Annotated in this window: 39 protein-coding genes and 6 pseudogenes (1 of these 45 running past the window's edge); 12 read left to right on the top strand and 33 right to left on the bottom strand. The window is 45.8% G+C overall.

Annotated features, from left to right (window positions below):
• Positions 1–1,512, top strand: partial view of an NADPH-dependent 2,4-dienoyl-CoA reductase gene (locus KT99_RS08315; protein ID WP_005498900.1) — the 3' portion only. The gene continues 507 nt to the left of window position 1, outside the view; only the last 1,512 of its 2,019 coding nucleotides appear in the window; its start codon lies off the left edge, out of view; its stop codon occupies positions 1,510–1,512.
• 66 nt (positions 1,513–1,578) lie between these two features.
• Here the strand turns inward: KT99_RS08315 and KT99_RS08310 are convergent.
• The 6 genes and pseudogenes from KT99_RS08310 to KT99_RS08285 all read right to left on the bottom strand — a co-directional run.
• Positions 1,579–1,983 (bottom strand): annotated as a pseudogene (locus KT99_RS08310) (methyl-accepting chemotaxis protein); the annotation flags it as partial.
• A 14-nt stretch (positions 1,984–1,997) separates the two neighbouring features.
• Positions 1,998–2,513, bottom strand: a complete 516-nt coding sequence (locus tag KT99_RS08305) for a DUF1097 domain-containing protein (protein ID WP_005498897.1) — start codon at positions 2,511–2,513, stop codon at positions 1,998–2,000.
• 341 nt (positions 2,514–2,854) lie between these two features.
• Positions 2,855–5,105: pseudogene (locus KT99_RS08300) on the bottom strand (molybdopterin cofactor-binding domain-containing protein).
• Positions 5,102–5,578 carry a (2Fe-2S)-binding protein gene (locus KT99_RS08295; protein WP_005498889.1) on the bottom strand — a complete coding sequence of 159 codons (477 nt, stop codon included), beginning with the start codon at positions 5,576–5,578 and terminating at the stop codon, positions 5,102–5,104. Before KT99_RS08295 ends, KT99_RS08300 begins: the two are co-directional and overlap by 4 nt.
• A 247-nt stretch (positions 5,579–5,825) precedes the next feature.
• Positions 5,826–6,845 (bottom strand): annotated as a pseudogene (locus tag KT99_RS08290) (XdhC family protein).
• Between the two features lie 267 nt (positions 6,846–7,112).
• Complete coding sequence (locus KT99_RS08285) at positions 7,113–7,757, bottom strand: MBL fold metallo-hydrolase (protein ID WP_005498885.1); 645 nt, start codon at positions 7,755–7,757, stop codon at positions 7,113–7,115.
• A 324-nt stretch (positions 7,758–8,081) separates the two neighbouring features.
• Here KT99_RS08285 and KT99_RS08280 point away from each other — a divergent pair, with 324 nt between their 5' ends.
• The 3 genes and pseudogenes from KT99_RS08280 to KT99_RS08265 form a co-directional block, all read left to right on the top strand.
• Entirely contained in the window at positions 8,082–9,371 is a 1,290-nt protein-coding gene (locus tag KT99_RS08280) for an alpha/beta fold hydrolase (protein WP_005498883.1), read from the top strand.
• Between the two features lie 438 nt (positions 9,372–9,809).
• Positions 9,810–10,597: pseudogene (locus KT99_RS20680) on the top strand (IS1595 family transposase).
• 208 nt (positions 10,598–10,805) lie between these two features.
• A pseudogene (locus KT99_RS08265) lies at positions 10,806–11,207 on the top strand (site-specific integrase); the annotation flags it as partial.
• Positions 11,208–11,974: 767 nt separating this feature from the next.
• Here KT99_RS08265 and KT99_RS08260 read toward each other — a convergent pair.
• The 4 genes from KT99_RS08260 to KT99_RS08245 all read right to left on the bottom strand — a co-directional run bounded on the left by KT99_RS08260 (position 11,975) and on the right by KT99_RS08245 (position 15,300).
• The gene (locus KT99_RS08260; RefSeq protein ID WP_005498878.1) at positions 11,975–12,787 is read right to left on the bottom strand and encodes a RecX family transcriptional regulator; all 813 of its coding nucleotides are present in this window, start codon (positions 12,785–12,787) and stop codon (positions 11,975–11,977) included.
• A 145-nt stretch (positions 12,788–12,932) separates the two neighbouring features.
• Entirely contained in the window at positions 12,933–13,205 is a 273-nt protein-coding gene (locus KT99_RS08255) for a nuclear transport factor 2 family protein (RefSeq protein ID WP_232504271.1), read from the bottom strand.
• 199 nt (positions 13,206–13,404) lie between these two features.
• A complete protein-coding gene (locus KT99_RS08250) occupies positions 13,405–14,310 on the bottom strand; it encodes a cation diffusion facilitator family transporter (protein WP_005498875.1) in 906 nt (301 codons plus the stop codon).
• A 48-nt stretch (positions 14,311–14,358) separates the two neighbouring features.
• Positions 14,359–15,300 carry a bile acid:sodium symporter family protein gene (locus KT99_RS08245; RefSeq protein ID WP_005498873.1) on the bottom strand — a complete coding sequence of 314 codons (942 nt, stop codon included), beginning with the start codon at positions 15,298–15,300 and terminating at the stop codon, positions 14,359–14,361.
• A gap of 526 nt (positions 15,301–15,826) precedes the next feature.
• Here KT99_RS08245 and KT99_RS08240 point away from each other — a divergent pair.
• Complete coding sequence (locus tag KT99_RS08240; RefSeq protein ID WP_005498872.1) at positions 15,827–16,021, top strand: DUF4250 domain-containing protein; 195 nt, start codon at positions 15,827–15,829, stop codon at positions 16,019–16,021.
• A gap of 151 nt (positions 16,022–16,172) precedes the next feature.
• Here the strand turns inward: KT99_RS08240 and KT99_RS08235 are convergent, their stop codons facing one another.
• From KT99_RS08235 to KT99_RS08190, 10 genes are all read right to left on the bottom strand, one after another.
• On the bottom strand, positions 16,173–18,122 hold the full coding sequence (locus KT99_RS08235; RefSeq protein ID WP_005498870.1) for a DNA topoisomerase III: 1,950 nt from the start codon (positions 18,120–18,122) through the stop codon (positions 16,173–16,175).
• Positions 18,123–18,270: 148 nt separating this feature from the next.
• Complete coding sequence (locus KT99_RS08230; RefSeq protein WP_040571764.1) at positions 18,271–19,191, bottom strand: M14 family metallopeptidase; 921 nt, start codon at positions 19,189–19,191, stop codon at positions 18,271–18,273.
• Positions 19,192–19,304: 113 nt separating this feature from the next.
• Positions 19,305–20,819, bottom strand: a complete 1,515-nt coding sequence (gene purF, locus KT99_RS08225; protein WP_005498866.1) for an amidophosphoribosyltransferase — start codon at positions 20,817–20,819, stop codon at positions 19,305–19,307.
• A gap of 99 nt (positions 20,820–20,918) precedes the next feature.
• Complete coding sequence (locus KT99_RS08220) at positions 20,919–21,407, bottom strand: CvpA family protein (RefSeq protein ID WP_005498865.1); 489 nt, start codon at positions 21,405–21,407, stop codon at positions 20,919–20,921.
• A 112-nt stretch (positions 21,408–21,519) separates the two neighbouring features.
• Positions 21,520–22,194: a cell division protein DedD gene (gene dedD, locus KT99_RS08215; RefSeq protein WP_005498863.1), complete on the bottom strand. Its 675-nt coding sequence runs from the start codon at positions 22,192–22,194 to the stop codon at positions 21,520–21,522.
• A 2-nt stretch (positions 22,195–22,196) separates the two neighbouring features.
• Positions 22,197–23,480, bottom strand: a complete 1,284-nt coding sequence (gene folC / locus KT99_RS08210) for a bifunctional tetrahydrofolate synthase/dihydrofolate synthase (RefSeq protein WP_005498862.1) — start codon at positions 23,478–23,480, stop codon at positions 22,197–22,199.
• A gap of 337 nt (positions 23,481–23,817) precedes the next feature.
• Positions 23,818–24,603 carry a tRNA pseudouridine(38-40) synthase TruA gene (gene truA / locus KT99_RS08205; protein WP_005498860.1) on the bottom strand — a complete coding sequence of 262 codons (786 nt, stop codon included), beginning with the start codon at positions 24,601–24,603 and terminating at the stop codon, positions 23,818–23,820.
• A gap of 180 nt (positions 24,604–24,783) precedes the next feature.
• Positions 24,784–27,372: a FimV/HubP family polar landmark protein gene (locus KT99_RS08200; protein WP_005498858.1), complete on the bottom strand. Its 2,589-nt coding sequence runs from the start codon at positions 27,370–27,372 to the stop codon at positions 24,784–24,786.
• A 202-nt stretch (positions 27,373–27,574) separates the two neighbouring features.
• Positions 27,575–28,591: an aspartate-semialdehyde dehydrogenase gene (locus KT99_RS08195; RefSeq protein ID WP_005498856.1), complete on the bottom strand. Its 1,017-nt coding sequence runs from the start codon at positions 28,589–28,591 to the stop codon at positions 27,575–27,577.
• A gap of 2 nt (positions 28,592–28,593) precedes the next feature.
• The gene (locus tag KT99_RS08190) at positions 28,594–29,757 is read right to left on the bottom strand and encodes a 4-phosphoerythronate dehydrogenase (protein WP_040571753.1); all 1,164 of its coding nucleotides are present in this window, start codon (positions 29,755–29,757) and stop codon (positions 28,594–28,596) included.
• 985 nt (positions 29,758–30,742) lie between these two features.
• On the opposite strand from KT99_RS08190, the gene KT99_RS08185 reads away from it, so the two are divergent.
• The 3 genes from KT99_RS08185 to KT99_RS20095 all read left to right on the top strand — a co-directional run bounded on the left by KT99_RS08185 (position 30,743) and on the right by KT99_RS20095 (position 32,376).
• Positions 30,743–30,946 (top strand): hypothetical protein, encoded by a 204-nt coding sequence (locus KT99_RS08185; protein ID WP_005498853.1) that lies wholly within the window; start codon positions 30,743–30,745, stop codon positions 30,944–30,946.
• Between the two features lie 259 nt (positions 30,947–31,205).
• A complete protein-coding gene (locus tag KT99_RS08180; protein ID WP_005498853.1) occupies positions 31,206–31,409 on the top strand; it encodes a hypothetical protein in 204 nt (67 codons plus the stop codon).
• Positions 31,410–31,623: 214 nt separating this feature from the next.
• Positions 31,624–32,376: a hypothetical protein gene (locus tag KT99_RS20095; protein ID WP_050774336.1), complete on the top strand. Its 753-nt coding sequence runs from the start codon at positions 31,624–31,626 to the stop codon at positions 32,374–32,376.
• Positions 32,377–32,462: 86 nt separating this feature from the next.
• Here the strand turns inward: KT99_RS20095 and KT99_RS08170 are convergent.
• The 4 genes and pseudogenes from KT99_RS08170 to fabB all read right to left on the bottom strand — a co-directional run.
• Positions 32,463–33,299 (bottom strand): annotated as a pseudogene (locus KT99_RS08170) (reverse transcriptase domain-containing protein); the annotation flags it as partial.
• Positions 33,300–33,532: 233 nt separating this feature from the next.
• Complete coding sequence (locus KT99_RS08165; RefSeq protein WP_040571752.1) at positions 33,533–34,513, bottom strand: transposase; 981 nt, start codon at positions 34,511–34,513, stop codon at positions 33,533–33,535.
• Positions 34,514–35,247: 734 nt separating this feature from the next.
• Complete coding sequence (locus tag KT99_RS08160) at positions 35,248–37,539, bottom strand: peptidase U32 family protein (RefSeq protein WP_005498846.1); 2,292 nt, start codon at positions 37,537–37,539, stop codon at positions 35,248–35,250.
• 433 nt (positions 37,540–37,972) lie between these two features.
• On the bottom strand, positions 37,973–39,184 hold the full coding sequence (fabB, locus tag KT99_RS08155) for a beta-ketoacyl-ACP synthase I (RefSeq protein WP_005498845.1): 1,212 nt from the start codon (positions 39,182–39,184) through the stop codon (positions 37,973–37,975).
• A gap of 111 nt (positions 39,185–39,295) precedes the next feature.
• Here fabB and mnmC point away from each other — a divergent pair, with 111 nt between their 5' ends.
• Entirely contained in the window at positions 39,296–41,422 is a 2,127-nt protein-coding gene (mnmC, locus tag KT99_RS08150; RefSeq protein ID WP_040571751.1) for an FAD-dependent 5-carboxymethylaminomethyl-2-thiouridine(34) oxidoreductase MnmC, read from the top strand.
• 76 nt (positions 41,423–41,498) lie between these two features.
• Here mnmC and KT99_RS08145 read toward each other — a convergent pair whose 3' ends face one another.
• The 7 genes from KT99_RS08145 to prmB all read right to left on the bottom strand — a co-directional run bounded on the left by KT99_RS08145 (position 41,499) and on the right by prmB (position 47,938).
• Positions 41,499–42,197, bottom strand: a complete 699-nt coding sequence (locus KT99_RS08145) for a DUF3313 family protein (RefSeq protein ID WP_100067637.1) — start codon at positions 42,195–42,197, stop codon at positions 41,499–41,501.
• Positions 42,198–42,253: 56 nt separating this feature from the next.
• Positions 42,254–42,805: an RNA methyltransferase gene (locus tag KT99_RS08140; RefSeq protein WP_005498839.1), complete on the bottom strand. Its 552-nt coding sequence runs from the start codon at positions 42,803–42,805 to the stop codon at positions 42,254–42,256.
• A complete protein-coding gene (locus KT99_RS08135; protein ID WP_005498837.1) occupies positions 42,802–43,071 on the bottom strand; it encodes a YfcL family protein in 270 nt (89 codons plus the stop codon). The genes KT99_RS08140 and KT99_RS08135 overlap by 4 nt, the downstream gene beginning before the upstream one ends.
• A 195-nt stretch (positions 43,072–43,266) precedes the next feature.
• Positions 43,267–44,400: an ATP-NAD kinase family protein gene (locus KT99_RS08130; protein ID WP_005498834.1), complete on the bottom strand. Its 1,134-nt coding sequence runs from the start codon at positions 44,398–44,400 to the stop codon at positions 43,267–43,269.
• Between the two features lie 10 nt (positions 44,401–44,410).
• Entirely contained in the window at positions 44,411–45,574 is a 1,164-nt protein-coding gene (locus tag KT99_RS08125; protein WP_005498832.1) for an MFS transporter, read from the bottom strand.
• Positions 45,575–45,688: 114 nt separating this feature from the next.
• A complete protein-coding gene (gene aroC, locus KT99_RS08120) occupies positions 45,689–46,783 on the bottom strand; it encodes a chorismate synthase (RefSeq protein WP_005498831.1) in 1,095 nt (364 codons plus the stop codon).
• A 213-nt stretch (positions 46,784–46,996) separates the two neighbouring features.
• Positions 46,997–47,938, bottom strand: a complete 942-nt coding sequence (prmB, locus tag KT99_RS08115) for a 50S ribosomal protein L3 N(5)-glutamine methyltransferase (protein WP_005498828.1) — start codon at positions 47,936–47,938, stop codon at positions 46,997–46,999.
• A 280-nt stretch (positions 47,939–48,218) separates the two neighbouring features.
• Here prmB and smrB point away from each other — a divergent pair, with 280 nt between their 5' ends.
• Positions 48,219–48,749, top strand: a complete 531-nt coding sequence (gene smrB, locus KT99_RS08110; RefSeq protein ID WP_005498827.1) for an endonuclease SmrB — start codon at positions 48,219–48,221, stop codon at positions 48,747–48,749.
• Between the two features lie 127 nt (positions 48,750–48,876).
• Here smrB and sixA read toward each other — a convergent pair whose 3' ends face one another.
• The gene (gene sixA, locus KT99_RS08105; RefSeq protein WP_005498826.1) at positions 48,877–49,347 is read right to left on the bottom strand and encodes a phosphohistidine phosphatase SixA; all 471 of its coding nucleotides are present in this window, start codon (positions 49,345–49,347) and stop codon (positions 48,877–48,879) included.
• A 298-nt stretch (positions 49,348–49,645) separates the two neighbouring features.
• Here sixA and KT99_RS08100 point away from each other — a divergent pair, with 298 nt between their 5' ends.
• Both KT99_RS08100 and KT99_RS08095 read left to right on the top strand, forming a co-directional pair.
• Positions 49,646–52,435: an insulinase family protein gene (locus tag KT99_RS08100; RefSeq protein ID WP_040571750.1), complete on the top strand. Its 2,790-nt coding sequence runs from the start codon at positions 49,646–49,648 to the stop codon at positions 52,433–52,435.
• Between the two features lie 399 nt (positions 52,436–52,834).
• Positions 52,835–57,133 carry an EAL domain-containing protein gene (locus KT99_RS08095; protein ID WP_005498823.1) on the top strand — a complete coding sequence of 1,433 codons (4,299 nt, stop codon included), beginning with the start codon at positions 52,835–52,837 and terminating at the stop codon, positions 57,131–57,133.
• Between the two features lie 22 nt (positions 57,134–57,155).
• Here the strand turns inward: KT99_RS08095 and KT99_RS08090 are convergent.
• On the bottom strand, positions 57,156–57,671 hold a 516-nt coding region (locus KT99_RS08090), incomplete at its 5' end, for an IS66 family transposase (RefSeq protein ID WP_005498822.1).

Here is a 57,671-nt window from a genome sequence, read left to right as displayed (position 1 = left end):
TTCATCAATCAATTCATCTGTAAGCGCACCAATCACAGAACCGATCGTTGGGGTGGCAGCTATGAAAATCGCACCCGACTGGCGTTAGAGATAGTTCGCAGAACCCGTGAAGCCGTCGGTGACGCGTTTATCATCATCTTCAGGCTCTCCATGCTCGACTTAGTCGAAGGTGGCAGCACCTGGCAAGAGGTGGTCGAGCTGGCTAAGGGTATCGAGAAAGTTGGCGCGACGATTATCAACACGGGTGTTGGCTGGCATGAGGCTAGGGTTCCCACCATAGCCACCAGCGTGCCCAGAGGCGCCTTCGTCGAGCTGACCAAACGCATGAAGCAAGAGGTCAGCATTCCGCTTTGTACCACCAACCGCATCAATACTCCGGAAGTGGCCGAAGAGATCTTAGCCCAGGGAAATGCCGATATCGTCTCCATGGCCCGGCCTATGCTTGCCGACCCTGACTTTATGCTCAAGGCTCAAGCGGGAAAATCCGATGAGATCAATACCTGTATCGGCTGTAATCAGGCCTGTTTAGATCATATCTTCCAGATGAAACTGGTGTCTTGTCTGGTGAATCCTCAGGCCTGCCATGAGACCGAGCTTATTATAAAACCCACCGAGCACAGTAAGGAGATCGCCGTGGTTGGCGCGGGGCCTGCGGGTCTCGCCGCAGCAACAACCGCAGCCAGACGTGGTCATAAGGTTACCCTGTTCGAGGCCGACGATAAAATTGGCGGTCAGTTCAATATCGCCATGCAAGTACCGGGTAAAGAGGAGTTCAGCGAAACCATCAGGTACTTTAAAAAACAACTCGAGCTCACCGGCGTCAATGTCAGACTCAATACCAGAGCCAGTGAAGAGGACTTGATTGGATTCAATGAGGTGTTACTGGCAACCGGGATCATCCCTCGCCAACTGGACATTCCAGGAATTAATAGCGACAAGGTACTGAACTACTTAGACGTGCTAAGAGATAAAAAACCGGTAGGCAAGCGCGTGGCCATCATAGGCGCCGGCGGCATCGGATTCGATGTGGGTGAATATCTCTCCCATCAAGGGCCGTCCACCAGCTTAGATAAAGACGCCTATATGAAAGAGTGGGGAGTGGATCTTAGCGGCTCGACACCGGGCGGTCTAATCGAGCCACAATGTGAGCCCTCGCCACGAGAGATCTTTTTACTGCAACGCAAAACATCGAAAGTGGGCGCTGGCCTAGGTAAGAGTACAGGCTGGATCCACAGAACCGTGCTGAAAAACAAGGGCGTGAAGATGCTCAAAGGGGTGCAGTACCACAAGATTGACCATGAGGGACTGCATATCTCTATCGATGGTGAAGAGCAACTGCTCGAGGTGGATAACATCATCATCTGCGCCGGGCAAGACTCACATAGGGCGCTGCAGGCTAAGCTTGAGGCACACAAGGTGAACGTCACCCTGATTGGCGGCGCCGATATCGCCTCAGAGCTGGATGCGAAACGGGCGATTAAGCAAGGCACCGAGGTTGCAGCAGCACTTTAGTGCTTTAATGTTTGAAGAACCGGGTGCTAGCTTCTAGGAACTAGCACCTTTTTTAACAATAAAAGATTAGCTGGTGCGATACTGCTGCAAAATCCCCTCTAACTCGATAGATGAATTGCGCAGCTCAGCAGCCAATGACACCGAACGCTGCGCCGTTTGCTTTATCGTTTCCGACTGATCACGTATGTCATTGAGTTGCGTTGCTATATCGCGTGCAGAGACACTCTGCTCCTCGGCAGAAGCGGCAATTTGTGAACTCATATCGAAAACATCATTAATCGATGCCGCCATAGAGTCCACATCTTCCCCCACTGAGACGATAGCGCCTCGGCCCTGATCGGCCTGCTCGACTATCTCCTCCGTCACCCGAGTCAATTTAGTCGAACCTGATTGCAAGCCTTCAATCATTGACTGAATCTCCACCGTCGCCTGCTGAGTTTGCCCAGCAAGGGTTCTCACCTCATCGGCAACCCTATCTAACGCGGTTAATCGTTAGTGGTCGTTTGAGCGGTGACTTTATTTGCAGTTGACGACCCCGTGAACGCGCGCCATCTCTGAGTCAAGCTAACGAGTTGTCCGGTTAATAACACCATGGAGTAGCCAAGCAGTGCACCCAGTATTAATGCTGGCAGAATATTAGCAATATCACCAGCCAGAGCGAAAGTAACACAGCAACCGATAAAGGCGCCGGGAATGAAGGCGAGTTTATGATAGCTTGCTTGAAGACACATGGCCGATGTGACAATCCCAGTGAGTATATACCCCACAAAAGGCGACTCAAAATAACCACTGCTGCTGATCACAATCCAGGCCCAGAACACACCCGACAGGTTAGTAGCCCAAGTCATGAGTACGCCTTGGAAACCTACTTTAGGTTGAGCGAAATAGGTGCTGCAGGCTAGAAAGCCTATCCAAGTGACTAAGCTGAATGTATCGGCGACACCGCCCCAAACAGCCGCAAGTAGACCCGCCGAAATGGCGACTTGCCAACGATTTTCCATGTATTGACCCCTCATTACATAGGAAGAAAGCCAATTCATATTTTTGATTGACCAATTTGTTGGTTAAATTACACCTTTTTGTAAAATAAAAATAGGATCTAGGACATAAATCTTGTATTAACTGCTGCTTAATTGGGCTCATATCGCACTAATCAGCCATAAAGTGCACATTAGGGCAATTTTACCGCAGGCTGTTACTCATGACTAAAATTAAATTTGTAGTAATAAGACTAAAATTTAGTCGCTACATCATTAATAAAACGCAATGACAAAAAAGAGTGTCAGCCTGCACGGCTGACACTGTTTATATTTGCAACTAGATTAAGAAAAGCTGTTCATGCTTACACTTTAAGCCGCTTGCTCACGGGTAAGTCACGTATTCTCATTCCTGAGGCCGCGAAGATGGCGTTAGTCAGACTAGGCGCGACCGGTGGAACGCCAGGTTCGCCCACACCCGCTGGCGGCGCATCAGATTCGATAATGATAGTCTGGATTGCAGGACATTGAGACATTCTCAGCATGGGGTAGTCATGAAAGTTTGACTGCACCACCTTGCCTTCCTTAAAGTCTATCTCCCCCATCATGGCCAGACTCAAGCCAAACATCACCGCGCCTTCTGTCTGAGACTTAACTCTGTCAGGATTGACCACAGTGCCGGCATCGATGGCTGATATCGCCTTGAGCACTTTCAGCTGCTTATCCTCGGAGACTTCGACTAATAGAGCCGTTGCCACGAAGGCGGTGAAACTTCTGTGAACCGCAAAGCCCCAGCCTTGATTGTGACCCGCTGTGCCTGCTTTTTCCATGGCCTGCTCTACTGCATCGATGACGCCGCGATATCTGGCAATGTCCACCGGGTGACGGGCAAGATCTTCGCCATAGTTACCGTATTTGAATGCTTGATTGGCAAAGGTCTCTTGACGCACATCACCTAATAGCGCTTTCCACATCACAGTGCTGGGCTTCTTGGCTTTCACCGCCAACTCATCGACGAAGCTGCCGATGCCGAAGGCATGCTGAATGTTACACACTGAGCGCATCCAGCCGATGCGGGTATGAGCCTCAGCCTTAACGGCTTCACATCTGAGACTCTTGACCACTAACGGCACATCGACAAAACCTAAGTCCAGCTCCCAGCCCGCGGGATAATCTACACCTTCAGAGAAGGTTGAGCCTATACTCGGAAAACCGGAGCGCTGCAGTATCGCCAAAGGCATATTATCGGTGCCAAGTTTTGCCTGATAAAGCTGAGCACTGATCGCATGCAGATAGCCATTTTGTATCTCATCTTCCCGGCTCCAGCATACCTTGATAGGCTTGCCTGCTTTCTTAGACAGCAAGGCCGCCTCGACGCAGCAATCAGGCTTAGACTTACGCCCAAAACCGCCGCCAATCAAGGTGACATTCACCTTTACTTGCTCCTCTTTAAGCCCTAAGGCTGCGGCCACGTTCTGCTGTACGCTTTGGGGCGTCTGAGTCGATGCCCACACTTCACAGCCCGATGCGGTGACACTGGCCGTGGCCGATGGTGCTTCCATCGGTGCATGAGCAAGATAAGGCACGGTATACAAGGCGCTGATGGTGCTATCTTTAGGCCAGTCTGTGACCTCTTTTCCTTGCTGGCGCATCAGCTTTCCGGGCTGACTGACCCGCTCTTTTAACATATTTAGATACGCTTGAGAGTCATGGCTATCATTGCTCGAATCTGTCCATTCAATTTTTAATACTTTGCGTCCCTCGAGAGCGCTCCAGCTATTGGTGGCAATAACCGCGACGCCACCTAAGGGATGAAACATGGGCGCGCCTTTCGTCGCCGACAGCTGCATAACGTCTACAACCCCAGCCACTTTTCTGGCTGCGCTATCATCAAACTTAGCCACTTCACTGCCAAACACGGGCGGGCGGGCGGGTGATGCTCGCACACAGCATGCCGTCGACCTGCACGTCATAACCATATAGTGCCTTACCCGTGAGCATGTCCTGCATATCAACAATAGCGTGGGACGCACCTATATGTGTGTACTCTTTGGGAGATTTAAGGCTCAAGGTTTCCACATCTGGCAATTTCACTTTCGATGCTGCCATGGCAAGCTCGCCAAAGCTGGCACTCTTGCCCGATTTAGCATGACTCACTCGGTTGTTACTCGTCGAGACTTCCGCTATCGCGACCCGCTATTTATCTGCAGCAGCTTGTTCGAGCATGGTTCTGGCCATGGCTCCCATCTCGCGCATCTTATCGAAACCCTTACGTATGCTGCGGGAACCATCGGTATTTTGACTGCCGTAACGCTTATCGGCTAATCCCTGAACCACAACCACATTATCCCAATCGGCACCTAGCTCATCCGCCAGTACCTGAGCGATGCCGGTACGGATCCCTTGGCCCATCTCAGAGCGGTGACAGGTCAAATACACCTTGTTATCTTCACCGATAGCGATAAATAAATTGAGGCGTGACTCGGCACTTTGAGCCATCACCATAGGGCTCCAACCTAGGCCGCTGGCGCCCAATGCCAGGCCGCCTCCAGTGGCACCGAAAAGCTTAAGTACATCACGACGGCTAAAATTCTGCGTTGCTGTGAATGAACTCATGCCGTCACCTCCTGAGCCTTTATCTGCCCGGAAGCCGATTTAATGGCTAATTTAATGCGGGTATAAGTGCCACAACGACAAATGTTCCCCGCCATGGCTTCATCGATATCACTGTCGCTGGGCTTGTTGTTTTGACTTAATAGCGCCGCCGCCGACATCAACTGCCCGGGTTGACAATAACCACACTGGGGTACCTTATGCTCAGTCCAGGCTTCCTTGAGCTTATCCGCCTCGAGGCCTTCTATGGTAGTCAGCTCTTTGCCTTGCACCTGGCTCAAACTGGTTAAGCAAGCTCGAGCAGGCTTACCGTCAACGTGAATGGTACAAGCGCCGCAAAGGCCTGCACCACAACCATATTTAGTACCTGTCAAGCCCAGCATGTCACGCACGGCCCACAAGACTGGCATCTTAGGATCGGCGTCCAACTGGAACAGCTTGCCATTAATTTTCAGTGTCAGAACGGTATCAGACATTACACACTTCTTGTTTGCCAATCACATCGGCAGATAGGCATACTTTCTTATTGAATGAGTTATTAACTTATTCTTATTAAAATGGTGATCAAATTATTCTGATTATAATCATTATTTAGAATTTTGTGTTGTCAGTGCTGTACGCGATGAGCAAGCTGCTAGCCAATCTTTCAAGTCATCTCGGGTATCAATATCGAAAGAAGCACTCTCCATCTCTATTTTAATGGAGGAGCCATAGTCTGAGCCTTCATAGCATCACCTTATCGAGAGAGACCGGCTCTGCTTCATGAAATACACCATGACACTGAGACAAGATGCTCAAGGCCACAGACTCGGGAAGCTCCCCTCCCAAGGCGATACCTGCGGGTGCGGCAAACTGACAGCTGAAATCAGCTAAGGCCAAGCCAGCTTTTTCTAATACTTTATCTCGCCGATGAGCAGGCCCCAATAACGCCACATACTTAATCTTGTCTGAAGCCTGGCTGGCAAATACTAATGCCTTGGCATCTAACTCAAGGTTGTGCTGCATGATAATGATGCCATCTAAATTATCAGCGAAGTTTGCAGGTAAATCGTCTATCGAATGCTTAAAAATTTTGGCGCCGGGAAAATCATAATTTCTGGCATAACTGGCTCTTTCATCGATAAGATCTACCTGCCAGCCGAGAGTAAGCGCCATCGACACCATAGGCTGGGCATCTAAACCACCACCAAATATGGCAATCCTAAACCTGGGCCTCATGGGCACTACCAGCTCGTTTCTATCGGTTTGTAAAATCCCAGCTCGCGTAAAGTCATTGACAGAAAATGCGGCATCGCAATACTCGACAATTTTAGCGCTGACATTAGCCAGATCGGTATCTCTTCTGGGCAGAGTCAATTGATAAAAGAAGGGCTCGCCTTTATGTAATTGCTCGGCAAACTGGTGGAAATGCAGATAATGGTTATCTCGGCTCAGTGGCACTAACATGAGATCTACGATGCCGCCGCAACCTAAGTGATAGCGAGCATCGGTTTCATCGCTGGCATCATATTGCACCAGCATGGCTTGTCTTTCCTGTATCGCCATCTGCGCATGACGCCTCAAATCGCCTTCTAAGCAGCCACCACTGAGCATACCAATCACCCGACCCTAGGGGTGAAAAAGCATCATGGCACCGGGTTTTCGATAAGAAGACCCTTGCACTCGAGTAATGACGGCCAGCACCCAGTCATCGGTTGGCTCAGACTGCCAGTGGGAGAGAATATCTTCGATATGATGGGACATATCCATGTGTCTCTATTGTTATCGATACAGAAAATCTAAGCTAACAGAGATGTTTAATGGAGTGAATAGCCAATACATTGCAAAATATTTCAGTTAAAAGACACACCGGCCATAAGAATCAGCCAAGGACAAACAAAAAAGGCCCCTTACTATAGGAGCCATTGAATCGAGTGCAACTGAATTTTTAGTGACTAGAGCGAGTCACCCTTTGCTAAAAGCCTCTCAATCAAGCTATCAAGATTGGAAGCAAGCCATTTAAAAAATAGCTTAGCCAAACAGCTGATCTGCCACGAAAGGATTTTGATCTCGCTCAGTGCCGAAAGTCGAGATGGGACCATGACCAGGAATAAACTCCACATTACGGCCCAATGGCCAAAGGGTTTTGGTAATTGAATGGATCAAGTCTTGATGATTTGACTGAGGAAAGTCGGTGCGACCAATTGAGCCATGAAACAACACATCGCCCACCCATGCAGTACAGCTACTGGCCGAGAAAAACACGATGTGGCCCGGAGTGTGCCCCGGACAATGCAGCACCTCTAACGTCAAAGAGCCTAAAGTCACGGTATCACCACTTTCAAGATATTGCGTCGGCGCGAATGGCTCACAATGCACAAATCCAAAATGCTTGCTCTGCTCTGCTAGATTCTCTAACCAGAAACTATCGGCCTTATGCGGACCTATGATAGGTATGCCAACATGCTCAGATAGTTTCTTAGCCGCACCGACGTGATCGATATGACCATGGGTCAAGAGTACTTTTTCCAGCTTAACTCCAAGTTTGTCCACCTCAACCAAGATTCGGTCCATATCTCCGCCAGGATCAACGACGGCTGCGGCCTTGGTTTTGTCGCACCAGATAAGGCTGCAATTTTGCTGAAATGGGGTGACTGGGATAATCTGGTACTTCATAGGTTTCCGCCTAGGCTAACTATCTATTTCGGGGATGTTACATGACTCTTTAATAAGAGGCGTTAATACAAGAGATTGGCATTCTCTACAAGTACCTTTACATATTAAGTTAAGGTTAAGCCAAGTTCACTCTTTTCTCTCTCGGGCATGCATATAAATTGTTCTAGATCAATTTATATGAAGCCAGCCTAATCATCACAATGACTTTTAAACTTTGTATCCGCACTGATTTTGTATACAATTTGCCAATAATGACGTTCTGCTCACCATTACAGTGAGAGATATAATGAGCATCAATTTCTAACTCTATTGTACAAGGCCTCCATGAAATCTGACTTAACGTTTGCAGGATTAACAGCCATAAAGCACAGCTTCTCACTCCCTTTAGATTATGCCAAGCCCAAAGGCGAGCAGATCAAAGTATTCGCTCGTGAGCTAGTTTCCCCTGAGAACCAAGACAAACAGCTTCCATACCTGGTATTTTTTCAAGGTGGTCCAGGTTTCGGGGCCATTCGCCCCGCCGCCAATGGAGGCTGGATTAAGCGCGCACTGAAAGAGTTCAGAGTCTTATTACTCGATCAACGTGGCACTGGCCTCTCTACCCCGGTGAGTTATCTGAGCCTGAATCATATGGACGCAGAAGAGCAAGCCCAATACCTGACACATTTTCGCGCCGATAATATCATCCGTGATGCCGAAGCGATACGGGCTCAACTTTGTCCAGATGAAAAATGGAGCATCTTAGGCCAAAGTTTCGGTGGTTTTTGTGTACTTAAATACTTAAATGATGCACCACAAGGATTAAAGGAAGCTTATATCACCGGCGGCATGCCATCACTGACCCGCCACGCAGATGAAGTATACCAAGCCACCTACAAGCGAGTGTTAGCGAAAAACCAAGACTTCTTTAAGCGCTTCAGCGATGCCCAGACACTTATCACTCAGCTAGCCGAGCACATCAGTAACCATGTGGTCCGTATCGCCACGGGTGAACGACTCACCGTAGAGATGCTACAGCTACTCGGCATTAACATAGGCATGGAGCAAGGTCCCGAATCGGTTTACTACCTGCTTGAACAGGCGTTGATCGAAACTGAGTCAGGCACAGAAGTTAACCCGCTGTTTCTGGCACAATTCTGCCAACAACTCGATTTCAACACTAATCCAATCTTTGCTTTGCTTCACGAGAGTATTTACTGCCAGCAAAGCGCCTCAAATTGGTCGGCTCAGCGCGTTCGCGGCCAATATGATGAATTTAACTATGAAGCAGGCAAGCCCTTCCTGTTTACCGGTGAGATGGTCTACCCCTGGTTTTTCGAGCAGTTCACTAACCTTAAACCGCTCAAACATGCCGCCAACTTACTCGCGGAAAAGTCTGATTGGTCACCGCTATACGACTTAGACACCCTAGCGAACAACCAGGTGCCCGTCGCAGCAGCCATCTACAGCGAAGATATGTTTGTCGAAATGAACTACAGCCTGGAAACCGCCAAGCAAGTAGGCGAGCTCAAGTATTGGTTAACGTCTGAGTATGAGCACAACGGCATCCGCATGGATGGAGAGCATATTCTAGATAAGCTGATAGCCCTCAATCGTGGGGTGTCTCTAAGATAGTCATGAGGGAACTTGCCTGCTAGCAAGTTTTAAATAGCTTTTTGGGTTGGGTTCATAGGGCGGGTTTGGTACTTGGTTAGTTTACTAAGTACCAAAATCCCTTGGTGATCACATTTTAGTTTTATGGGTTAGTCAATCACTTTTGAACAGAAATGCGCTAGATTACTTGCGCTAATGCGGGTGACTCCGATGAGAAAAGTATCTTAGTTTATTCGGAAGCCCTAATTCGCTACGACTTCTTTGTTTCTTTATTGACCAGATTTTAATGTGGGAGCGGCTTCAGCCGCGAAGATCTTTCTAAGGAGATGGATGAAGTGCATTACTACTGGCTTTGCCTTTACACCATAGTCCACAGACATCGATACAAAAGATAGGCGCTGTTGTAGCGAAATGTTGTCTACCCTTATCATTGAGCGTAATTGATTGAGGTTAAAGAAAATGAAAACAAAATTATTTGTGAGTAAGCTTAACCAGATAACAAAAACATTTTTATCGATGACACCGGCTCAAAGAGAAGTCGTTCACCAGTCAATTCAGGCATTAAACGCTAAAATCCCCACCGATGAGCTCATTCAACCACTTTTCGATGCGTTATCCCAGTGCCCACATTGCCACTCTCCTCAGTTCAAAAAATGGGGGAAGGCTGGAGCAATACAAAGATACCGATGTAATACCTGTTACAAGACCTTCAATAACAAGACTAAGACACCGTTAGCTAGGCTACATAAATGCCACCTTTGGGCTGACTATACTCGCTGTATGCAGCTCAAGTTAACACTGAGAGAGGCGGCGATATTGATAAACGAACTAAAGAAGGCCAGATCGCTATCCTATTATCCATAGATCGCAGTAAACACATGATCACCCCTATTTTATCTGCTGATACGACTGCAGAAATAGCGGCTAATTTGTCTAAAAACATTGCAGCAGATTCGGTACTTTGCAGTGATGGCTCTTGGGCATATGTAGCGATAGCAAAGCAAAAGAACTGCGATCATAAGCGATTGATAAATAATAAAGTAAGAGTGATAGATAAGATTTACCATATCCAGACTGTAAATGGTGCAATCGCTCACTTTAAGAGTTGGGTTAATGGGCAAATGAAGGGGGTTGCCACAAAGTATTTGTCACATTATCTGGCTTGGTTTAAGGAAAGTAACGCAAAACTAGATAATCTGCAGATATTGAAAGCCGCGTATGGGGGACAACAATATTATGGAACATAGCCAAACAACTACATTGCGCGACTAAAAGGATGGCTCAATCGATTTTATGGTGTGGGAACTCAATACTTAGGAAAATATCTTGCGTGGTGGCGTATTTTAGCTGATGAATCACTGTTAACCATCAGGGATTGGTTAAATGAGGCACTATCAAGTTGAGCAACAACCTATCAGAACAGCGCCATATATATACAGCTAAGTGAGTATTGTTATGATAAACAACAGTCCATTTCTTAATCGAGTACGAGATGAAATGCGTATGCGGGGATACAGTATTAGAACTGAAAAATCCTATCTGTATTAGATGAAGGCATTTATCAATTTTCATCACAAACATCATCCAGAAACTATGGGAACTGATGAGGTGGCACAGTTTTTAACCTTTCTCGCTATCAATCGCAATGTCGCTATCAACACTCAAAAAGTAGCGCTTAATGCATTGGTGTATTTGTATCAAAAACATCTAAAGCAAGATCTTGGCGATTTAGGGTTTCGCTATGCCAGTAAACAACGCCAATTACCTACCGTCTTGTCCACATCAGAGATATCTCTGGTGCTAAATCAGCTTTCTGGCCGCAATAGGTTAATCATTGAATTCTTATTTGGCAGTGGGTATGATAAAGGGGTCGGAGCGAATAAGGTAAAACTACCTCAAGTTTCATTCGTCACTAACGCGCTTTGGGCAAAATGAGTTACAGCATGCTAGCAATCAAGCTCAAATTGAAGAGACCCCATTCTTGTAGAACAGCCAGTGCAGATGCGGCTGCGAGCTTCGATGACATGGATGTGCTTGAGTGATATCCTATCTAAAGGCCAGTTCGGCATCCATGCTTCTCGTTCATAAACTCATGGCTACGCCATATTCACCGTTTCGCAGACCCTTGTCAAAGTAAGAGTGCACATGCCTCGCCTGCTAGGCGGTAGGTTACAAACTAAGGAGCGACCTTCAAACTACCATTGACTCTGGCTGGCACCATTAACTCCATTAAGTTGGCGCTAGGTGGCACTTGCTCTAGAACCTTTTACGAGTTGAAACAATAGATATAGACCCACAATTACCGATACCGTCGCTATTAAGGGTCCTAGAAACAACCAGCAAGCGATATATATTGATATGCCTAGGACACCTTTTTGCTCGGCAACGGAATAAAGACCAAGAGCTCCAAGGATTAGCGCGCCGAAGCCTAAAAATCCTGCAGCGATAGTGATAATTATTAGTAATATGTCATTCATATCAGAGAGCGTATCGCGTTAGGTGAGACGCGGCAATGTTAAGTTTATTTGCCATCATTTTTAGTGCCTAGAGGTGTAGTGACATCACGAATCTATCACTTTTTAGAATATTTCAAGTGACCAATCTGGTGTCTCAGTGATTTCTTCCTAGATGTCATCATCCGGATTCATGGCCTCTTTTATTTCATCACTGCCGAACCCTTTACGGGATAAATACGCATACGCTTTCGACTTTTCTTTATAGTCCGATAGGTCATAGCGCTTTTTAGCCAGCTCATTTTTGCAGCTTTGATAAAAATCGACATTTTCTGTAAGTGTTAATTGATACAGGGTATCTTCAAAGTCGCTCACATCAATCAGTCGCTGTTTTAGTTCCTGCAGGATGAGGGTTTCGCCTTTGCCTTTGTTGAACAGTTTGATTATTTCAGTTGTTAAGTCGGCTTTGTCTGCTTTTACGGCTAATTTACTGCGCAGTGTTTCACGTTGTGGATGTTGTGATAATGCGTGATCAATTTCTACACGAGAAAAACCTCTTGTGGTCATCTGGGCATAGACTTTTTCTCTGTTGGTGCCATAAAAGTTAACGAATCGGCTTAGCAGCCTAGATGTAGCCATCGCAAAGGCATCGACGTTTTGCTCGTCCGTCACTCGCTCTATCGCAGTATCTATCTCGGTAACGGGTACGCCGCGCCGTTGCAACTTACGTTTTATCGCGCCTGCACCGAGTTCATGACTAAAGGACAGCTCGCAAAAGCGTACTGCAAAGTCATAGTCATTTTTTAAGTAACCGTTTTCTATGAGTTTGGCGAGTACTGTCTCAATCCATTCTTGGTTTTCTGTTTTACGCTCAAGCTTGGTGCGAATTTCATTAATGGTAAAATCTTGCTGGCCAAGGTGCCAATAGGCACTATTAAAAACGTTATCGATGGTTTTGGCTTGACGTAGTGGTGGGCGCTGCATAACAAATTGATCTTAAATTAAAAAAATAACCAAAAGCAGTGTAGCAGATCACCAAGTTATTGAGTACGCGCTAGACGCTTCATAGCGTTTATTAGGCTATTTTCGTGTTAGTGAACTAACCAAGTGAACCTCATTCGAAGCTAACTCAAAAAGCCCCTTTCCATTGCTCAATGTCGACGAACCATCGCTCCTCAAAAATTTTATTTCCATCGAACTTGAATAAGACCGCAAGCTGAGAGCTTGCCACGTTATTGGACTTCCACTCAACAATGGAGACGACTTCACTCTCCCCCTCTATTTGACGCAAACCAGTGATTTCAAAACCTGGTGGGAGAATATCCCCAAGACCATCCAACGCTGAGCGAAATGCCTGACGCCCTACTAAAACATCGGCTTGTCCCGGCATAATGAATGTCATCTTTTCAGTATTATCAACCACTAAGGTATCGACTCATCTTGTGCAGTCCCTCTCCTTAAGCCCTGCCACTGAATAACAGTTACTTAATAACAGTTACTTAATAACAGTCTCTTAATAGCAGTCACTAAATCACGGCCGGTAATACATAGCCAATCATGCCAAGATCCCATATAAAACATTCTTCAGCATGGTTACTGTGTTAGTCCTTGAGATCAGACTCCTGCTGCTGACAGTACTGATTTATTTCAACGGTTGAGTGCGCTATTGCGAAGCGCTGCTGCAGTAATTTTTTTACCGCCATTTTTATCTGGCCTATGTCTGCATCTTCGTTGACATCAACTTCGAGGGTGATCATGGGTCGCTCCTGAGTGATAGACCAGGCATGAACGTGGTGAACCTTAATCACGTCTGAGAGTTCAGCTTCCAAGTCTTCGATAAGCTTACGTCGGTCGAATCCCCGTGGCGCACCTTCCAACAGAATATGTCCACTCTCACGCACTACGTGCCAGGCTGAACGTAAAATGATGATCGCAACAAACACTGAGAGAATAGGATCTATGGGCGTCCAGCCAGTATAGATAATGACTAATGAGGCAATGATTGCGCCGACAGATCCAAGTAAGTCTCCTGCAACATGTAAGATTGCCGCCTTGATATTCAGGTTATCCTTCTCGCCTCGGGTCAAGATCCAAAAAGCGAGAATATTAACAATTAGACCAGCGACAGCAATCAAAAGCATAGTCCCACCGAGGACTTCTACCGGCTCGTTAAGTCGCTTAAAGGCTTCAAAACAGATCCATGCGGCGATCAGAAAAAGAGACAGGCCATTGACCAAGGCTGCCAATACCGAAAAACGATCGAAGCCATAAGTAGTTTGCCAAGACGCGGGACGCTTGGCTAAATGAAAGGCAAACCAGGCCAAGCTCAAGGCGACGAAATCTGTCAGCATATGACCCGCATCGGCTATCAGGGCCAGCGACCCCGACAATACGCCACCCACTACTTCGGCAATCATAAAGCCGCCAGTTAGAATCGCCGCGATACCAACTGCCCTTTGATTCCCCGAGCCATGAGAGTGTCCCGCTGCGCTATGATCGTGTGCCATTAACGAACTCCTTTAAAACAAAATATAAGCGTGAATACTGTTCTGGCTCTATTTATCAGCCACATAATCCTGTTTAAGATTTTTCTGCTGTTCCCTCGACCAATACCCCGCTAATAAGGCGCCAGACAAGTTATGCCAGATAGAAAATATCGCAGCAGGTAGCGCCGATGCGGGACTGAAAAACTTGATACATAACGCCGTGGCCAGGCCGGAGTTTTGCAGACCAACCTCGATAGAGATGGTCTTGCAGACCTTGTGGCTGAACCCTAATAAACGACAACAGGTATAACCCAGTATGAGTCCTAGGCTGTTATGTAACACTACAGCGACTAAGATAATTGGGCCTACCTTATCGAACTGAGCCGCATTCAATGCCACGATAATGGTGATTGCCATAACAATGGCCAGTATCGACACCAGAGGCAGTAGCGGCGTAATTTTACTGATCACAGAGCGAAAGAAGTGGTTAATTAACACACCAACCGCCACTGGCATAAGCACAATTTTGACCAAGCTTATCAGCATTGCCGACAGTGGAATATCTATCATCTGCCCCAAGAGCAGGTTAATAATCAATGGGGTGAGTAACACGCCTGCCAAGGTGGAAAGTGCGGTCATGGTGATCGACAATGCCACATCGCCTTTTGCCAGATAACAGACCACGTTTGAAGCAGTGCCACCAGCCACGCTACCTACCAGCACCATACCTATGATCAGGTCACGATCTAAGCCTAGGGCTAAACTGATAAGCAGTGCACTGGTAGGCATGATACTAAATTGCAGAATGAGACCAACCAACACGGCGCGCTTCTGCTTAAGCGCCCTAGAAAAATCATCTAAGCTAAGGGTTAAGCCCATAGAAAGCATGATAATGATCAGCAGAGGCACGATTAAGAATTTAAGCTCGATAAACCACTGCGGCATAAAATAAGCCGTTGTAGCACCGAGTAGTGCAAAGATAGGGAAAAAGCGGTTTATATTTTCTAGCATGTGACCTCTTTAAAGTTTGATTGTCAGTTAAACATTCAATCCACAAATAATGACAGCTAGTCAGTCTATAAACAATCTTGCGTGAATGGAGAGAAGAGCGGTCAATTTATAGCTCAGCCGCTATTTCGGCATTTACGGGTAATATTCGATCATCGAAGCCATAATTTCGAGTCAATAAGTTGCGTGTGTGCAGGGATTGACGACAACGCAACATTTCACGCCTCCATTGAGATACCGACTCATCGAAAGCAAGATAAACATCGAAGCGAATCTCAATGGTTTTTGGATCTTTATGGTAAAGAGCAAGTAGTGGCTTAGCTCGATTAGAGGCAAACTCACTGAATCATCCAAAAGTGCGCCGATGTCCTGGATTAAGATTTAGCCTGCTGAGTGCCGTAGGAGACACGCTGTATACCCAGGCGTTTTCTCGATGTTTAAAAGCTTTTGCTGAACGGTGAATGGCAAGCCTAGCTTAACTAGACTAAACCTAAAGAAGAAAGGTCACATACTAACGGGATGAAGAGCGATGGATTACCATTTAACAAACTTAAGCAGTGATATCTTGATCGGCATAGTCAATGAGCACTTGCGTCTCACCTGTGAAGATAAGCAGGCTCTTTTTTATGATCTGGATATTCCCGGTGATCAGCTTGAGAAGAAACTGAGTGATGCGGGCTTCACTTACGACTCAGTCAGTAATCGATACCGAGAGATGAAATAACCCAAAATACCGTCGCGATTAAAGATGTCACCGATGAGATAACCCTAGCGGCGATGGCTGACTTATCACAAGCCAAGAAACTGAAAGAGCGTGCCAACGATCTCAGCTCTCAGGTATCCACCTTCATCCTGTAATTGATTAATACCTATGATTAACTCTTGGCTTTCTTCTTCGTGTAGCGACGCTTGTTAAAGCTGCTCTTAGGCGCTTTGACCCCTTTTAAGGCTGTCGGCAGCTGCGAGCCAGCCTGAGTGATCAAGTGGCTAAGCGAGTCGATGAGTGGCGTCATAAAACTTTGATAGTTAGCTTCCTTGCGACTGATGGCATCGAGATTACTCTCCCACAACGCGGTCATATCCGGCGTAGTGGCACTCAAAGGTAGACTGTTGATCAGCCCCCTGCCGACCTCGGTGGAGATAATGGTTTTTCCTTGCCTGCTGAGGAAGGTGCGCTTAAACAGTAATTCTATGATGCCGGCTCGGGTCGCTTCGGTGCCCAGTCCATCCGTATCTTTCAATATCTTGCGGATCTCGGGATCCGTTACATAGCGATTAATCCCTGTCATCGCGCCAAGCAGAGTGGCATCGGTAAAATGTTTTGCTGGCTGGGTCTGTTTCTCGATTAGCTCGCCAGTCCCGGAATGCAAAGACTGACCCTTCTTCAGCGCTGGCAACTTCTGCTGTGACTCATCATCGTCTTCCTGGCCAGTGCTCGCGCTATTTGCGTTACCAGACTTATTTCGCGTAAATAGCTGCTTCCACCCCTGCGCCCTTTCCTGCTTTGCCTTGGTCTTGAAGTGACCGCCCTCGATCAACACATGAACTTCAGTTTCGCTATAGAGGTAAGGCGGATAGAACTGGGCAAGATATTGACGCGCCACTTGCAGGTAAATCTGTTTTTCCCGAGCACTCAGACTGGAGAGATTGGCTCTTTTTTCTGTGGGTATAATGGCATGGTGAGCATCGACCTTGCTGTCGTTCCAGGCCTTAGATTTAATCTTAGGATCTGGCTTATCACTTTTTTCGACTAACTCACCAGCCCCTGATAGCACCGCAGCTATGACTTGAGGGGCTTGGGCAAACTGCTCCGCCGGCAAGTAACGACTGTCGGATCTGGGATAAGTGATCAACTTGTGTCGCTCATAAAGCGTCTGACAGGTGTCGAGCACCTCTTTGGCGCTCATGCCATATCGCTTGGCTGCATCGATCTGCAGCGAAGACAGACTATAAGGTAGAGGCGCATTTTGCTGCTTATCTTTGGCAATAACCTGAGTGACTTGTGCCGGTTTATCACTGATGCGACCGGCAACATTCTGCGCCAGCCCTTTAGACAAGACTCTGCCTTCTTCATCCATATAAGGTTGGCAGGCTTCACTGGGCTGCCACTTAACGGTAAACGCCTCATTTTTCTCTGTCGTCAGCTTGGCCAGAACCTCATAGAAAGACTTAGAAACAAACTTAGCTATCTCTTCATCCCGGCGAACCACTAAACCTAGCAAGGGAGTCTGCACTCGCCCTACTGATAACACGCCCTGATAACCTACCTTACGCCCTTGTAGAGTGTAGGCCCTGGTCATGTTCATACCATAGAGCCAATCGGCACGAGAACGGGCTAAGGCAGAAGTAGACAGGGGAATAAATTCGCGGTTACTGCGCATCTGACCCAGTGCACGTTTCACCGCTTTGGGGTTGAGATCGCTGATCAGCAGACGCAGTGTCTGGTTAAGCTTATCGCCCTTGACGCCAAAATGAGAGATCACCTCGTCGACTAACAGCTGGCCCTCCCGGTCAGGATCGCCGGCATTAACCAGTTGAGTGGCTTTTTTGACTAAGCCCCTAAGCACGGTCAATTGACTGCGGGTCTTAGGTTTAGGCTTCATCTTCCACTTTTCGGGAATGATAGGCAGATGTTCAAACTTCCACGACTTGTATGCGGCATCGTAACTATCGGGCTCGGCCTGCTCCAACAGATGACCGATACACCAGGAAACACAATCACCGTTCGCCGCCATGATATGACCGTCACCCTTTTTATGGGGCTTAGGCAGCACATCGGCGATGGCTCGGCCGAGGGAAGGTTTTTCTGCAATATAAAGAATCATAACGGGAACTCAAACTACTGTACAAATTACCAGTAACTTTAGCCTAAAGCGACACTAGCTGCAATCACAGCGGGTAATAACTCCCAACTATAGCCAACAAAACCTGGTTATTGTGTAAATTCACTTGAGAATGATTATCATTTAACGATTAAGAAAGTGGCAAGATATAATCCAATCCAGCTGTGATTGCCGCTACCTGCGCTAAAATACAATTTTCATCATCGACCTTAGGGCTATCCGGGTACACTTCTGTCGTGGTGGCATAGATGCTGTCACTAAAGCCAATACACAGTCCCAGAGCCTTAGTGGCATAGTTGATTACGCCAAACTGAGACAGGGCGACACCGATAAGCTTACCAACATCATCGGCTGGGGCTATGTGGGTAACCTTCTCCACCGACTCGATAATTGCAGTTTGAAACGCCTCGGCCGGCAGCTCAGTGTTGCCCACCAGATAAAAACCATCGGGGATATTCCAATTGCTATGCTCCACCGCATCTCTGGCCGCTAAGGCAGGCCTGAACGCTGAGTTATCTGTATCTGTGGTTTCATGTAGATCGATATGCACGGTGATATCAATGCCTAAATCTGCAATATACGCCATCAAGGCCGCCGACTCTTCGGCAGGACTGTCTCGATAGAATGAGCGATTAGGGTCTAGGGCATTGGGATTCCAGCGGTTGATGGTTTCATATCCCCAGGGGCTGACGCAAGGGGCTACCAGGATATTAAACCTGTCCTCGTACGCCTTAGCCTTGGTTTCCAAGAAACGTATCGCCCCTTGTACGCCACTTGTTTCATAGCCGTGAACCCCGCCCGTGACTAACACAGTCGGCTTATCTTCACTCCACTGCCTAGACTTGACCACAAACAGGGGGTATTCGCTGGGGTGATAAGACAAGGCGCCATACTGCTCGACTTGAAAGTGCTCGGCAAGTGGCGCAATTTTCGCGGCCACCTCTGCTTGATAGGAGCGCTTAATCGTCTGCTTAGTTAACCAGAGTGCCTTTTCCGCCTCGCCCCATTGCTGACCCGTGATGCCGATTGGATATCTATTTTCCTGTGCCATCTTCATTCCCCCCAAATTTGAACCATAAAAAAACCGACACTCAAACTTGATATGTCGGCTTTCTACACGTTAACTCGCCTTCCCTAAGAAGACACTCGCAGTTAAGCGAGTGTTTATGGATGACAAACGTTATGAAGCTCTAAGTTAGTGCCGATATCTTGGTTGCGATTAGCTTTAGCATCATCATTACGTAACTGAGTGATGTGATCCAGATAATTCTGATCCACATCGTTAGTGATGTAATTGCCATCGAATACCGAGGTCTCGAAACGCTTAATCTCAGGGTTTTCCATGCGAACCGCATCAATCAGATCGTCAAGATCCTGGAAGATCATGCCATCGGCACCAATCATCTTACTGATCTCTTCGACATCACGACCATGAGCAATCAACTCACTCGCCGTTGGCATATCGATCCCATAGACGTTAGGAAAGCGAATTTCCGGTGCTGCAGAAGCAAAATACACCTTGTTAGCGCCGGCTTCACGAGCCATCTGAATGATCTGCTCTGAAGTCGTACCACGTACCACAGAGTCATCGACCAACAAGACATTCTTGCCCTTAAACTCGACACCTATGGCATTGAGTTTACGACGTACCGACTTCTTACGCTCCTGCTGACCAGGCATGATAAAAGTACGGCCAATATAACGGTTTTTAACGAAACCTTGGCGATATGGAAGATCCAAGTGACGCGCTATCTCTAACGCAGTGTCACATGACGTTTCCGGAATGGGGATAATCACATCTATATCATGATCTTCCCATTCACGCTTAATCTTCTCACCTAGCTTAGCGCCCATGTTCACCCGACTACCGTAGACAGAGACTTTATCTATGGTTGAGTCGGGACGTGCGAAGTAAACGAATTCGAATAAACAAGGTGCGTAGACGGGATCTTTAGCGCACTGACGTGTGTATAGCTCACCATCTTGAGTAATATACACGGCTTCGCCCGGCGCGATATCTCGCATCAGTGTGAAGCCAACCGAATCGAGCGCCACACTCTCGGAGGCAACCATATATTCGACGCCGTTCTCGGTCTCTTGCTTACCCAGTACCAGAGGACGAATACCGAATGGGTCACGAAAAGCGACCATGCCTTGACCTATGATCAAGGCAACGACGGCGTAGGCACCACGAATCAAGGTGTGCACATTAGCAACCGCATCGAACACTTCATCGGCGCTTAAACTCTCGTTGGTACACTGCTGAAGCTCATCGGCCAACAGGTTTAACAAGACTTCAGAGTCAGAGGTGGTGTTCACATGACGGCGCTGCTTGCGCAGACGCTTGTGTAACTCTACGGTATTGGTCAAGTTGCCGTTATGGGCTAATGAAATACCAAATGGCGAGTTTACGTAGAAAGGTTGCGCCTCAGATGCACTCGAGCTGCCTGCGGTGGGGTAACGGACATGACCGATACCTATGTTACCTTGCAGGCGTTGCATATGTTTCACTTCAAATACGTCTTTAACCAGACCATTGGCCTTACGTAATCTAAACGCATTCCCATCAACAGTCACGATACCTGCAGCATCTTGTCCGCGATGCTGGAGTACGGTTAGTGCATCATAGATAGGCTGATTAACCGATGACCGGCCAACTATTCCGACGATACCACACATGGGTGAGATTCCTCATTGTAAGATGTTCTGATAATTATAATTTTTAGTCGCAAAAGTCAGTATCGATTTAAGCTAAACCTACTAATGCTTTAATGCATTTTATATTTGGGGTACAAAGCTTGACGTGTTTTCTATGTAGTCAAAAAACCACTGGATAACAACGCCGAATTCGGGCACGAGTGTTGAGTTCTGCCACCAATCCGTATTGGGTGCGCCCGTAAACGCATCCAGGAAAAACAGTAACGCGCTGACAATTAAGGCGCCTCTCAAGGCCCCAAAACACAGGCCCAAGACTCTGTCGGTCCCGGATAAGCCAGTTTTATCGACCAACTGACCGATGAGATAATTAATCAGCGCGCCGATGATAAGTGTCGCTATAAATAGAATAGCAACTGCGACGCCATTACGAAGCATTTCATCTTGCATTTGGGTGAGGTAAACCGCGAGGTCTTGATAAAACTGACTCGCGACAAAGAAGGCTGCAAACCAGACGACTAAGGACATGGCTTCTTTAGCGAAACCACGAAGCAAGCTGATTAGAGTCGAGACTCCGATAACAGTGAGAATGGCGTAATCGATCCAAACCATTTAATGATCATCCGACATAGGGTTAAGACGGCGGGATTTTAACAGAGACCGAGCACATTCTCACCCCCAAATGGGATAATTTATTGTTTCGACCTCTAATCACCATTTTAGCTTAAAAGGCTGTTGGCCGATAAGAGACTATTCGTCCTTTAAGCTTGGTCAACTTCTCGATATTAGGTTGCAGCGACTGCAGCTTAGATTTGGAGAATTCAGGCCCGACAAACACCTTAGTCAGCTTGCCATCGACGGGATGAGTCGGCAAGGTATAGGCATTGAAACCTCCGACCCTAAGCTTGCTGATGAGGCCTCTAACATTGGCGGCATTATTGAAACTGCCCAGTTGCAATGTATAGGCTGAACTCGTCGGTGCAACAGGCTCAAAAACAGGTTTATTAGCCGGCTTCACAGCGGGTTTAACTTTAGGTTTACTCTTGGGCTTGCTCTGTGGCTGCACATTTTCGCTCGCCGTCTGTGGCTGCGATTTGGGCTCGGTCTCGACCACTTGCCACTTTGCTGAATCAGATATAGCGGTCTGCGCTTCAGACTGAAATGCTCGCTCCTGGTCACTAAGATCGACCGCTTGTATCGCCTCATCTGACAAGGTCATCTCGGCCACTTGAGGCCGCAGGGGGATCTCAAAAAATTGTTCTTCTTGTTGCACCTTCTTACCATCGAGAACATCGGGGAGGAAAATGACCCCTAATGCAACGAAGACGATGACGCCCACTAAGCGGTTCTGAAAATAACCCGACGACTTGTTATCTTGCTCTTTATCCTTTGTATCCATGATTAATCACGACCACCCAGTTCGATATTTTTAAACTCTGCCACAGTGTAAAAGGAGCCAAATACAATTACTACATCTCCTTGGCATATTTCTGCAGCAATTGCGCGCCAAGCCGACTCTACTGAATCGAAGTGCTTAGCATCGGCCGATGTGCCATCTGTATGTTGAACGTGTTCGACAAATACTTTTTTGAGGGCCTCTCCTGAGGCGCCACGCTCAGTTTTCAGGCTGGTAAATGCCCACACATCGACCAAAGGTGCCAGAGTCTCGATAACTTGACGACAATCCTTATCTTTTAACATGCCACATAAGGCAAATAAGCGCTTAGCTTGATGCTTTTCAAGCTGTTTAGCCAGATAACGTGCGGCATGAGGATTATGGGCAACGTCGAGCAAGACCAGAGGCTGCTCGCTGACCACTTCGAGCCTACCTGTGAGTCTGGCCCCTTGTATGCCTGCACGTATGATGTCATCACTGAGCCTAGGCCAACCCAGCTCAAGCAAGGCTAGCGCCGTTGCCGCATTGGGCAATGGCAGCGAAGGCATGGGAATATGACTCATGGTTTTCAAGCCGCTAAACTGCCAGAAACCGGCATCACTGCTGTAGCTAAATTCGTGATCGACACGATGCAATACAGCACCTAAGTCATTGGCATATTCGACCACACAAGGGGGTAAATCGGGTTCACCGATTATCGCGGGTTTATTGGCGCGCAAGATGCCCGCTTTTTCCATGCCGACAGACTCTCGGGTATCGCCAAGATACTCTTGGTGATCGAGATCGATTGAGGTGATAACGGCAATGTCGGCATCGATGATATTGATGGCATCTAAGCGGCCACCGAGTCCAACTTCCAATAACACAGTATCTAACTTAGCCGCTTTAAAGATATATAAGCCAGCCAAGGTGGCGAACTCGAAGTAGCTCAGGGAAACATCACCACGAGCCTGATTGATGGCGTCGAATGCTTGAATAAAAAGCCCGTCATCGACATCTTTGCCATCGATACGAACCCGCTCATTGTATTTGAGCATATGGGGCGAGCTATAAACGCCAACGCTTTCCCCTGCCAGGAGTAACACCTGTTCGACCATGGCACAGGTGGTTCCCTTGCCATTGGTGCCGGCAACGGTGATCACCTTAGTGGTGCCGAGATCCCTAAGCCCGAGTCGATCGGCCACTTGTGATACTCGCCCAAGCCCCATCTCTATCTCAGTGGGGTGTATAGCAAGCAAGTAATCTAACCAGGTATCTAAACTGGCATCTTGAGCGGGAGCGTTAAACATGGTTATTGGCTCTTGATAATTAATTAAAAATTCCACCACACAGTGGTGCCGATATATACCCAAGCTACCTCAAGGTGCTCGTTTCAGAGCCCCCGTAGGATAGCTGAACAAGGCAGTGATTGAGAGAATGGTTACTCCCTTGTCGATAGCACTAACGCAGTGCAGTTATTCTACGGGAGCTCCCGCAGGGCAAGGCGAGAAGCAACATTTTTCTGCGTTATGAAATATTGAATTATAATAACTAGTACTACTCTTTCATGCCTTGAACTCTGTCACTTCTCGACATGCTGAATCCTGTATTTTGAAGTGGTTTGGGTATAGATGCCTTGCAGCGCCATCAATCCAACATAAATAGCGGACCGAGTGCTAGTTGTGGCAGTTCATATTTATCCGGATAGGTCACATCGACCATATATAACCCATTCGGCTTCGCCGTAGGGGCCGCCTTGCTTCTGTCCTTGAGTGCTAACAGACTGACAATCCAGTCTTCATTCTGGTGACCTAAACCAATTTCAATCAATGAACCTACGATATTTCGCACCATATGATGCAAGAAGGCATTCGCCTTGATATCCACACATAAGTACATGCCCTGACGGGTCACATTGACCTCATGGACATGTCGAAACGGGGTTTTAGACTGACAGTGCAGCGCCCTGAAACTGGTAAAGTCATGCTCACCGACAAAATGCTGCGCCGCATGATGCATCTTGTCCTCGTCGAGTTGACCTCGATAATGACTCACACCCGAACGTAAGATCCCGGGTCTTAAATGATAGTTATAGATGATGTAACGATAACGTCTGGCCGTCGCAGAGAAGCGAGCATGAAAATCGTCATCAACCAGCTTCACCCATTTGACCGCGATATCGTCGGGCAAATTGACATTCACACCTAAGGTCCAGGCACTCTCTTTACGAATAGCCGTAGTCTCGAAGTGGACCACTTGTCCCGTACCATGAACACCAGAGTCGGTTCTACCGGCGCAGTGAACGCTAATGGGCTGATTGGCTACTTTTGACAGGGCTCGCTCTAATTGAGCCTGAACCGTGTCGACTTCGAGCTGACGTTGCCAGCCATAATACTTGCTGCCATCATATTCGATACCTAACGCTACTCGCATACACCCTCTTTGAACCAATCTCTGTCACCACTCATGCAATCAATCATGGGGGTTAGCTCGTTATGAAGAAAACCCAGAGAAGTTGTTTGACCTATTTGGGCGCGGATTTTAGCACACACTTGAATTACAGATAAGAAAAACGGCGCTTGATGCGCCGTTATTTTCAGCAGGGGGACAAATTTAATCTAAGGAATTGATTAAACCGTTAGCTTCCTCTTTCTGCCTGTCATTACCATCGAGCAGCACCTCTTTAATCAAGGCTTTAGCACTGTCGTTATCATCGATCTCTATATAGGCTCTGGCGAGATCTAACTTAGCATTGACCGAGTTCTCTTCATCATCGACGTCCACCATGGCAGGATTACCCATCAGGCTGTCCAGCTCTCCCATATCGATATCGAGCTCTTTATATTGGTCCATGTCCACCACCTCTTCATCGGCCTCATTGAGGAGACGATCGATATCGATGAAACCATTGTCCTTCTGGAAGCTGCTAAGGTCATGCTCGGGCACTGCGACCACAGGAGATTTAGACACCTCTTTAGCATCGAGAGCGGCAAGAGCCTCGTCGACAGTCAGCTTTTCTTCATCACCTTGGTTCAAGGAGATTTCGCTATCTGCTACTTTAGCTTCCGATGATGGGCTTAGCAGCTCATCATTACTCGCGGGTGCAATGACAGGCTCTTGCACATCGGCACTCGACTCCCAATCCAAGCTGTTGTCGGCTTTCTTACCGCCTTTGAGATCGGCAAACATGCCCCCGGCAGGTTTACTGGCCACTGGATCTTGACCCGCTTTAGGATCGACAGCCTCAAGATCGGCTAACAATGAGTCCAGCGCATCGTCGCCGCTAGGCTCACGTTCAGGGCTTGGCTCTAGCAAGCTATCGTCCGGTATTTCTGCTTTATCGAGCCGGTCGACGATACCAGCATCGGCAATATCGAACTCGGCAAGTAAGGATTCAAGATCATCTTCGCTATCTGGGTTGCTCGTCTCGACTTCACCTTCGAGCTCGGCAGAAATCGCCTCGCTAAGATCGACTTCCTCAACAGTGGTCTCGCCGCGAGTGTCCTGTGCAGGCGCATCGAACCCAGCCAGCAAGGCGTCTAAATCTTCTTCGCCCTCTTTGTCAGCACTTTCTTTTTCAACAAGCTCTTCACCGGGTGTATCTTCCTCGGCGGTCATAGTGACATCTTGCTCTAATTCGGCAGCAATCTCTTCTGCAAGATTAGTAGCATCATCGCTCGGGACATCGGCAGCTGCATCGAAACCCGCTAACAGCGAATCTACATCATCTTCCGCGACAAGATCACTCTGGGTTTCGGTCTGACTCTCAGCCGCAGTCTCTATCTGGGTACTTGCTGCATCGGCCGCGTCATCGAAGCCAGCTAACAGTGAATCTACATCATCTTCCGCGACAAGCTCACTCTGGGTTTCGCTCTGACTCTCAGCCGCAGTCTCTATCTGGGTACTTGCTGCATCGGCAGGCTCATTGAAACCCGCTAATAGAGAATCTAGGTCATCAGCACCCGCTTTAGCTTCCTCTTCATCTTGCTCCCCCATCGCCTCGGCCCAAAGGTCATCCAGAGACTGACCTTCCTCTTCGACAGGCTCCTCCTCACTCGAAGTTTCACCTAGGTCAACAAACATATCCGCGGCAAGATCCACTTCCGGCTGCAACTCTGCCGTATCTATGTTCATCAGTGAATCGATGGAATCATCATCTTGGCTATCGAGATGAACTGCCATGGCTTCAAGATCTTCACCTGCTGGTGCCTGTGTTACTTCTGCCTCGGCTGGGGCGTTCGGCGCCGATGTATCTTCAGCTTCTGTTTCTTTAGCAGTTTGTTCGTCTGTACCTGCGCCTTCATCACGGCGACGTCTTAAGAATAACCACAACAGCAGCAATAACAGTAATGCTGGAATGGAGATAGCCGCGATTAACATCAGAGGGTTGCTCATCAGATTACGCCACAGGTCAGTATCTTCCTCAGGCTCAGCAGCCTGAGGCGTATTAACCTGCTCTTGTAGAGATTTAACCTCTTCAGTAAGGCCTGCACCTTGCAACTTACTGGCTTGCAGTTGCTCTTCTAAAATCGCAACCTGCTCATTGAGTTCGGCAATCTTATTCTTTAATATTTCTGTATCTGACTCACCTAAATCCAACTGATCCTGAGCCCTAGCTAGCTCATCTGTGAGTTGCAGGTTTTTAGCTTCCGCCGCGTCGAGATTAGCCGTTAGCTCGGTTAAATCCTGGTTTGCTTCAGGTTTCTGAGCCGCGCTCGTATCGGCGGGGGTAATAGGTAAGGTGACGGGTCTGGCTGGCGTGCTCGTAGTTGCTTGTGTTGCTTGCACAACTTTAGGCTGAGTCGTTTTCTTCCAGCCTTTATCATCTCTCTCGGCTCGCGCTTTCGCCATGCTATTAGGAATGGCCAACATCAAGTCTTTTGACGGAATGAGCAGTATCATGCCTTTTTCTAGACTATTAAAATTGGCATTAAAAAAGGCATGAGGGTTGGCATCATAGATGGCCGCCATGACTTGATAGATGGTGACACTGTTATCAGGGCGAACCTTTTGAGCGATGCTCCAGAAAGTATCGGAAGACCGAGTCGGGCCATACTGACGGTTAGTTTGCCTCACCTCACCATCGGGGCCCGTGATCTTCAGCGGCTCAGCAGCAAAAGCCGTTTGGACCAGCGGAGTTACAGAAAAAACCAGTAGAGCTGAGGCCATCAGACCGACAAGATACGAAGTGCGAAAGTTCATCAATTCTTCCCTTTCAAGCGCAGTGATGCTGCAATTCAAGCAGCGAAGCTTTAGGTAATTGTATTTATTGAGATTACTATAAACCAGAAATCCCAGGTCTGCTACTGTTCACAATTCAAAAACAACTGCAAAAACAAAAAAAGCCTGCACATTGCAGACTTTTTCATCAAACTAGGCATTTAACCTATTATAAAATTCGAAATTAATAATAATCGCGAATCAACACCTCGGCTATTTGAACACTGTTGAGTGCCGCACCTTTTCTAATATTATCAGATACAACCCAAAGGTTTATGCCGTGCGAATGAGAGATGTCTTTGCGTACACGTCCCACATAGACAGGATCCGTGCCAGCAGCTTCTGTCACAGCCGTAGGATACTCTTCATTGGATTCAAATAATTCAATCCCGGGAGCCTCACGCAACACAGCCTTAACATCTTCAGCTTCGGCGGGTTGGATGGTCTCCAGATGTATCGCTTCCGAGTGACCGAAAAATACCGGCACTCGAACCGCAGTAGGATTGACGACAATCTTGTCATCACCGAAGATCTTCTGAGTTTCCCAGACCATCTTCATCTCTTCCTTGGTGTAACCGTTTTCCATAAACTCATCGATTTGCGGTAACACGTTGAAGGCGATCTGTTTTGAATAAACCTTAGGCTCTACAGGAAGACCTTGAAGTAATTTCGAACATTGACCTGCAAGCTCTGAGATAGCCTCTTTACCTGAGCCCGATACCGACTGGTATGTGGCGACATTGATACGTGAAATACCAAATGCATCATAGATAGGTTTAAGCGCAACCAACATCTGAATCGTCGAGCAGTTTGGGTTAGCGATGATATTACGGTTACGGAAATCGGCAATCGCTTCCGGGTTAACCTCAGGGATAACCAAAGGGACATCGTTATCGTATCTGAAATGAGAGGTGTTATCGATGACAACACAGCCGTTCTCTGCGGCGATAGGCGCCCACTTTTCAGAAACATCGCCACCGGCAGAGAAGAAGCCTATCTGCGCCTGAGACCAATCGAAGTCGTCTACGTCAAGAATTTCTACCTGTTTACCGTTAAAGCTGACCGTACCACCAGCGCTACGACTACTGGCTAGAGGAAATAATTTCGCAACGGGAAAATTGCGCTCTTCGAGGATCTCTACTATGGTTTGACCCACTGTGCCCGATGCACCTAATACGACAACATTGAATTCTTGCGACATAATTACTGTCCGATTCCTGAAAAACCTAAATTAGTCAGCCAATTTACATCAGAATGCCCAGTGTTTACTAGCCTTAAGGCACTAAATTCACGTCTATGCAGGTGATTTTTTCTCATAAGGTCAAAGCCATTGTTATTAAGTGAATTAACTTGGGGGGGTTTTGATGAATCATCAAGGATGGTTTTTCTAAATAATTCATCGTCATCACGAAGGTCATAGATAAAACGGGCAAGTTGCAGCAGGGATTTTTGATTGGGTATCGACTCGATATCCAACTGAACACTCCATAGAGACGGTAATAGCGCAGTCATGGACTTATCGGCATCTTTGCCCAGTACCTGCATCAGCTGCTGATACAGCATAAAAGTGCCGCGAGCCTTACCTTCCAGGCTGTAACCTGCAATATGAGGCGTCGCCAATTCGACCAGAGGGATGAGCTCATGCATAGGATTAGGCTCCCCTTCCCACACATCGAGTACCAGCTTGATATCCGGCCTTTTCAGCTTGACCTTAATCAGCGCGCGATTATCTATCACCTCACCGCGGCAGCAGTTAAGCAACCAGGTGCCTTGTTTTAAGCTATTGAGCCTGGCCTCATCGAACAGATACCAGGTCTTATGTTCGCCAGTCTTAGTGATAGGCACATGAAGACTGATCACATCACAGCGAGCAATCAGTTCATCTAATGAGATAAAGTCACGGGGATCGCTATCTTGAATAACCGGGTCGTGCAGCAGCACAGTCACGCCATAGGCCTGAAGACACTTAGCCACCGCCGAGCCTGTGTTACCCGCCCCTACGATACCCACAGTCTTGTCTTTAAGCTGACCACCGCAACGATTAGCGAGTTCCAGCATGGCGATAAAAGCAAACTCTCCCACTGCCGTTGCATTGCAGCCTGGCGCGTTACTAAAGGGAACGCCCCGTGTAGCAAGGTAATCGGTATCGATATGATCTGTGCCAATAGTGGCACTGCCGACAAACTTCAAGTTGTTGTTCAACGCAAGTAAAGACCCATTGACCTGAGTCACGGAGCGTACCAAGAGCACATCGGCATCTTTGGCCTGCTCAGGTGCCAGCTCCCTGCCATTAACGGTTTCAATCGTCCCCAAATCGCCAAATAGCTCTTGTACATAAGGCATGTTTTCATCGGCAATAATCTTCATCATGGGTTCCAAAAAGTGAGGTGAATGCGTTGGTTGGCACATTCTAACAATATGAGCGCAGCTTGAGAATGAAGCTGGTTACATTTTTGTCTTTGCTTCGCCTTAGCTTCATGTGGCGGGTTTGTTTGGAGGTCGCACCTTCATTTGAGTTTCATTGATATGTAGCTAACTCAGAAATGCCCCATTGCTTATTAGTACAATTACTCAGTCATTTTTTGGCAATCAGAATTTTCCATAAGAAATGTATTGAAAAATGCATCAAATAGAACGTAACTGCCGTGGCGCATTATAAGCATCGTTTCGAGAATGGATTACTAGATCTCAGCAATAAGAGCCTACTAAGTTAAAGTACCAAAATCTTATGGGTGTCCACTTATCCTAGCTGCATAAAACTCACCAGATTGACATTTAAATTCAATATAAATCATGACATTACAGGCTTTCGAGCACTTAAACTGTTAGTGTTGATATTTGGAGGAACGACCTCCTATTTATCGTGGGTGGCTTGATAAATGTTGCTTGATAAATGTTGCTGCCGAAGCTCGCGGTCGCATCTACACCAACTGACTTACAAGAAAGTAACGGTTCCATAGCTGGATTATTGAACAGCTATGAATCTCTGTTTTGCAAAAAATAGATTTTTCTTCTCGTTATGTAAACCTAGATATTCTCGGTTTACCAAGCGAGAAATACCTATGGTATTGAAAAATATTTAATTTATAGTTTATGAGATTTACATAACGACCCAAATTGATTCTCGATTATCTAAATTCTCGGTTTTTTCAGACAAAATGACGATTGTCTCACAGAAACCTTACTGGTAACTTACTAAAATCATTGTGAATAAGCGGCACTATTTCGGTTAGATTAACAGACAGTCTGCGGAGTGTTTATCGGAATTCACGCTAATAAGCTGTTATGTTTATACAACACTAGCTGTGTGTTACGATTTTCTGTCAATCACTCTTAAAAGGAATTAACTATTATGAATAACCCCAATCCTTCCGAACTAACTGATTCAGAGTTAGTCGCACTTAACAATATACTTGTTGGTGAAGTAACTAAACTTAGCAAAGTAGTTAATAATGATACAAGCAATGATAAGCCTATCGGGGAGCAATCTCTCTCAGGACTAATTTCCTTGTATCAGCGCTTACAGAAAGAGATTGAAAGTCGATCTTTGAGTTAAGCAAATCAATTAAAGATTGTGCTCTCTCTAAGGGGTTAAGGCTCTTAGCTGAATCTTCCCATTCAGCTAATGATTCTAATAATGGTGTGGTCATAAAATTTTCTCCTTAATTTAAAAATAAACATAACAAGCGTAACCAATGGGACAATCCTCAATCGCTACGCTCAATCGTTTGCCCTTGTTACGGGCGTTATGTTTATACAACACTAGCTGTGTGTTACGATTTTCTGTCAATCACTCTTAAAAGGAATTAACTATTATGAATAACCCCAATCCTTCCGAACTAACTGATTCAGAGTTAGTCGCACTTAACAATATACTTGTTGGTGAAGTAACTAAACTTAGCAAAGTAGTTAATAATGATACAAGCAATGATAAGCCTATCGGGGAGCAATCTCTCTCAGGACTAATTTCCTTGTATCAGCGCTTACAGAAAGAGATTGAAAGTCGATCTTTGAGTTAAGCAAATCAATTAAAGATTGTGCTCTCTCTAAGGGGTTAAGGCTCTTAGCTGAATCTTCCCATTCAGCTAATGATTCTAATAATGGTGTGGTCATAAAATTTTCTCCTTAATTTAAAAATAAACATAACAAGCGTAACCAATGGGACAATCCTCAATCGCTACGCTCAATCGTTTGCCCTTGTTACGGGCGTTAGGCCAATACGGAGAGTTCGGCATGTTTTCAAAAAGAAGTATAATAATATTGGTGAACACACTTAACTTCAGAACTAAGGATCAAGTTGAAAGATTTTCAATCGAATTTGAAATGGAAGATGCTATATCAGGTCAGTACCTGAAAGAAAAAGAAACTTCGATTACTAAGCATTTAATCGCAAATGGTAATATTAAAACGCAGTCAGGAGCTCCGCTTTTGGTGGATGTAATAGAATATCTATTACGTAATCGAACACATCAAACGAATACTACAGAACTTGAAAATACACTAGCAAAAGACGGCTATGAACTTTCAGATTCATCTGTCCGTAAATCACTACCATCAGCTATACCACTTGTTCAATCGGAAAACAAGCTTCTAGATATTTTAAATCGTAGGGGGCTTGTTGTGGCTGTTGGTCATTATGAACAAGCTATTGCTGCTCATGGTCGTGGCGATTGGGCTGCTGCTAATGCTCAGCTTCGTTCATTTGTTGAAGATTTTTTTAATCAATGTCATATATTATTATCCGCAGGCCCGGGAACATCCACACAGCAACGAAAAGAAGATCTAGCTCGCACCGGATTTTTTTCCTCAAGTTACAATGAGTTTTTAAATAATGGCACTGGTTTTGTTGAGGGTTTCTGGAAACGATTGCACCCAGAAGGTTCACACCCAGGTCTTTCTGAATCTGCAGATTCATCATTCAGGTTGCATTTAGTTTTATTGGTTTTACATCATTACGCTGAAAGACTAGATTTACAATTGGCCTAATCGGGTAGCCGGAGGTATCTAGCCTCCAGCCCCCACACCACCCTGCATGCGGCTCCGCACAGGGCGGTTCATTTAGAGCGCCTAACCTAGACTTTCTGGTTAGGGTAATGAACTGCGATCCATCCATCTCTTAGTGAACATAAACCCGCTTTCTTAAGGTAATCATTACTCAGCGCTTGCTGTATCCCTGGTGTTTTCGAGCTTCGCCATGGCCCTTTACTTGTGATCCCACAAGCAACGGCTGATTGGATCCTGACGCCACGTCTAAGTAAATTTTGTACCTTAGTCCTTGGCTTTCGCCACTGACGCCAGTAGCACATACGTACTCGACGACGGATCCAATGGTCTAAGTCGACACATCCTTGGTAAGCGTTGGCTATGCCAAAGTAGTTGATCCAGCCTTGCATGTATTGCCGCACTTTAAACAGCTGATAACCCATACTCACGCCCCAATTTCGGTTCGTCAGTCGTCTCATCTTTTGTTTGAAAATGTGCAACGTCTTAGCATGCCATTGGATCTTTCCTCGGTTAAATGTAAACCCGAGGAACTTGCTTTGACCGACCTTAACCACTTGGCTTTTCTGTTCATTAACAACCAGTTTTAGCTTAATGGCAAGGTAATGAGTAACGCTCTTGAGTACCCGCTCTCCCGCTCGAATAGACTTAACCAAGATGATAAAGTCGTCCGCGTAGCGGGCGAATTTATGCCCTCGGCTTTCCAGCTCTTTATCCAGACTATCCAACATAATGTTAGATAGTAGTGGCGAGAGTGGACCGCCTTGAGGCACACCTTCAAAACTGGCTTCAAATTGGTCATTGACCATCACACCTGCACGAAGGTATTTACCGATAAGTGCCAACAAGCGCTTATCCTGTACCTTGCTCCTCAGCTGAGTCATTAATAGATCATGATTAACTCGGTCAAGTACAACCAAGACACCCATTCTTATTCTAAGGAAGATCGCCAGTGCCGAACACAGCCAGATAAACTCCACAATTTATCAATCCCCCCACTTACTACCCTAAACAATACTCAAATATTCTGTCATGAGTGAAATTTAGACTATTCTATTGAAAATCAAGCATCAAAAATCCCAAACGTCGGTTTGGTTATGCTTGAATATAATAATTTGAAATGGGTATCTCAGGGTCTTGATTAACCGTTATCTAGCCATCGATGGCAGTTGGCTGCACCTTGCCGACGCTTGCGCTCAAGATGTTCACAATACGCTGTTAACTCTTGGGTGTTGCCCACGGGCCCTTTGAAAATCTTAGTAAACTCTGTGGTCAGTTTTATCCAGTTTTCTTGCGGGATATTAAGTCTATTTAATATCTTAGCAGACTCTTGACTCATAGAGCCTCGCTTGTCTGCTCTGACTATCCTCCCTGTATCATCAACAAGTTGCAGATAATCTTTAGCACTAAACATAAGTCCTTTAGGCATTGCTTTATGTTCGTTACCAACAAAAGGCAGTAGCGTATTGGGCTGCTCACCTTTAATCGCAGCCTTAATACGCAGTTTAATGCTAGTAAAGTCTGAGGTTTCCGGTGTCTTAGCCATCTTAGCGCGGATAGGGTTCAAATCTACATAGGCCATACAGGCAAGTACTGCAGCTTCATCAAGTAAAGCCTGGGACTTAAATCGTCCCTCCCAGAAACGGCCTTTACACTTGTCCTCAGCATTGGCTCTACGAGCGATAGGTTCGTTGAGTGCCCGCATAAACCAAGAGATATTCATCAACCTTGAGCGGTACTCTTTTACTCGAGTGTTGATGATAATTTGTTGATAGGATTCAAGTGCTTCACCTTTAACAAAGTCGTGATTAAGGCTGTCGCCTTTAAACAGCTTTTGCCATTGAGTGACCACTTCTATATCTGACCAATGCTTAGCTAGCTCCACATCAATACGTAACACTAGATGTAAATGATTACTCATCACGACGTAAGCACAGATATCAATGGCAAACACAGATGCCAGCTCCAGTAGTCGACTTTCAACCCAAACCCGTCTATGCTCATAGGATTGACCAGTATAATGATCGACTCCACACAAAAAAGCCTTTCTAACACAACGAGATACGCAGTGGTAGAATAACGTATCCTCCAAACTTACTAATGATTTTCTTGGTGTTGGCATAACAAATCCTCTCAACAACTCTCACTTAAGCTTAGTCAAGGGATCTTCATCTGACAATCCTGAGTGTCTTGGTTAGTTGGCTCTGGGTGTCTTGGTTAGTTGGCTCTTGGTTAGTTGGCTTTGAACGCGGCTGTGACCTTCGGTTTCAGGGTGAGGTATCACGAAGTGATACTCTCCGAACGAGAGGCTAGGATGCCGAACTGGCCTTTAAACATGGAAGTTGTTGGAAACCGTAGAGCGCACATGGATGTGTTCACAGCGTGTCACAGAAGTGTTCGCACATCCCTCGCCGGGCAGGCATTTGATAACAATACTGTATTGGTGACCAGAAAACTAACCAAACACCAAAACCGCTAAATGAACCGATTCAAAGAAGATATTTGTAACTTGTGATCCGACAAGTTAACTCATTTTTGTCCAGAAACGCGTTAGAGAAGACTTAGAAACCTCAATCGAAGAAACGAATGAGCCGATGTAGATGCGGCTGTGGGCTTCCAAAACATGGATGTTTTGGTAGAGCTTACAGGGACTGTACTTGCAGCGTCCCACAGAAGCACCTACATATGAGGTCACTCATTCACATCCTTGTGGTCGTAACATTCGTAAATCCATTTACAGCACCTGCTGCAGGCAATAAACACCAATAACGCTATGGTACTTAGCAAACAAATTAAATAACAATAAAGCCCAATGAACCCACCTAAATAGATACTTCAAACTTGTTATTCCACAAGTTACAAGCCATTGTGGTATTGCAATACCGTCGATTGTGGCACCATCTTGTCTAGGCTTGTCACCGCATTAGATTGGCCACTGAGGAGCTGCTCAAACTGTTGGATGAGCAGCACCTTGTCGGGTGATGGCTTATTTCCGGCGCCAATATTGGTTAAATCAATCATAAAACCATCAAAGAGATGAGCCAGATCCTCAATAATCTCGGTATTTAAGAATTGGTCTTGATTATAAATACTGGGATAGCCTGCTTTTTGCTTATCGATAGCAAACTCATCACCTTTAAGATTGGTGATGCTGGTAGATTTATCGCAAGACAGCATACAGCCATTGTCGATACGCGGTTTTTCACAACCCACACTTTGCTGGAAGAAGCATTGTCTGCTCGCCATAAGCAAAATAGGATGATAGATGCTGTATAGCATTTTGAAGTTTTCAGGTCGTGCAATATGTTTAATTTGATTATGATTGATTTCGTTAGAAATAAAGGCGCCGTGACAATCAAACTGCTCTTGCATGGCCAATAATGCATAAGAGTTAGTGGTGTTTAAAAACGGACCCGCAATCCATTTAATCCCCAGCTCAAAGGCGCGATTGGCGATACCGGTATTATTGGTGACAATAAGCTCAGGTTTGACTTGCTCTAAAATATTCAGCGCTGCATCAAAATCTTTACCAATTAGCACTGATGAGAACCAAGGAATTAGACGCGGGTTTTGTTTGAAAAAATCGACATATTTAGTACAGCCGCGCTTATAGGCATCGGGTAACTTAAAGTAAATGTCGGCATCGGTGACATCGGCAAGGGCGATATCAGCCTCATCACAGATCAAGATAGACAGTTTAGGCCTGTGTGTTTCAGGCTTGGGATGCCTCGCCAGTTTAGGTAATTCAACGGCTGGTAACACTGGGGTTTCATGGTTAAGTTGCAATAGCACTTGCTTCTTTAAGCTAGTCAGCTCCTTAAAAGGAATGCTAAGGCCAGCGGCTAAATCATCAGTGACTAGCTGCTGCAGATCGAACTCTGCATTATTTAAACTCTTAAATCGCTTCTCAATCGCACTGGCATCAATGCTGGCATCATCACTGATAGTCAGCAGGCTAGGAGACTGCACCGTAAAGGTTTTATGCTCTAACTGGGTTTGGCCAATAATAAAGTCTTGAGTGCTCACGGTAATGGATAACGGCTGGCCCAATTGACCCGAGAAAGACAATGTCAGTGGCAGTTTTTCTATGCTGAGATGTTTAATTTTATCGTCGACAGATGCTTGAATTTGGCTTTTTTCTACCTGTAATGCTTGCTCTGCATCATGAATTTGTACTACCGAAATAGACTTTAAGCCATTGTGAGTGAGCTTATCTTTAAGGTGATTTTTCGAGTTATCACGGGGATTATCGATAAACATCGACTGATTTAAATCCCCCTTTAGAAAAGAGTTGGTCAGATCGCGGTTAAATACCTTATAGAGGCGCTCACCATCTTCAAGCAGCTCTCCAGTAGCGAGAAAACCATCGATCTGCTTACGAAAGCTGTCTATTACTGTATGGACGTAACTTGCGCCCTTTATACGACCTTCCACCTTAAACGAGTGAACACCGGCTTCTATCAATGCCGGTAGATCGAAAAACGCCGAGTTATCTTTGATATTGAGCGGAAAGTTATTACCTGTCTCAGTGGTTTGATACTCTTCACGGCAAGCTTGACTACAACGGCCGCGGTTACCTGAGTTACCCACACTGGCTGATGTGGAATAGCATAACCCTGAGAAGGCAATACATAAGGATCCATGCACAAACACTTCAGTGGTGATATCGTTTTCACGACCAGCCTCAGTTAATGCGGCTATTTCACGTAAATTAAGCTCTCTCGATAAATTAACTCGTGATGCGCCTAACTTCTTCAAGAAAGGGATTTGACCCACATTATGGGTAGTTAGCTGAGTCGATGCGTGAATGTCTAATGTAGGGAAATGCTTTGTGAGCAAATGGAACATGCCAATATCTTGCACAATCACACCGTCTAATCTGGTGTTAACCAACTTACTTAGTAGCTTTACCAGTGACTTAAACTCATTTTCTAAAATAACAATGTTCAGCGTAAGAAATATCTGACACTGATACTGGTGTGCTAGACGTATGATACCAACAAGTTCCTCAAAGGAAATATTAGCAGCACGGTTACGAGCATTGAAGGTATCTAAGCCGCAATAAACAGCGTCGGCTCCGGCAATAATCGCCGCTTTAATCGCATCAACATCTCCGCCTGGTGCTAATAATTCAATCTTTGGATCCATGATCACAACTTGTTGTTAGAAATTTAATGGGGGGGATGTTACCCATATATTTTGCTAATGAATATCGTTAACGTAAATTATTCGCAATTGTTAATGATAACTGAAGCGACAACTCAGACATCTAAGGTTTTATACCTTGTAGTCTCTAGACAATAAAGCTCAATGAAATCACAGCAGATACTGCGACTAACTAGTTATCCAACAAGTCCCGACTCCCATGACGAGAATGTCAGACAGAAAGTCAATTTATAGCTATCCATGCCAAATTAACATAACTATCTCTACGAGAATGCCAGACACAAAGTCAATTTATAGCTATCCATGCAAAATTGACATAAGTGTTCCAGACACAAAAAAGGGAGCCTAAGCTCCCTTTTTATGTTTGGTACTTTAGAGAAAGTACCTCACACTTTACGTAACGTTCAGATGAAGGTTACTTATACTTTCTCATGACCAAGGTCGCATTAGTGCCACCGAAACCAAAACTGTTACTCATCACTGTGGTGAGGTCAGCTTCACGGTATTCAGTCACTACTGGCATACCTGCGGCTTTCTCGTCCAGGTTATCGATATTGATACTAGGCGCGATGAAGCCATGTTCCATCATGATCAGGCTGTAGATAGCTTCGTGAGCACCCGCAGCCCCGAGTGCATGACCCGTCAGAGACTTGGTCGATGCGAAGGGTGGCAAGTTATCACCGAAGGTTTCACGCAGAGCTTCAAGCTCACGCATGTCACCGACAGGCGTAGATGTACCGTGGGTGTTGATGTAATCGATAGGCGTATCGACATCGGCGAGCGCCATCTGCATACAACGAACGGCACCTTCTCCTGATGGAGCAACCATGTCATAGCCATCAGATGATGCGCCGTAACCGATAATTTCGGCGTAGATTTTCGCGCCACGTGCTAACGCATGTTCAAGCTCTTCGACAACCACGATTCCGCCGCCACCTGAGATAACGAAACCATCACGGTCTGCATCATAGGTACGAGATGCTTTTTCAGGCGTGTCATTATATTTAGTCGACAGTGCACCCATGGCGTCGAAGCCCATGGTCAAAGTCCAATCAACCTCTTCAGAGCCACCGGCGAAGACCATATCTTGCTTACCCATCTGGATAAGTTCAGCGGCATGGCCAATACAGTGAGCACTGGTTGCACAGGCAGAACTGATTGAATAGTTCATGCCCTTAATCTTGAACGGTGTCGCTAAGCAAGCGCTCGCGGTGCTAGACATGATACGCGGCACGATATACGGACCGACACGCCTAATGCCCTTCTCACGTAATATATCCGCGGCTTGTACCTGGTTAGCCGACGAAGCCCCACCAGTACCGGCTATGATGCCCACACGAGGATCTGAATACTGCTCTTCAGTTAGACCGGCATCTTTAATGGCTTCAGCCATGGCAACATAGGCATAGGCTGCGGCTTTACCCATAAAACGAAGTGCTTTACGGTCGATATGTTCTTTCGGATCTAAGGTGATTTCGCCCCAAACACGGCTGCGAAGTTTCATTTCTTCAAACTGAGCAGAGTGGGTAATACCACTGCGGCCAGCTTTCAGTGACTCAGTGACTTCTTGCTTATTGTTACCAATACTTGAAACTACGCCAAGTCCGGTGATCACGACTCTTTTCATTATTTCTTTCCATTTAGTACATTTAGTACTTTCAGTACTAAATTTGCTACGGTAATAATATCGCTTTTAGCACAATAAAGTGGTCAGCTCTCCATAAACACGGGTAAAATAATGCCTAAAGTAAGACACAGAGTAAATTCCTTGACCCAAGAACGTGAAGAAAAGATGGTAAATAGCCGTATTTGTAGTCATTTCGACTCATTTCATGAGCAAATAGCTAGAATGTATCCTGACAAAAAAAAATTATCATTAGGGCAAATAGGACTCTGTGATGTACAGCAACTGCTATCTGTCATCATATTACAACAAAAGTCCATGGCAGATACTCGATTTTATGTGAAGGTTTTCGAAGCTGATTACTCAGCCATTGAGCGCATAAATCTGCAACTCGTCGCACTTCAAACTCAATACCAAAAGGGCCAAGCGTGTCAAGAACCGGCCCATACCGATTTAGACTCTGGTTCATGTTTAGACAAGCAAGTGGCCATTAAACAGCTTATCGATGCCAAGCTAGTGGCAATACCGGGTTGCCAGAGACTGATTTTAAATCAAGGACGTTGCCTCATCGACCTGTATCTCGGTGATATACATTCAAGTTTAAGCAACACCGTGGCGCCTGCATACCAGGCATCTTATATCCATGCCTGGCTGCACACGTCAGATCAACATTCACTGGATGAGCAAACATTATGGCAGATGGCCAAACTCAGCAGTAACGCCGCCATGCTATCAAGCTTATACATGAGCCAGCAACAGGTTAACTTAGCCCAAGTAGCAGGCTTTACGCTAACGGACATTTCTTCAACAGACGCTTCTTTAAAAGACTGTTTATTAGACGCTAGAGCAGCGGAAAAAACCTCTCCCTCCCCTGCATCGGCTCAGTTAAATGACGAGATATCCCAGCAAGAGCGACAGGCGTTAAGACAAGCTCAGGCCAATGGGTTTCAGCACTATCCTCAGTTACCGGCAAAAGAGGGAGAAATTGCTGTTATAGGTGGTGGGATTGCCAGTACTCATCTTGCGCTATCCCTTGCGGAGCGAAATAAAAGCGTGCGGCTTTTTTGTCAGGATGAGGCCTTCAGCCAACAAGCTTCAGGCAACAAGCAAGGCGCAATTTATCCCCTGCTCACCCCGGATAATGGCACCCTTAGCCAATATTTTCAGCAAGGTTTACTCTTTACCCGAAGGCGATTAACCACCCTGATCGATGAAGGCTTTAACATCGCCAATGAACTTTGCGGTGTATTGCATACTGGCCACGATGAACGCAGCCGTGGCAGAATCAACCGCATCATCTCGGCTCAGGCCTGGCCGAAGGAGATAGCCCACAGGGTATCTGCACAAGAAGCCAGCAACCTCGCCAGCATAGATATAGACCAGGAAGGTGTGTTTTATCCATTAGGTGGCTGGATAAGTCCGCCAGACTTTACCCAAGCCGCTTTCGATAAAGCGAGCCAAATTGCCGATGTCAGCGCCTTATTTAACTGTAACATCACCCGTATCGAGCAAAGCCAAGGTCAGTGGTACCTGTATCAGAACGCTGACGCTCATTCAAAAAATGGATCAGTGAATGAAGTTAAGCATGGTCCCTTCAGCACCTTAGTCCTGGCTAATGGCCGTGGATTAACTCAGTTCGAACAGAGTAAACTCCTGCCGGCAACCGGATTCAGGGGTCAAGTCAGTCATATTCCTGCCCGCAATGAGTTGGCAAAGCTCACTACGGTTCTGTGCTCCCACGGCTACCTGACACCGAGCAATGACCAGCTTCATTGCACAGGTGCAAGTTACGTTAAAGACCCAGAGCATCTGGATTACTGTCCTAACGAGCAGCTAGATAACCTTAAAAAGATGCAGCACAGTTTCGAAAACAAGGCATGGGTCGACGATATAGATATCACAGGACACAGTGCCAGAGTCGGCGTGCGTATGGTCACTCGGGATCATGCGCCTATGCTGGGCTGCGCCCCCGATACCCATGTAATGCTAGAAAATTACCAGCTGCATCAACATACTAAGGCCAGCATCAAGTTCTGGAAGGATAATCCGGCCCCCATTCATCATGGCCTGTTTATTTTGGGTGGATTGGGTTCGAGGGGAATTACCACAGGACCACTGGCTGCCGAAGCCCTAGCTTCTCAACTGTGCGGGGAGATAATACCACTGGATATGGCTACGTTAGCCCTGCTTAACCCCAATCGAATGTGGATGCGTAAACTGATTAAAGGTAAGGCACTTTAGTCTGGATAAACAAAAGCCAGAGGCGTTAAGGCCTCTGGCTTTGTTCATATTAAGCTGATCTATTATGCAATTCTTGTTATTTCTGCGTTTCGGCTCCTGCCTGTATTAGCGCATTTTTAAGAGAGTTAGCCCAACTGCGATACACGGTTCTGACATCACCCCAGTTAAACACCGCAGTATTCTGTCGCCACTGATCGAAGCCCTGGCCTCTATCCGCAGCCTTTGCCAATACTTCACCGGTTCCCCCGTCTTTTATACTCGCCAGCAGCACCATAGAGCCTGAGTTTTGACTATAGGTTTTACCCATTGAACTATAACTTCTGCGCGTGTCTTCACGAGGCGCACTGAGCCTGATATCGGTAACTGCCGCCTCGATGACAAGTGTCCCCTCCCCTGGTTTGTCGACCAGAGTATAAGGCTGCTCATTATTAAAGACCTTCTGGATCATTAAGTGGAATTCATCGGCCATCTTCTGCAGATCTTGCTCTCGCAGCTCATAGCTCGCATTCATCCCATCGCTAATCCGATCGATTCTGGGAGGTTTATAATCGGGGGCATGGTCATTAGTGACTTTGACAGGTTCAAAATAGAGTTGAGTGTATTGTGACCAGTTAACGTTTGGCCTGACGAAGGACATATCGAGTTTTGAATTTTCGACTTTAACCAGGCCATCATCTCTGGTATCGGCACTATCTGTACTGAGTTTGAGGGGCTGAGTACTGCATGCGGCACTACCCAATATCAATAACACCATGGAGCAAATTAAGCGTTTCATAATACAATCCATTGCTAATGGATTGTATATCGTGAATAAGTTTACATTGGTCGTGGTTACTTTTGTTTGACTCTAACCCGATTATTGTTATCACGGCTTTGCCTGATAAGCGCATCATCGGCGATCTGCATATTAGTCTTGGCTAAACGGTCATAGAGTAAGACATTGACCGACGACGCCAGATTCATACAACCTATGGTAGGCACATAAACCACAGCATCGGCTGCATCGATGAGGGCTTGTTCTATGGTGCCATCTTCCGGGCCAAACACATAGATGGCTTTATCGGGGTGAACAAATTCTGGTAAAGGAATCGCGCCTTCGACGAGATCGACGCACACCAGTTTTACACCGTCTGTACGGGCCGATAAAAGATCATCAGTTGCCGTCAGGGGAATATGTTGCCCCGCCCTCTTGGTATCGGTATTGTACTGCTCGCCCCTGTGTTTAGCGGCGAGCGCATAACGTTTGCCCGTGTATAAGATCTCATTGGCCTGATAGCAACCTGCAGCTCTCATCACACCGCCCACATTGGTCGGGCTTTTGGGATTGACTAAACCAATTTTAACCAGGCTGGTTCTGTCTACGCTGTCAGCACAAGTTGTCACGCGCTGAGTTTTTCATTTAGCTGCTGCCAAGCTGAGGCAACCAAAGCATAATCCGTATCATCCAGCTCTTTCTTAGCCAGCTGCAGACACACATCCATCTTTTCACCGAGAGCCGCGATGCCTTGCACAGTCTCTACTTCTAACTGAGAGAGCGCCACCACAAAATGCCCCTGAAGGTAACCACTGGCAAAGAGGGCATCTTCATCCCCTTTCGCGACGATATCGTCTATCCACTCATATAATGATGTTTCATACTGCTCTAACATGCTAACTCCGCTCTTTCTTTATCAATTCATAACTTAATATTACTAGCCGGTGATGACTCAACTAGCTCCATTCAGGTCGGGATTAGCAACCTGAACCATGACGTCATTATACTAGCCGGTGATGACTCAACTAGCTCCATTCAAGTCGGGATTAGCAACCTGAACCATGACGTCATTATACTAGCCGGTGATGACTCAACTAGCTCCATTCAGGTCGGGATTAGCAACCTGATACATGACGTAATCATGGTAGCCAGTAATGACTCGATAATAGCCACACAGGTCTTTGTCTAATTCAGGGTCGCCACTATCCACAATTAAGGGCCGTCCTTCAAGTGCTTTTAACTTAGTTTTTGTCGACAAGATGATGATATTGTCCTTGCCAACACGTTTAATCAGCTCGCTGGACAGCTGTTGGTTACCTCGACCCAGAATATGCCCTTGCCCGCCTATCAGGGTGATCACTAACTTAACTGGCTGATCTTTAGTCATATCCAATAATTGTCTGGCACCTAGGTCGGCACCAATCACTCGACGGTTCTGCACCAAATCGACACCCAACAAGGTGTTTTCAAGCTGCAACTCAGACATCACGGCGGCGACAGTACTACCAGAGCCTATGATATAAAGCTCATCTTCCATGTTCTCTACGACTTCGGCGGCGATATCGGTAAGCACCAATTCATCGATTTCTATTCCGCCCATCTTGACCGCCTGAATATACCTAGGCTCGGCGGGTACCAGCATTTCACCATAGCGCTTGGCTCTGACGGTGCCTTGTCGAAAAGCCACCTCATCGATATCCATCACATCTGCGCTCATCAGGCTAACCAGCTCACCATCGAGTAACATCTTAACCACCATGCCAGATGCATGTGGCGTGATGCCGTATACGCCTGAGTGGATCTTGACCCCTGCGGGTACACCGAGAACCGGCATGTTTTCATCGGCCACACAATAGACGTCCCGCGCAGTACCATCTCCTCCGGCAAACAGCAGCAAATCTAACGCTTCATCTAACAGGTATTTAACCACAGCCTGAGTATCACTTGCTTCACTCTTGCCGCAAACCTGATGCACGACACAGACATCGAAGCCCATCTCTTTAGCCAAGTTTTCACCCATGTCGCCGGAGGCGGTGATCACTTCGATCTTATCTTGATAGGGTAAGATCACCTCGAGTGCCTGTTGCATACGCAAATGCGCCTTAGGCTTAGCCCCACGCGCTAACGCCTCTTCAGCCACACCATCACTGCCCTTGAGTGCAACGCTGCCCCCAAGACCTGCGAAAGGGTTAATGATTAACCCCAGACGAAATCGAATTGCCATTTACTGTCCTTTATGGTGTCTGATAAACATGCTTAGGTATAAAGCAAGCGGCCAACATGGCGATAAATGCACAAATCGCCGCGCCAATCCAGGCTAAATAAGCCCCCGAGCCGTCTCCCCAGATCATGCCGCACAGCCAAGTACCCAGAGCCCCACCGACGCCGAAACTGAGACTGGCATATAAGGCTTGCCCTTTACTTCTGTGACTCGCATCGAAGCGGCTATGAACGAATTGAATCGAGGCCGCATGGACTAAGCCAAAGGTAAAGGCATGCAGCAGTTGGCTCAAGCCTAGCCAGATAACACTATCGACCAAGTATGCCATTAACAACCAGCGGATCCCGGTAAAACCTAAACTGACCACTAATAGCCGTTTTACTCCAAACCGCCCCAATAGCCTTGGCGCTATCATAAACATCAATATTTCGGCCAGTACACCCAGTGCCACATACATACCCGCGACGGCTTCTGTGTATCCAGCTTGCTTAAGATAGAGCACGAAGAATCCATAAAATGGCCCCGCACTCATCTGCAGTAATATCGCCGAGATTAAAAACCAGACAATACCTTTATCTAAGGCGAGCTTAGGCGTATCGCCTTTCCTCTTCACCACGGCACGATCCGAGGGTAAAGGCAGCGCACTGAGCAGTAACCCGATGAATAACACCATACCAACATAGGGCAAAATTTCAGTGCCCCAAAGGGAAATGCCAAAGCCCACTCCGACCACAAAGACCAAATAACCCAGACTGCCAAAACTGCGAATGGCACCATAGCGGGAGGTATTCTCGCCTAAAGTTTCTAAGGTGATCACCTCGAGCTGTGCCAAGATAGCATTCCAGAAGAAGGTATAGACACACAGACTGATGGCAAGATAGGTAAAACTGCCATCATAGAAGAAGGTGAGATAACTTACCGCTGCGGCAGCGGCTCCCCACTTGACGAGCTGGGCACGCATGCCTGTCCTATCGGCCACCATGGCCCAAACATTGGGTGCTATGATGCGGGTGGCCATTAAAATGGCTAGCAGAGAGCCTATTTCCTGGGGATTAAAGCCTCTATTTTCGAAGAAAACCCCGAGATATGGCACCATCACGCCTAAGATGGCAAAGAAGAAGAAATAACAGGCGCTGATCCAGCGCAGTTTTGTACTGACTTGGGATGTCTGATCCATGATGTCGCTTCTTATATAAAGCAGCTATAGATTTTAAGCTGCTAACAACAAAATAAGTAGTTATGAGAAAACAAAAAAGGCACCTCGAATTCATTTAGCACACATCAAGGTTAATTAACGCATACCTATCTGAGGTGTGCTGCTGTGCACATGCATATTTTGCGCCCGGTGCCTAAGTAGGTGATCCATCAATACGATGGCAAGCATGGCCTCGGCAATCGGTACGGCGCGAATGCCTACACAAGGATCATGGCGGCCTTTAGTCACGACTTCAGCCTTCTCACCTTGAGCATTGATGCTCTCCCCCGGGATGCTGATGCTCGACGTCGGCTTCATGGCGATATGAGCAATAATCGGTTGACCCGATGAAATTCCACCTAGAATGCCGCCGGCATGGTTTGAAGCAAAGCCTGCGGGGGACATCAAATCTCTATGCTCCGAGCCTTTCTGCTCCACCACCTCGAAACCATCGCCAATCTCGACACCTTTAACCGCGTTGATCCCCATTAAGGCATGGGCGATCTCGGCATCGAGCCTATCGAATACAGGCTCACCTAAACCAACAGGGACACCGGTAGCAACCACAGATACCTTGGCGCCGATAGAGTCGCCACTCTTCTTCAGGGCTCGCATGTACTCATCGAGTGCATCAAGTTTTGATGCATCGGGGAAGAAGAAGGCGTTTTGCTCAATCTGACTAAAATCTATGGTTTCGGCCTTGATAGGACCAAGTTGAGACAAGTAACCAGTGATCTCGATACCATGAACTTGTTTCAGGTATTTTTTAGCCACGGCGCCTGCAGCCACACGCATGGCTGTTTCCCGTGCTGATGCACGTCCACCGCCGCGGTAATCACGTAAACCATACTTTTGCTGGTAGGTGTAATCGGCATGTCCCGGACGGAACAGATCTTTAATATCGGAGTAATCTTTACTGCGCTGGTCGGTATTTTCAATCATAAGACCGATCGAGGTACCTGTGGTTTTACCCTCGAATACGCCAGATAAGATACGCACCTCATCGGCCTCACGTCTTGCTGTGGTATAGCGAGAAGTCCCGGGACGACGTCGGTCAAGGTCATGTTGCATATCGGCTTCATTGAGCTCGAGTCCCGGTGGAACGCCATCGATAATGCAACCTAATGCGACACCATGGCTCTCACCAAATGTTGTCACGACAAAATTTTGTCCAATACTGTTTCCCGACATCCGCTCTATTAACCTCTGACTAGTTTTAAAATACTCTGAATTTGTACACCAGCCGAGATTAGCTTAAATGAGCAACAAGTGACAAGCTTAAATAAAGACTAATACCATTCCATATAAGTATCTGGTCAGTTCAGATACTTGCTCGGAATGGTATAATTATGCGTTAGCCTTTTTTATCACCAGCGCACATCGAGACTTGTTGAGCCGCGATGTTTACTTGTCTTTGAAGATGGCAAACAATGATTCATTTTCGACTAGCTGATCACGGGTCAAGACAAACACACCATCACCGCCATTTTCGAATGTCACCCAAGTGAACGGCACATTGGGGAACTGCTCCAGCAGGTGCACCATAGAGTTACCGACTTCGACGACCAGTAAACCATCTGTCGTCATGTAGTCGGCTGCATTGGCCAGAATACGTTTGGTCAGATCGAGCCCGTCACGTCCCGATGCCAGACCGATCGCAGGCTCGTGCTGATATTCATCGGGCATGTCACCGATATCTTCGGCGTCCACATAAGGCGGATTAGACACGATCAGATCGTAGTGTGGACCTTTTGGTATCGCAGAGAAGATATCTGATTCGATAGGAAAGACCCTATCCAGCACGCCTAGACTCTCTATATTAATTTGCGCGACATCGAGGGCATCGGCACTGATGTCTAGTGCATCCACTTCTGCTTCGTCAAATTCATAGGCACATGCGATAGCGATACAAGCGCTGCCTGTACATAGGTCAAGTACGCGGTTAACTTGCTTATGATACAACCAAGGGCTGAAACGATTAGCAATCATCTCGGCAATGGGAGAGCGCGGTACCAGCACACGTTCATCGACAAAAAACTCAAGCCCGGCAAACATGGCCTTGTTGGTCAAGTAAGGAACCGGCAGGCGTTCTCTTACACGACGAATAATGAGCTCGACGATTTTATGCTTCTCACTGCAGGTGAGATTAGCGTGGATAACTTGCTGACCTAGCGCTTCTGGCAGATGAAGGGCATGAAAAACTAAGGCTATGGCTTCATCCCAGGCATTATCGGTCCCATGACCATAATAAATATTGGCATCATTAAAACGGCTCACGCCCCAACGCAACATATCACCTATGGTACGTAGCTCAGTTACGGCTTCATCTACAAAAATCTTATCCAAAACTCACTCCAACATATTTATTCCGTTTCATTGTAACTGAACTCTATTCATAAGGCATCGGATTCAATAAAATAGCAGTATGAATAACGCCGATCATCTATATAATTTAGCTTTTATATTGGTTTATACCTAAACGACCTCGAGATGCAGCATTCAGCATCTCGAGAAATCGCTTGGGATTGAAAAACTGAGAGTCTCTGAACTGACCAGATACTTATATGGAATGGTATTATTAGCATCTACAGCGGCTTAAACGATTTTAAGGTTACAAAATAGACACATGAAGAATAAAGACACCTCTGAAGACCAAGATCTATTTTCATCTATGACTAAAGGCATTGAACCCTTCACGCAAGATAAGCGTCACTTCAGAGCCGAGCCCAAAGATAAGAAGGTGATCGAGGAGAAAACCCAGCAGCTCCATGCCGACAGCTATTTCTCAGATACCTATCAACCTCACCTGCCCAGTGAAGGCCCGATGCGTTGGTCACGAGATGATATTGATAGCTTCGAGCTAAAACGACTTCGCCGGGGAGATTATCAACCTGACCTACTCTTGGATCTGCATGGTATGCGTCAGTCGGAAGCAAAGCTTGAGCTTGCGGCGTTAATTCAAGCCTGTATTAAGCAGCAGTCTCATTGCTGCTGTGTCATGCACGGCCACGGTACGGGTATCCTAAAACAGAATATTCCCATGTGGTTAGCCCAGCATCCACATGTGAAGGCTTTCCATAAGGCGCCCAAAGAATGGGGAGGCGATGCGGCCTTACTGGTGCTTATCGATATTGGAGATCAGCCCTATAGAAGGTAGAAAAGGTGCGAGGTGCGAGGTGCGAGCAGCGAGCAGATTTAAATTCAAACAAAGAAAACAGTCAATAGAACTACTGTTTTCTTACTGGATAACCCTACTGTTGCTAAATATATCTTACTCATTGCATTTAACTGATGCTGTGGTGCGCATGTTGCCATACCAGAGTTGCGCACTCGCAATGCTTATCTATCAATGCCACCCCTGAGGTAGCAAAAAAAGGCGGCTCGGTACCGGCAATCAATTCACTCACCATATAACCCAACAAGGGCATGTGAGCAATCACTAACACTTTGTCGGCTTTATATTGCTCGGCGTATGCCAAGGTGAGATCCGCAGCAGTGCTAGGGTTTCCCGATGGAACCAATTCATCGAGCACTAGCCACTTTCTAGGCTCGGGGAAGTGTTTACTGACTTCCTGCCAACTTTGCTGTGCTCTCAAATAGGGGCTGACAAGCACCAGATCGAACTCAAGCACAGATTTGGCCAGCCAGTTACTCATTAAAGAGGTGTGATACCGACCCGTATCGGTCAGGATCCGTTCTCTGTCTGAGTGAGCTTGATAACTCGCTTCACCATGACGCATTAAAAATAGCTGCATACCACTCTCGCTACTCATTTTTCTCGTTATATGCCAATTGTAGCCGCAAAAGTCAGCGGCACAAACCCTATTTAAGTTATTAATTAGTCGAATAGACTTAGGATCTGTATCTCTTTCAAATTCGAGACTATAAATGGAGAATATTTAACCCCTATAGAGACTTGCTAAAGCAGGATAAGGGGAACAATATGCAATACTCGCTTTTTATTTCCGATAAAATAGCTAGTATTTATTTAATGATACCTCATAGTTAACTTGTGTATATGAGCCTATTGGTAAATCAGATGGAGCCTTCTACTTGTCAGAATCCTTGCAAATCATCAAAAGTCCAAACGATCTCCGTCGCTATCAGCATTTAGTACTCGACAATGGTCTCGCCGTGCTCTTGGTTGAAGATATGGAAGCGAGCCAAGCCGCAGCCTCTATGGTGGTCAATGTGGGTCACTTCGATGATCCTGTTGAGCGGGCTGGCATGGCACATTTCCTCGAGCATATGCTTTTCTTGGGCACAGAAAAATTCCCTGACTCAGGCGAGTATCACGCATTTATCAATCAGCATGGCGGCAACAATAACGCCTGGACAGGCACTGAGCACACCAATTTTTTCTTCAGTATTAATGCCGATGTTTTTGAGGAATCGTTAGATAGGTTCAGCCAATTTTTTATCGCCCCCTTGTTTAACGAAGCACTCGTCGATCGTGAGCGACATGCCATCGAGTCTGAATTTAGTTTAAAACTTAAGGATGACATTCGTCGAACCTATCAAGTGCAGAAAGAGACGGTCAATCCTGAGCATCCATTCTCAAAATTTTCTGTGGGCAACTTGAAAACACTCTGCGGCGAAGAATCCATCCTCAGAGAGGAGCTAGTCGCATTTTATCGCAGCCATTATAGCGCGAATATCATGACGCTATGTTTGGTTGGGCCCAGATCGCTAGCTAAACTTGAATTACTGGCAGAGCAATATTTCAGCAAAGTAAATAATCACCAACTTGAGAAGCACTATCCAGCGGTACCTATTTATCGGCAAGAGCAACTGACAACCCAGCTGCATATCATCCCGCTCAAAGAACAGAAGCGAGTGGCGATCACGTTCAATTTGCCGGCCATAGATGCTTTCTATAAACACAAGCCACTGACCTTTATCAGCCATTTACTCGGTTACGAAGGTAATGGCAGCCTACTGTCCTACCTAAAAGAACAAGGTTTTGCTATCAACCTATCTGCTGGGGGGGGAGTCAATGGCTATAACTTTAAAGATTACAACATCAGTATTCAGCTTACTGAGAAAGGACTCACTCACCTGGATACGGTCATTCGCTGCGTTTTTGAATATATTGAACTGATTAAAACCCAAGGTTTGGAAGACTGGCGCTATCAAGAGCGGGCAAATCTGCTCAATTTGGCATTTAGGTATCAAGAGCAGATTCGACCATTAGATCTGGCCAGCCACCTCAGCATCAATATGCACCATTATGATGTGGAGGATTTGGTTTATGGTGATTATAAGATGGACAGTCTTAACGTTAGCGAAACCTTAGATTTACTGCAACTAATGACACCATCGAATATGCGCATCCAGATCATCGCAGCAGAATTAGATACCGAGCGGCAAGCTGCCTGGTACCATACGCCATATCAGATAAAACCCATTGCAGATGAAAGGCTCAAATCCTGGAGTCATATTCAAATCAGACCCGAGCTCAAGCTACCGACCGCGAATCCATTTATCATATCGGACTCCATTGCTCGCCCCGAAAAGAGTCAGAATAAGATCCCAGTCATCGTTTCCCAAGAGAAAGGCTATCGGATCTGGCACCGCAAAGATGATGAGTTTAATGTTCCTAAGGGCCATATGTACCTATCTCTTGATTCTGAACATGCCGCATCGTCTCCCAGGAATGCCGCGCTAACTAGGCTCTACGTCGAGATGTTGCTCGACTATCTGGTTGAATATACCTATCAAGCCGAAGTGGCCGGGCTCAGTTACAACATCTATTCTCACCAAGGTGGTATCACCTTACATCTGACAGGTTTTACCGGTAAACAGGAAGCGCTATTATCGCTATTGATCAATAAAGCCAGAGAAAGAAACTTTACTCAGAATCGATTTAATTCAATTAAACGTCAGATTTTGAGAAATTGGTATAACCAAACCAAAGCTAAGCCTATCTCACAGATCTTCACCAGCTTAACGGTGACACTGCAAAAGCGCAGTTATGAGCCATCACGCATGGCTGAAGAATTAGAAGAGATAACCTTAGAAGATCTACATGAACACGTCAGAAAATTCTATGAGAAAATCCACCTCGAGGGCTTAGTCTACGGCGATTGGCTGGTCGAAGAAGTTAAGGCATTAGGCAAGCGATTAGATCATATCCTCTCCCTAGTCTCATCACCCAGTGGCGAATCTGATCGTGAGCTGGTTGACCTGTCGGGTAAGGGAACGCTTCTACGTGAAATTACCGCGTCTCACCAAGACAGCAGCATCATCATCTACTATCAAGCATCTCAATCGAATCCTGAGACCATGGCCCTGTTCAGTTTATTGAACCACACCATGTCTTCGACTTTCTTTCACGAACTCAGAACCAAGAGACAACTGGGCTATATGGTAGGCACGGGCTACTTACCACTTAATCGCTATCCAGGGATCGTATTTTATATCCAGTCACCAACATCTAGCCCTCTGCAGCTCTTAGAAGCCATTGACGAGTTTATTGCCGACTTTAACTACGCGGTTATGCAGATCACTAATCAACAGTGGGAACTCACTAAACAAGGCCTTATCAACCAAGTCATGGAACACGATGCTAACCTTAAGACTCGAGGCCAACGCTATTGGTCTAGCATAGGCAATAAGGATTATGACTTTAATCAACGAGAGTTAGTCGTGAAAGAGATTGAAAAGCTGACTCGCGCCGATGTGATCAAGTTTATGATGCAAAAAATGCGTAACAAACTCTGTGATCGCTTAGTGCTGTTCACCACAGGCGACAATCACAGACATGAGGAGCGCCTAAGCTCAGACAACATGATCACAGATCTGCGCAGTTTTAAGCTTCAAGCGAATAAATTCAGCTACTAATCTCTTACAATTAGCCGCTTAGATGCAAGCTAAACTAAGAAGTAAACCCAAAGCTAAAGTCATTCGACTCGGCTTTGACTTGTGACAGAAATTGAACTTTCACATTCAGAGCCGTGAACGAATCCCGCCTCTCCGGCAAACGATGCCGGATTATTCCAACAAATTAGATAAATCACAAAAATACGCCAATTTTAGTCAAATAACCTTAATTTGAAAGATACTCTAGATTTTATGGTTAAACTAAGGAGATTATTAGGCATAAAACAACAACCAAACATTGATCAATAATGATTATCACTAAACAATTTCCCTTCAAATTTTGACAAAGTCTTCACTTTCTGAAAAAGTGAGGTTAAATCCCTGTTGCCTAAGCATTACTGGCTAATAATCAAACTGAAAATGATGCCAAACGCGATGATGAAAACAATCACCACTCTCCTACTGGCACTCTGTCTTTTCGGCCAGGCGCATGCTATTGATCAATCATCTGAATCAAGCAGTGAAATCCCTCTAGAACAGAAGCAAGCTTCAATTCTCCTTAACACTGATACCTATAGCGTCGCGGAAGGATTATCTCAAGCTACAGTCACTTCTATAGTTGAAGATAACGATGGTTATCTTTGGATTGGAACTGTTAATGGACTAAATAGGTTCAACGGAAGTAGTTTTAAACATTATTTTTCCGATGGAACTCAGACAGGTCTTCCAAGTTCTTTTATCAGGAGCTTAATAATAAATAATGGTGATTTACTCGTAGGCACAGACAGCGGGTTAGTCAAGCTGGATAAGAACACCTCAACATTTGTTAAAATTGGTGAAAACCTACCTATAAATGACTTACCTATTTGGTCAATGATCGATTCTGGAAACAGCATAATAATAGGAACTAACAATAAAGTTTTCGTACTAAATAAAGACAACAGCATAGTTACATCATCATTCGAAGATATTTCCTTCGATGGGATAAAGTCAGTGATACGTATTGATGACACTTTTATTATTAGAAATTACAATGGGACAATTATAAAGTATAAAACTGATGCAAGTATCATCTCGACAAAATCCAAAAAAATAATAGATTACAAAGGGACTCTTCTAAGTCACACCGAAAATGGGATTTACACTATAAATAATGATGTACCTTATCAGGTAAGTTCATTTAGGTACGACACTATATTTAAGTCTAAGGGGGAGTTATATGGTTTTTATGAGAATGAACTCTTCGAAATACACCCCGACTTTTCACATAGTAGTATCGGTAAACTCCAAGGGGTCGAATACACATTAGAAAGACCTTTGATTTTATCTGGAGCTAGTAGTCTATACATTTCATCTATAAATATGGGTTTTATTGAAATAAGAGATTTATCAAACATTGTTAACTATTTATCGATAGAAAAGCATAATGTATGGTCTTTGAATAGTCAAAGGCAAGAAACCTTAACCGTCGCGAGCGATTCAAATTTAATTTCTATTTACGATATTAATTTAAAGCTTATAGGTAAATATGATAGTGGAATAACAGGAGCAAAGTCTGCAATTACACTTAAAGGAAAACTGTTTATAGGTAGTGCTGAAGGTCTGTATTCGTTAGATCTTAAGTCTAAAATAAAAACGAAAATTAGTAATGAAAGTTTTGCAGTTTTACGTAGCACCAATGATGGCAACGACTTTTTAGCAGGGACTACCAATGGATATATTTTAACCGTCAACGTTTCAGAAAATAAAACAATAAGTCTCATTGAAGTTGACAAAGGAAACCCTATATTTGACATAATTCCTACAACTGATGGAATCCTAATAGCTAGTCAAGGTGGACTTTTTAAAATAAAAAACAACTCCATACTTGAAATATTCACTAGCGATATAGTGTTTAGTGCAAGAGAATACAAGAACGATATATTTTTTGGGACTACGAAGTCGATATTTAGTTACAATATAAACACGAGAAAAGTATCTGAAATATATTCAAACAACAAAGCAATATTTTCCATGTCAACTTGGAATGATTTACTTTTTGCATCTTCGATAAATGAGGTAATCCTCATCCACGATGAACAGATTACTATATTAAATAGAAACACAGGGATTCAGAATGAATATAACACTCAATCTTCTGTGTTTTTTAATGGCAATCTGATTTTAGGCGGGATAAATGGTCTGAGTTCATTAAAACCAGAAAACATATTCAACTATCTTGAAAACAGTTCGCCGCCCAAAGTTTCAATAGAAGAACTTTTAGTTTTTAATCTGCCCAGAAAAATGATCAATGGCGAATTAAAAAAACCTATATCGTTATCAAGAAAAATTGAACTTGATCATTCAGATTACCCTTTTACATTTAAATTTAGTTCACCGGGAAAGCCGAGTGCAGAAATAGAATTTAATTATCAAATGGAAGGCCTGTCAGATACATGGATATCTTCACAAGGAATAAATACTGCGACATATACAAACCTCTCTCCAGGAGAATATACTTTCAACGTATATGCTATCGACCCATTTGTTAAAATTTCAGGCAATGTGAAAAGCATTAAAGTTATAATAACTCCTCCATGGTGGCTTTCTAAACAAGCTGAATTTATCTATTTCATGCTTTCACTGATCATTTCAGCAGTCATTGTAAAGACTATACTGAGACGCCGGGAAGTCCAAAAGCAGATTGCTAAATCTGAAGAACGATTAAAACTCTCTTTATGGGGGAGTGGTGATGAGATGTGGGATTGGGATATCGAAACAGGGCAGATATATCGTTCTAATATCTGGGGGTCACTTGATTTTCCTCGAGATGGGCAGAGAGCAGGTGAAACAGGTGAAAAAAGTAATATTCACCCCATGGATCAGAAGCGTGTCAGTACCGCGCTTAATGATCATTTCTCTGGCAAGTCAGATCACTTCGAAGCAGCCTATCGTGTGAAAGGAAAGTCCGGTGACTGGGTGTGGATTTTAGATAGAGCAAAGATTGTCGAGCGTGATGAGAAAGATAATCCGCTTCGAATGACGGGTACCATCAAGAACATCAACAACTTTAAACATGCCGAAGAACAGTTGCGGCTTTTTGAACGAGCTATCGCCAACATTTCAGAAGGTATGTTTATTCTAGACAGTGAGTTTAGATTTGTAGAAGTCAACGAAGCCTGTTGTGAGCTGTGTTTAAAACCCAAAGATAAGTTTATTGGCGAGCAATTTAACTTCGACCTTTACCCCGATAGCTATTCTGAACAGATCCGCACTATATTGAATCAACAAGGTCGATGGAGTAACGATGTCGAGTCTGCTAAGGGAGATGGTTCCAGCTTCTTGATGGAACTCACTGTCGATGCTATCTACGATGAACAGGGACAGCTTACTCATTATGTAGGCGTATTTTCTGATATTTCCCGTCGTAAACAGCAAGAAGAAGAGCTTAGAAAGCTGACCAACAACGATCTGCTGACTAACCTTCCCAACCGTTCAAGTTTGATGGTCACCTTAGGTAATCTGGTTAAACGCGACTCTCATCACACACTCATGGTACTCGATCTTGATAACTTCAAAAAAATTAACGACTCTCTCGGACACCAGGTTGGTGATGAATTATTAATAAAAGTCGCTAGACGCATCGAAGCTGCAGTTCCCTACCACACCAGTATCTACCGCCTCGGCGGTGATGAATTCGCCATTCTCGTCGACGATAATCCAGATATAGGCTCGAGTGCGGTTATCGCTAATAGTGTTATCGAAGCCTTCGTCACACCGTTCGAATTGACCTCAGATAAAGTCGTAGTTGGCATGAGTATTGGTATAGTGCTCTACCCTGAAGATGACCAAAATGAACAAGCCCTACTGCGTAAAGCTGATATCGCCATGTACCACGCCAAATCCGCGGGTGGCAATCGCTATCAGTTCTACTCAGAATCACTGAACCGTAACGCAATTAGACAACTGGAAGTGGAAAACCTAATCAGACAAGCTATCAAGGAAGACCTGTTTGAAGTTTACTATCAACCTAAAATTGATCTTAAAAGTGGTAAGATGACAGGCATGGAAGCGCTAGTCAGGCTCAATCACCCAGAGCAAGGACTGATCCCACCTAATGAATTTATTCCATTAGCCGAAGAGAATGGCCTGATCGTAGAAATTGGTGACATAGTCATGAAGAAAGCCTGCTTCGCGGCACAAAAATGGCGGAGCCAAGGAATCTTCAATGGACGCGTAGCGGTCAATTTATCTTCATATCAGTTCGCTCTACCCGATCTGCAGCAGCGTATCGAGTCAATTTTACGTCTAACTCAGCTTCCTGCAGCGAATTTAGAGCTTGAAATCACCGAAGGGACCGTCATTAAAGAGCCAGAGAAAGCTATAAAAGTGATGCAACAGCTATCTAAGATGGGAGTAACTCTGGCGTTAGACGATTTTGGTACGGGTTACTCTTCACTCTCCTACCTTAAACGTTTCCCTATTCACACGTTGAAGATAGATAAAGCCTTTGTGGACGATATCGATAAGTCTGATCGTGATCTTAAGATGGTCGACTCGATTATTACTATTGCCCACAACATGGGGCTCTCTGTTGTAAGCGAAGGTGTAGAAGACGCCTCACAACTCAGCATCCTAAAAGCACTTAATTGCGAGGAGATTCAGGGGTTTATATTCAGCAAGCCAGTCACAGAAGCTGAGTTTACCAAGCTACTCCACAAGGAGTTCATCGAACCGTAAGCATTCACCAGAGGGGGATTGACTAAGCTGAGGTTAGTCCAAATACGTCTGGGTAGTCGCATTTACCCACCACGCCCGCAATGATAGTGCTGATCACTGTTATCGGGGATAACTTGCGCTTCTTGCACGTTTCAACGACTGAGAGGATCCGAGATCGAAACTTCTCACCCCTATCTGAACTGGTGCCATAGCAGATCTTGCGCATGATCACGCTGCCACGCAAACAACGCTCGGCTTCGTTATTGGTCAAAGGTGTCCCTGGGTGATTGAGAAAAACCCATAAACCTTGCTCATATTTGAGAATATGCCGGCATCGGCCTGAGTAGCGTGAAGCGGGCACATTTTCCCCGCACTCAAGCCAGCGCTTAATATTGCGCCTTAGTCGTTGCATTCGCCGACGCCACATTATTTCGTCAACGTCACCGGCTTCATATCTATGTTGAGTGCGAAATACGGACTTGAATAGCAATACCAGTCGATTGCCGATACTCGCGGTAAGCCCCTTACCTGAATAATCGGCCATTTGTTGTAAATTACG

Origin of the sequence: Shewanella benthica KT99, from assembly GCF_000172075.1 — a bacterium.
Lineage (GTDB): Bacteria > Pseudomonadota > Gammaproteobacteria > Enterobacterales > Shewanellaceae > Shewanella > Shewanella benthica_A.
The sequence above is the reverse complement of the archived record's forward strand: the minus strand, read 5'-3'. Positions and strand labels throughout refer to the sequence as shown.

Bases quoted from the DNA above. Each gene is read 5' to 3' on its own strand.
- KT99_RS08305 (WP_005498897.1), bottom strand. From the start codon at position 2,513: ATGGAAAATCGTTGGCAAGTCGCCATTTCGGCGGGTCTACTTGCGGCT.
- KT99_RS08295 (WP_005498889.1), bottom strand. From the start codon at position 5,578: ATGTCTGATACCGTTCTGACACTGAAAATTAATGGCAAGCTGTTCCAG.
- KT99_RS08285 (WP_005498885.1), bottom strand. From the start codon at position 7,757: ATGAAGTACCAGATTATCCCAGTCACCCCATTTCAGCAAAATTGCAGC.
- KT99_RS08280 (WP_005498883.1), top strand. From the start codon at position 8,082: ATGAAATCTGACTTAACGTTTGCAGGATTAACAGCCATAAAGCACAGC.
- KT99_RS08260 (WP_005498878.1), bottom strand. From the start codon at position 12,787: ATGCAGCGCCCACCACTACGTCAAGCCAAAACCATCGATAACGTTTTT.
- KT99_RS08255 (WP_232504271.1), bottom strand. From the start codon at position 13,205: ATGACATTCATTATGCCGGGACAAGCCGATGTTTTAGTAGGGCGTCAG.
- KT99_RS08250 (WP_005498875.1), bottom strand. From the start codon at position 14,310: ATGGCACACGATCATAGCGCAGCGGGACACTCTCATGGCTCGGGGAAT.
- KT99_RS08245 (WP_005498873.1), bottom strand. From the start codon at position 15,300: ATGCTAGAAAATATAAACCGCTTTTTCCCTATCTTTGCACTACTCGGT.
- KT99_RS08240 (WP_005498872.1), top strand. From the start codon at position 15,827: ATGGATTACCATTTAACAAACTTAAGCAGTGATATCTTGATCGGCATA.
- KT99_RS08235 (WP_005498870.1), bottom strand. From the start codon at position 18,122: ATGATTCTTTATATTGCAGAAAAACCTTCCCTCGGCCGAGCCATCGCC.
- KT99_RS08230 (WP_040571764.1), bottom strand. From the start codon at position 19,191: ATGGCACAGGAAAATAGATATCCAATCGGCATCACGGGTCAGCAATGG.
- purF (WP_005498866.1), bottom strand. From the start codon at position 20,819: ATGTGTGGTATCGTCGGAATAGTTGGCCGGTCATCGGTTAATCAGCCT.
- KT99_RS08220 (WP_005498865.1), bottom strand. From the start codon at position 21,407: ATGGTTTGGATCGATTACGCCATTCTCACTGTTATCGGAGTCTCGACT.
- dedD (WP_005498863.1), bottom strand. From the start codon at position 22,194: ATGGATACAAAGGATAAAGAGCAAGATAACAAGTCGTCGGGTTATTTT.
- folC (WP_005498862.1), bottom strand. From the start codon at position 23,480: ATGTTTAACGCTCCCGCTCAAGATGCCAGTTTAGATACCTGGTTAGAT.
- truA (WP_005498860.1), bottom strand. From the start codon at position 24,603: ATGCGAGTAGCGTTAGGTATCGAATATGATGGCAGCAAGTATTATGGC.
- KT99_RS08200 (WP_005498858.1), bottom strand. From the start codon at position 27,372: ATGAACTTTCGCACTTCGTATCTTGTCGGTCTGATGGCCTCAGCTCTA.
- KT99_RS08195 (WP_005498856.1), bottom strand. From the start codon at position 28,591: ATGTCGCAAGAATTCAATGTTGTCGTATTAGGTGCATCGGGCACAGTG.
- KT99_RS08190 (WP_040571753.1), bottom strand. From the start codon at position 29,757: ATGAAGATTATTGCCGATGAAAACATGCCTTATGTACAAGAGCTATTT.
- KT99_RS08185 (WP_005498853.1), top strand. From the start codon at position 30,743: ATGAATAACCCCAATCCTTCCGAACTAACTGATTCAGAGTTAGTCGCA.
- KT99_RS08180 (WP_005498853.1), top strand. From the start codon at position 31,206: ATGAATAACCCCAATCCTTCCGAACTAACTGATTCAGAGTTAGTCGCA.
- KT99_RS20095 (WP_050774336.1), top strand. From the start codon at position 31,624: ATGTTTTCAAAAAGAAGTATAATAATATTGGTGAACACACTTAACTTC.
- KT99_RS08165 (WP_040571752.1), bottom strand. From the start codon at position 34,513: ATGCCAACACCAAGAAAATCATTAGTAAGTTTGGAGGATACGTTATTC.
- KT99_RS08160 (WP_005498846.1), bottom strand. From the start codon at position 37,539: ATGGATCCAAAGATTGAATTATTAGCACCAGGCGGAGATGTTGATGCG.
- fabB (WP_005498845.1), bottom strand. From the start codon at position 39,184: ATGAAAAGAGTCGTGATCACCGGACTTGGCGTAGTTTCAAGTATTGGT.
- mnmC (WP_040571751.1), top strand. From the start codon at position 39,296: ATGCCTAAAGTAAGACACAGAGTAAATTCCTTGACCCAAGAACGTGAA.
- KT99_RS08145 (WP_100067637.1), bottom strand. From the start codon at position 42,197: ATGAAACGCTTAATTTGCTCCATGGTGTTATTGATATTGGGTAGTGCC.
- KT99_RS08135 (WP_005498837.1), bottom strand. From the start codon at position 43,071: ATGTTAGAGCAGTATGAAACATCATTATATGAGTGGATAGACGATATC.
- KT99_RS08130 (WP_005498834.1), bottom strand. From the start codon at position 44,400: ATGGCAATTCGATTTCGTCTGGGGTTAATCATTAACCCTTTCGCAGGT.
- KT99_RS08125 (WP_005498832.1), bottom strand. From the start codon at position 45,574: ATGGATCAGACATCCCAAGTCAGTACAAAACTGCGCTGGATCAGCGCC.
- aroC (WP_005498831.1), bottom strand. From the start codon at position 46,783: ATGTCGGGAAACAGTATTGGACAAAATTTTGTCGTGACAACATTTGGT.
- smrB (WP_005498827.1), top strand. From the start codon at position 48,219: ATGAAGAATAAAGACACCTCTGAAGACCAAGATCTATTTTCATCTATG.
- sixA (WP_005498826.1), bottom strand. From the start codon at position 49,347: ATGCAGCTATTTTTAATGCGTCATGGTGAAGCGAGTTATCAAGCTCAC.
- KT99_RS08095 (WP_005498823.1), top strand. From the start codon at position 52,835: ATGATGCCAAACGCGATGATGAAAACAATCACCACTCTCCTACTGGCA.